At 68.2% G+C, this 54347-nt stretch carries 57 protein-coding genes, 1 tRNA gene and 1 pseudogene (2 of these 59 cut by a window edge); 37 read left to right on the plus strand and 22 right to left on the minus strand.

Annotated features, from left to right (window positions below; all coding sequences use genetic code 11):
- The 8 genes from NJQ98_RS05210 to hpt all read left to right on the plus strand — a co-directional run.
- Positions 1 to 1152, plus strand: the 3' portion of a protein-coding gene (locus tag NJQ98_RS05210) for a Na(+)/H(+) antiporter subunit D (RefSeq protein WP_262176530.1). 630 nt of this gene lie to the left of the window's left edge; the window shows 1152 of its 1782 coding nt (coding positions 631-1782); its start codon lies off the left edge, out of view; the stop codon is at positions 1150 to 1152.
- Between the two features lie 136 nt (positions 1153 to 1288).
- On the plus strand, positions 1289 to 1657 hold the full coding sequence (locus NJQ98_RS05215) for a type IV pilin N-terminal domain-containing protein (protein WP_262176533.1): 369 nt from the start codon (positions 1289 to 1291) through the stop codon (positions 1655 to 1657).
- A gap of 9 nt (positions 1658 to 1666) precedes the next feature.
- Positions 1667 to 2035: a type IV pilin N-terminal domain-containing protein gene (locus tag NJQ98_RS05220; RefSeq protein WP_262176536.1), complete on the plus strand. Its 369-nt coding sequence runs from the start codon at positions 1667 to 1669 to the stop codon at positions 2033 to 2035.
- A gap of 354 nt (positions 2036 to 2389) precedes the next feature.
- A complete protein-coding gene (locus tag NJQ98_RS05225; protein WP_262176538.1) occupies positions 2390 to 2815 on the plus strand; it encodes a type IV pilin N-terminal domain-containing protein in 426 nt (141 codons plus the stop codon).
- A gap of 92 nt (positions 2816 to 2907) precedes the next feature.
- On the plus strand, positions 2908 to 3471 hold the full coding sequence (locus NJQ98_RS05230) for a DUF7344 domain-containing protein (protein WP_262176541.1): 564 nt from the start codon (positions 2908 to 2910) through the stop codon (positions 3469 to 3471).
- Between the two features lie 282 nt (positions 3472 to 3753).
- On the plus strand, positions 3754 to 4218 hold the full coding sequence (locus tag NJQ98_RS05235) for a type IV pilin N-terminal domain-containing protein (RefSeq protein ID WP_262176543.1): 465 nt from the start codon (positions 3754 to 3756) through the stop codon (positions 4216 to 4218).
- A gap of 5 nt (positions 4219 to 4223) precedes the next feature.
- Positions 4224 to 4619 carry a type IV pilin N-terminal domain-containing protein gene (locus NJQ98_RS05240; RefSeq protein WP_262176546.1) on the plus strand — a complete coding sequence of 132 codons (396 nt, stop codon included), beginning with the start codon at positions 4224 to 4226 and terminating at the stop codon, positions 4617 to 4619.
- A gap of 105 nt (positions 4620 to 4724) precedes the next feature.
- A complete protein-coding gene (hpt, locus tag NJQ98_RS05245; protein ID WP_262176547.1) occupies positions 4725 to 5294 on the plus strand; it encodes a hypoxanthine/guanine phosphoribosyltransferase in 570 nt (189 codons plus the stop codon).
- A 367-nt stretch (positions 5295 to 5661) separates the two neighbouring features.
- Here the strand turns inward: hpt and NJQ98_RS05250 are convergent.
- From NJQ98_RS05250 to NJQ98_RS05260, 3 genes are all read right to left on the minus strand, one after another.
- A tRNA-Met gene (locus tag NJQ98_RS05250) sits at positions 5662 to 5736 on the minus strand.
- Between the two features lie 68 nt (positions 5737 to 5804).
- Positions 5805 to 6293 (minus strand): GtrA family protein, encoded by a 489-nt coding sequence (locus NJQ98_RS05255; RefSeq protein ID WP_262176550.1) that lies wholly within the window; start codon positions 6291 to 6293, stop codon positions 5805 to 5807.
- Positions 6290 to 7057, minus strand: coding sequence for a glycosyltransferase (locus tag NJQ98_RS05260; protein ID WP_262176552.1), 768 nt, complete (start codon positions 7055 to 7057; stop codon positions 6290 to 6292). The genes NJQ98_RS05255 and NJQ98_RS05260 overlap by 4 nt, the downstream gene beginning before the upstream one ends.
- A gap of 99 nt (positions 7058 to 7156) precedes the next feature.
- On the opposite strand from NJQ98_RS05260, the gene NJQ98_RS05265 reads away from it, so the two are divergent.
- A complete protein-coding gene (locus NJQ98_RS05265; protein WP_262176555.1) occupies positions 7157 to 9484 on the plus strand; it encodes a DUF2298 domain-containing protein in 2328 nt (775 codons plus the stop codon).
- A gap of 54 nt (positions 9485 to 9538) precedes the next feature.
- On the opposite strand, the gene NJQ98_RS05270 is transcribed toward NJQ98_RS05265, so the two are convergent.
- The gene (locus NJQ98_RS05270) at positions 9539 to 9799 is read right to left on the minus strand and encodes an HAH_0734 family protein (protein ID WP_262176558.1); all 261 of its coding nucleotides are present in this window, start codon (positions 9797 to 9799) and stop codon (positions 9539 to 9541) included.
- Positions 9800 to 10118: 319 nt separating this feature from the next.
- Here NJQ98_RS05270 and NJQ98_RS05275 point away from each other — a divergent pair, with 319 nt between their 5' ends.
- From NJQ98_RS05275 to NJQ98_RS05300, 6 genes are read left to right on the plus strand one after another with little or no spacing between them, the layout of a single operon-like run.
- A complete protein-coding gene (locus NJQ98_RS05275) occupies positions 10119 to 10403 on the plus strand; it encodes a 50S ribosomal protein L44e (RefSeq protein WP_262176560.1) in 285 nt (94 codons plus the stop codon).
- 2 nt (positions 10404 to 10405) lie between these two features.
- The gene (locus NJQ98_RS05280; protein WP_262176563.1) at positions 10406 to 10579 is read left to right on the plus strand and encodes a 30S ribosomal protein S27e; all 174 of its coding nucleotides are present in this window, start codon (positions 10406 to 10408) and stop codon (positions 10577 to 10579) included.
- Position 10580: 1 nt separating this feature from the next.
- Entirely contained in the window at positions 10581 to 11381 is an 801-nt protein-coding gene (locus NJQ98_RS05285) for a translation initiation factor IF-2 subunit alpha (protein ID WP_262176565.1), read from the plus strand.
- Entirely contained in the window at positions 11378 to 11560 is a 183-nt protein-coding gene (locus NJQ98_RS05290; RefSeq protein ID WP_262176568.1) for an RNA-protein complex protein Nop10, read from the plus strand. The genes NJQ98_RS05285 and NJQ98_RS05290 overlap by 4 nt, the downstream gene beginning before the upstream one ends.
- Before the next feature lie 5 nt (positions 11561 to 11565).
- Complete coding sequence (locus tag NJQ98_RS05295) at positions 11566 to 12324, plus strand: proteasome assembly chaperone family protein (RefSeq protein ID WP_262176570.1); 759 nt, start codon at positions 11566 to 11568, stop codon at positions 12322 to 12324.
- 53 nt (positions 12325 to 12377) lie between these two features.
- Entirely contained in the window at positions 12378 to 12989 is a 612-nt protein-coding gene (locus tag NJQ98_RS05300) for a J domain-containing protein (protein ID WP_262176572.1), read from the plus strand.
- Positions 12990 to 13039: 50 nt separating this feature from the next.
- On the opposite strand, the gene NJQ98_RS05305 is transcribed toward NJQ98_RS05300, so the two are convergent.
- On the minus strand, positions 13040 to 13495 hold the full coding sequence (locus tag NJQ98_RS05305) for a DUF6653 family protein (RefSeq protein WP_262176575.1): 456 nt from the start codon (positions 13493 to 13495) through the stop codon (positions 13040 to 13042).
- 43 nt (positions 13496 to 13538) lie between these two features.
- Positions 13539 to 14666: a threonine synthase gene (locus NJQ98_RS05310; RefSeq protein ID WP_262176577.1), complete on the minus strand. Its 1128-nt coding sequence runs from the start codon at positions 14664 to 14666 to the stop codon at positions 13539 to 13541.
- A gap of 82 nt (positions 14667 to 14748) precedes the next feature.
- On the opposite strand from NJQ98_RS05310, the gene NJQ98_RS05315 reads away from it, so the two are divergent.
- Positions 14749 to 16008, plus strand: coding sequence for an NAD(P)/FAD-dependent oxidoreductase (locus NJQ98_RS05315; RefSeq protein WP_262176580.1), 1260 nt, complete (start codon positions 14749 to 14751; stop codon positions 16006 to 16008).
- Positions 16009 to 16035: 27 nt separating this feature from the next.
- On the opposite strand, the pseudogene glnK1 reads toward NJQ98_RS05315, so the two are convergent.
- From glnK1 to NJQ98_RS05330, 3 genes and pseudogenes are all read right to left on the minus strand, one after another.
- Positions 16036 to 16377, minus strand: a pseudogene (gene glnK1 / locus NJQ98_RS05320) (nitrogen regulatory protein GlnK1); the annotation flags it as partial.
- Positions 16378 to 16689: 312 nt separating this feature from the next.
- Entirely contained in the window at positions 16690 to 16830 is a 141-nt protein-coding gene (locus tag NJQ98_RS05325) for a hypothetical protein (protein ID WP_262176581.1), read from the minus strand.
- Positions 16831 to 16931: 101 nt separating this feature from the next.
- The gene (locus NJQ98_RS05330; RefSeq protein WP_262176584.1) at positions 16932 to 17612 is read right to left on the minus strand and encodes a metallophosphoesterase; all 681 of its coding nucleotides are present in this window, start codon (positions 17610 to 17612) and stop codon (positions 16932 to 16934) included.
- 137 nt (positions 17613 to 17749) lie between these two features.
- On the opposite strand from NJQ98_RS05330, the gene NJQ98_RS05335 reads away from it, so the two are divergent.
- From NJQ98_RS05335 to NJQ98_RS05365, 7 genes are all read left to right on the plus strand, one after another.
- Positions 17750 to 17914: a hypothetical protein gene (locus NJQ98_RS05335; protein ID WP_262176586.1), complete on the plus strand. Its 165-nt coding sequence runs from the start codon at positions 17750 to 17752 to the stop codon at positions 17912 to 17914.
- 94 nt (positions 17915 to 18008) lie between these two features.
- Entirely contained in the window at positions 18009 to 18317 is a 309-nt protein-coding gene (locus tag NJQ98_RS05340) for a HalOD1 output domain-containing protein (protein ID WP_262176589.1), read from the plus strand.
- Positions 18318 to 18376: 59 nt separating this feature from the next.
- The gene (locus NJQ98_RS05345; protein ID WP_262176591.1) at positions 18377 to 19498 is read left to right on the plus strand and encodes a pyridoxal phosphate-dependent aminotransferase; all 1122 of its coding nucleotides are present in this window, start codon (positions 18377 to 18379) and stop codon (positions 19496 to 19498) included.
- Positions 19499 to 19657: 159 nt separating this feature from the next.
- Positions 19658 to 19936 carry an ArsR/SmtB family transcription factor gene (locus tag NJQ98_RS05350; protein ID WP_262176593.1) on the plus strand — a complete coding sequence of 93 codons (279 nt, stop codon included), beginning with the start codon at positions 19658 to 19660 and terminating at the stop codon, positions 19934 to 19936.
- Between the two features lie 97 nt (positions 19937 to 20033).
- The gene (locus NJQ98_RS05355) at positions 20034 to 20330 is read left to right on the plus strand and encodes a DUF8036 family membrane protein (protein ID WP_262176596.1); all 297 of its coding nucleotides are present in this window, start codon (positions 20034 to 20036) and stop codon (positions 20328 to 20330) included.
- A gap of 75 nt (positions 20331 to 20405) precedes the next feature.
- Positions 20406 to 20786: a hypothetical protein gene (locus tag NJQ98_RS05360; protein ID WP_262176598.1), complete on the plus strand. Its 381-nt coding sequence runs from the start codon at positions 20406 to 20408 to the stop codon at positions 20784 to 20786.
- Between the two features lie 50 nt (positions 20787 to 20836).
- A complete protein-coding gene (locus tag NJQ98_RS05365) occupies positions 20837 to 21691 on the plus strand; it encodes a UbiA family prenyltransferase (protein ID WP_262176600.1) in 855 nt (284 codons plus the stop codon).
- Positions 21692 to 21697: 6 nt separating this feature from the next.
- Here the strand turns inward: NJQ98_RS05365 and NJQ98_RS05370 are convergent, their stop codons facing one another.
- Entirely contained in the window at positions 21698 to 22846 is a 1149-nt protein-coding gene (locus NJQ98_RS05370) for an FG-GAP repeat domain-containing protein (protein ID WP_262176603.1), read from the minus strand.
- Between the two features lie 248 nt (positions 22847 to 23094).
- On the opposite strand from NJQ98_RS05370, the gene NJQ98_RS05375 reads away from it, so the two are divergent.
- Positions 23095 to 23664 carry a metal-dependent hydrolase gene (locus tag NJQ98_RS05375; RefSeq protein ID WP_262176605.1) on the plus strand — a complete coding sequence of 190 codons (570 nt, stop codon included), beginning with the start codon at positions 23095 to 23097 and terminating at the stop codon, positions 23662 to 23664.
- A 15-nt stretch (positions 23665 to 23679) separates the two neighbouring features.
- Here NJQ98_RS05375 and NJQ98_RS05380 read toward each other — a convergent pair whose 3' ends face one another.
- A complete protein-coding gene (locus NJQ98_RS05380) occupies positions 23680 to 24951 on the minus strand; it encodes a glycosyltransferase family 4 protein (RefSeq protein WP_262176608.1) in 1272 nt (423 codons plus the stop codon).
- Positions 24952 to 25195: 244 nt separating this feature from the next.
- Here NJQ98_RS05380 and NJQ98_RS05385 point away from each other — a divergent pair, with 244 nt between their 5' ends.
- On the plus strand, positions 25196 to 26449 hold the full coding sequence (locus NJQ98_RS05385; RefSeq protein ID WP_262176611.1) for a polysaccharide pyruvyl transferase family protein: 1254 nt from the start codon (positions 25196 to 25198) through the stop codon (positions 26447 to 26449).
- 282 nt (positions 26450 to 26731) lie between these two features.
- On the opposite strand, the gene NJQ98_RS05390 is transcribed toward NJQ98_RS05385, so the two are convergent.
- The 3 genes from NJQ98_RS05390 to NJQ98_RS05400 form a co-directional block, all read right to left on the minus strand.
- Positions 26732 to 28516 carry a hypothetical protein gene (locus NJQ98_RS05390; protein WP_262176613.1) on the minus strand — a complete coding sequence of 595 codons (1785 nt, stop codon included), beginning with the start codon at positions 28514 to 28516 and terminating at the stop codon, positions 26732 to 26734.
- Entirely contained in the window at positions 28517 to 29461 is a 945-nt protein-coding gene (locus tag NJQ98_RS05395; RefSeq protein ID WP_262176614.1) for a DUF1616 domain-containing protein, read from the minus strand.
- Positions 29462 to 29582: 121 nt separating this feature from the next.
- Positions 29583 to 31475 (minus strand): alginate lyase family protein, encoded by a 1893-nt coding sequence (locus NJQ98_RS05400; protein ID WP_262176616.1) that lies wholly within the window; start codon positions 31473 to 31475, stop codon positions 29583 to 29585.
- Between the two features lie 324 nt (positions 31476 to 31799).
- Between NJQ98_RS05400 and NJQ98_RS05405 the strand changes: the two genes are divergently transcribed.
- Positions 31800 to 32210: a DUF8044 family membrane protein gene (locus NJQ98_RS05405; protein ID WP_262176618.1), complete on the plus strand. Its 411-nt coding sequence runs from the start codon at positions 31800 to 31802 to the stop codon at positions 32208 to 32210.
- Between the two features lie 130 nt (positions 32211 to 32340).
- Positions 32341 to 33261, plus strand: a complete 921-nt coding sequence (locus tag NJQ98_RS05410; RefSeq protein WP_262176621.1) for a glycosyltransferase — start codon at positions 32341 to 32343, stop codon at positions 33259 to 33261.
- 13 nt (positions 33262 to 33274) lie between these two features.
- Here the strand turns inward: NJQ98_RS05410 and NJQ98_RS05415 are convergent, their stop codons facing one another.
- On the minus strand, positions 33275 to 34366 hold the full coding sequence (locus tag NJQ98_RS05415) for a glycosyltransferase family 4 protein (RefSeq protein WP_262176623.1): 1092 nt from the start codon (positions 34364 to 34366) through the stop codon (positions 33275 to 33277).
- A 298-nt stretch (positions 34367 to 34664) separates the two neighbouring features.
- Here NJQ98_RS05415 and NJQ98_RS05420 point away from each other — a divergent pair, with 298 nt between their 5' ends.
- Together NJQ98_RS05420 and NJQ98_RS05425 are read left to right on the plus strand one after the other, a co-directional pair.
- Positions 34665 to 35828 (plus strand): glycosyltransferase, encoded by a 1164-nt coding sequence (locus NJQ98_RS05420; RefSeq protein ID WP_262176624.1) that lies wholly within the window; start codon positions 34665 to 34667, stop codon positions 35826 to 35828.
- A gap of 157 nt (positions 35829 to 35985) precedes the next feature.
- Positions 35986 to 36618 carry a PIG-L deacetylase family protein gene (locus NJQ98_RS05425; protein WP_262176626.1) on the plus strand — a complete coding sequence of 211 codons (633 nt, stop codon included), beginning with the start codon at positions 35986 to 35988 and terminating at the stop codon, positions 36616 to 36618.
- Positions 36619 to 36632: 14 nt separating this feature from the next.
- On the opposite strand, the gene NJQ98_RS05430 is transcribed toward NJQ98_RS05425, so the two are convergent.
- Positions 36633 to 37304 carry an HAD family hydrolase gene (locus tag NJQ98_RS05430; protein WP_262176629.1) on the minus strand — a complete coding sequence of 224 codons (672 nt, stop codon included), beginning with the start codon at positions 37302 to 37304 and terminating at the stop codon, positions 36633 to 36635.
- Between the two features lie 114 nt (positions 37305 to 37418).
- On the opposite strand from NJQ98_RS05430, the gene NJQ98_RS05435 reads away from it, so the two are divergent.
- Together NJQ98_RS05435 and NJQ98_RS05440 are read left to right on the plus strand one after the other, a co-directional pair.
- Positions 37419 to 38393 (plus strand): ATP-grasp domain-containing protein, encoded by a 975-nt coding sequence (locus NJQ98_RS05435; protein ID WP_262176632.1) that lies wholly within the window; start codon positions 37419 to 37421, stop codon positions 38391 to 38393.
- A 217-nt stretch (positions 38394 to 38610) separates the two neighbouring features.
- Positions 38611 to 39363 (plus strand): hypothetical protein, encoded by a 753-nt coding sequence (locus NJQ98_RS05440; protein ID WP_262176635.1) that lies wholly within the window; start codon positions 38611 to 38613, stop codon positions 39361 to 39363.
- Here NJQ98_RS05440 and NJQ98_RS05445 read toward each other — a convergent pair.
- A complete protein-coding gene (locus NJQ98_RS05445; protein WP_262176639.1) occupies positions 39356 to 40855 on the minus strand; it encodes a lipopolysaccharide biosynthesis protein in 1500 nt (499 codons plus the stop codon). The genes NJQ98_RS05440 and NJQ98_RS05445 overlap by 8 nt on opposite strands.
- Positions 40856 to 41148: 293 nt before the next feature.
- Here NJQ98_RS05445 and NJQ98_RS05450 point away from each other — a divergent pair, with 293 nt between their 5' ends.
- Positions 41149 to 42567: a glycosyl hydrolase family 28-related protein gene (locus tag NJQ98_RS05450; RefSeq protein ID WP_262176644.1), complete on the plus strand. Its 1419-nt coding sequence runs from the start codon at positions 41149 to 41151 to the stop codon at positions 42565 to 42567.
- Between the two features lie 6 nt (positions 42568 to 42573).
- On the opposite strand, the gene NJQ98_RS05455 is transcribed toward NJQ98_RS05450, so the two are convergent.
- The 4 genes from NJQ98_RS05455 to NJQ98_RS05470 form a co-directional block, all read right to left on the minus strand.
- The gene (locus tag NJQ98_RS05455) at positions 42574 to 44439 is read right to left on the minus strand and encodes a glycosyl hydrolase family 28-related protein (RefSeq protein ID WP_262176648.1); all 1866 of its coding nucleotides are present in this window, start codon (positions 44437 to 44439) and stop codon (positions 42574 to 42576) included.
- Between the two features lie 3 nt (positions 44440 to 44442).
- The gene (locus NJQ98_RS05460; RefSeq protein ID WP_262176651.1) at positions 44443 to 45009 is read right to left on the minus strand and encodes a hypothetical protein; all 567 of its coding nucleotides are present in this window, start codon (positions 45007 to 45009) and stop codon (positions 44443 to 44445) included.
- Positions 45010 to 45018: 9 nt separating this feature from the next.
- Positions 45019 to 45831, minus strand: a complete 813-nt coding sequence (locus tag NJQ98_RS05465; protein WP_262176654.1) for a hypothetical protein — start codon at positions 45829 to 45831, stop codon at positions 45019 to 45021.
- A gap of 249 nt (positions 45832 to 46080) precedes the next feature.
- Positions 46081 to 47220: a Gfo/Idh/MocA family protein gene (locus NJQ98_RS05470; protein ID WP_262176657.1), complete on the minus strand. Its 1140-nt coding sequence runs from the start codon at positions 47218 to 47220 to the stop codon at positions 46081 to 46083.
- Between the two features lie 152 nt (positions 47221 to 47372).
- Between NJQ98_RS05470 and NJQ98_RS05475 the strand changes: the two genes are divergently transcribed.
- The 5 genes from NJQ98_RS05475 to cysK all read left to right on the plus strand — a co-directional run bounded on the left by NJQ98_RS05475 (position 47373) and on the right by cysK (position 53141).
- A complete protein-coding gene (locus NJQ98_RS05475; protein ID WP_262176661.1) occupies positions 47373 to 48149 on the plus strand; it encodes a glycosyltransferase family 2 protein in 777 nt (258 codons plus the stop codon).
- A 340-nt stretch (positions 48150 to 48489) separates the two neighbouring features.
- The gene (locus NJQ98_RS05480; RefSeq protein ID WP_262176664.1) at positions 48490 to 49422 is read left to right on the plus strand and encodes a glycosyltransferase family 2 protein; all 933 of its coding nucleotides are present in this window, start codon (positions 48490 to 48492) and stop codon (positions 49420 to 49422) included.
- 216 nt (positions 49423 to 49638) lie between these two features.
- Positions 49639 to 50748 (plus strand): non-hydrolyzing UDP-N-acetylglucosamine 2-epimerase, encoded by a 1110-nt coding sequence (wecB, locus tag NJQ98_RS05485; protein ID WP_262176668.1) that lies wholly within the window; start codon positions 49639 to 49641, stop codon positions 50746 to 50748.
- Positions 50745 to 52085 carry a nucleotide sugar dehydrogenase gene (locus NJQ98_RS05490; RefSeq protein WP_262176671.1) on the plus strand — a complete coding sequence of 447 codons (1341 nt, stop codon included), beginning with the start codon at positions 50745 to 50747 and terminating at the stop codon, positions 52083 to 52085. The genes wecB and NJQ98_RS05490 overlap by 4 nt, the downstream gene beginning before the upstream one ends.
- A 126-nt stretch (positions 52086 to 52211) precedes the next feature.
- Positions 52212 to 53141, plus strand: coding sequence for a cysteine synthase A (gene cysK / locus NJQ98_RS05495; RefSeq protein ID WP_284438473.1), 930 nt, complete (start codon positions 52212 to 52214; stop codon positions 53139 to 53141).
- A 55-nt stretch (positions 53142 to 53196) separates the two neighbouring features.
- Here cysK and NJQ98_RS05500 read toward each other — a convergent pair whose 3' ends face one another.
- On the minus strand, positions 53197 to 54347 hold the 3' portion of the coding sequence (locus tag NJQ98_RS05500) for a redox-regulated ATPase YchF (protein ID WP_262176673.1). The gene runs 28 nt beyond the window's last position; only the last 1151 of its 1179 coding nucleotides appear in the window; its start codon lies off the right edge, out of view — the gene reads right to left on this strand; it ends in the stop codon at positions 53197 to 53199.

The following is a 54347-nucleotide window of genomic DNA, read 5'->3' on the forward strand; positions in this document are numbered from 1 at the left end:
CTGCACGCCTGGCTGCCCGACACCTACCCCCGGCCACACATCGCCGCCAGCGTCTTCCTATGCGTGTTCACCACGAAGACCGGCGTCTACGGGATGTACCGGGCGTTCCCGGACGGCCACGTCGCCATCGCCTACATGGGCGGCGGGATGGCCGTCTTCGGCGCGACCTTCGCGCTGTTCCAGAACGACATGCGGCGGCTGCTCTCCTATCACATCCAGTCCCAGGTCGGCTACATGATAGCCGGCGTCGGCATCGGGTCGGCCCTGTCACAGGCCGGCGCGTTCGCCCACGTGTTCAACCACATCCTCTACAAGGGGCTGCTGTTCATGACCGCCGGCGTCGTCGTCTACCGTACCGGCGAGGAGAACCTGAAGAAACTGGGCGGGCTGGCCCGACAGATGCCGATTACCGCCGGTGCGTTTACCGTCGCGGCGCTGTCTATCGCCGGCTTCCCCGGCTTCAACGGGTTCGTCTCGAAGGGCATCGTCATCGCGGCGAGCCACTACGACTTCCCTCACGGCCCGATTCACGTCGGCGGGCTGACGACGCTGGAGTGGCTGCTTTACATCGGCGGCGTCGGCACCTTCATGTCGTTCATCAAGTTCGGCTACTACGCCTTCTTCCACGGGGAGTACGACGGGGACGTCGCGGACGCGAACAGCGGTCAGGCCGTCGCGATGGTCGGCATCGCCGCTCTCTGTGTGTTCTACGGCGTCTTCGACGGGGCGCTGTTCGCGCTGCTCCCCTTCGACGTGACCAGCAAGCCCCCCGTCTCGCACGTCTATCACACCTACACGGTCGAGCACATCGTCGAGGGGCTCGTCCTCGCAGTCGCCGGGCTCATCGGCTTCGCGCTCACGAAAAAGCCCCTCTCGAAACTCGGTCGCGTCCCCGACATAGATACCCTCACGAACCCGGCCGTGTTCTACGGGACCCGCGGTCTGGTCGTCGGCGTTACCGAGCTGTACGCTGCCGCCGACCGCCTGGCCGTCGCCGGTGCACACAGTGTGGTCAGCTCGGTTGCAAATCCTGATAGCATCTACGAGGGACTCGTCGAGACCGACAGCTCACACCCGCTTCGGGCGGGTATCGGCGTCAGTGTCCTCGTACTCGCGGTCTTCGTGACAGTGGCTTTACTTCTGCTAGCCTGACCACTAAGGGTGTTCTCACAGCGGATAATTAGTACTGTACCTTTATACGCTCCTGTCCCGAAGCATCGCCCAAGGACACGACTGGGGAACTCTTGGTATCTACACGATACCACTCCAGGCCGTGTCGGACACGACTATGAACATAAAAGAACTACTCCAAGACGACGACGCGGTATCACCGGTCATCGGGGTCATCCTGATGGTCGCTATTACAGTCATCCTCGCTGCAGTGATTGCAACGTTCGTGCTCGGGCTCGGCGACTCGCTGGGTAATCAGGCGCCACAGGCGAGCTTTACCTGCAACTCAAGCAGCGCGCTAATCCACGATGGTGGTGACCAAATAGATACGAGCAAAGTCTATGCAGGAGGAACGGGTCCACTTAACGATGGCACTAAATCAGCTGGTGATGTTATCGTCCCGAATTTCACTGAGGCAAATAGCACTGTCCCGCTTACCTGGGAAGACCAGGGTAGTTCGGCGACGCTCCGCTCGGAGGGCTGCTGATTACGAACGATGAACGTCAAAGAACTACTACGAGACGATGACGCGGTATCGCCGGTTATCGGAGTAATCCTGATGGTTGCTATTACAGTCATCCTGGCGGCCGTCATCGCGACGTTCGTGCTCGGGCTGGGCGACTCGCTGAGCAATCAGGCGCCGCAGGCTAGTTTCACCTGTGAAGGGGACGACCTAGTTCACGATGGTGGAGACGAACTTCAGGGCGATACGCTCTACCTTGCTAACGAATCCAGTTCGCTTGGAGGCGGTCCGTACTCTGCCGGTGACACAATTTTCGGCAACTTCACCGACGCTGCCGATACCGTTCCACTAACCTGGGAAGACCAGGGGAGTTCCGCCACGCTTCGCTCCGAGTCCTGCTGACTGACCGCAGGAATCGGCTGTTTCATCCAGTGTCGAATCCGCCTAACTGAACACGGTCGCTCCGTTTGAGGCGGTAGCACCTTACTTTTCCATCAGTTCCTAAGAATCATATAGCGGCAGGACGAAGTTACAACCAATTACGCAGTGAACAAAACCGGTAGCGGCTCGCTGACGACATTGCCGAGTTGGCTCGCGGCGGTAGAACAGATGAGACAGCTGCCGAGGACCCCCGCCTGGGACGGCCCAGCGATAGGAATCGACCCGACGACCTGATGTGTCGACCCGTGGTTGTTGACACGCTCACACGCGGGACCTCGACGGCGGTGGCCTGAGACCGGACGGACATCTCACCCTATGCAACGCACACGATACATGGACGACGAGGCGGTATCGCCGGTGATCGGAGTCATCTTGATGGTCGCCATCACGGTCATCCTGGCGGCCGTCATCGCGACGTTCGTGCTCGGGCTGGGCGACTCGCTGAACAGCCAGGCGCCACAGGTGAGTTTCGACTACCAGTACGACGAAACGAGCGGCGAACTCACCATCACACACGGCGGCGGCGACCCGATAGACGAGGCCAAGGTCGGGGTGCGCGGCGGCAACACGGACAACTCGCCCGGCGTCGACTGGGACGGCAGCGGGACCGTCGGCGACAGTGATATCACCGCCGGCGATTCCTACGAGTACGCCGCCGGGTCGGACGATACGGTCCGCATCATCTGGCGGGCCGGTCCCGGCGGCGCCACGGCGACGCTCGGGGTCTGGGAGGGGACGTAACCGATGGCAGCACTGACCATCAACATTATTAGCCCAAGTCTCTCACTGAGGCGTAGGATGGCATTGCCCCCGGGGTCAGGGTGAATCCGGCAATGAGTCAACAGATTCGTCGGGCGGACGCGGACGAGCCACTCTCGAACGAGGAGATATTCGACGTTCTCCACAACGAGCGTCGGCGCTACGTTCTCCAGTATCTCCGCGAACACGGCGGACCGGTCTCGCTCGGTGACCTCGCTGACCACGTTGCCGCCGCCGAGTACGACTGCGAGTGCGAGGAGGTCACCAGCGCCCAGCGCAAGCGCGTCTACACCACGCTCCAGCAGTCCCACCTCCCACAGATGCACGAGGCGGGTATCGTCGACTACGACAGCGACGAGGGGGTCATCGCGACCACCGACCACACGGAGGAGCTGACGGTCTATCTGGAGATCGTCCCGGAGGGGGAGTTCCCCTGGCGCGAGTACTACCTCTCTATCGGCGCCATCAGCCTCGCCATCGTGACGGTGCTGTGGGTCGGCGTCTACCCCTTCACGCTCATCCCGCCGCTCGTGTGGGGGACGCTGTTTGCCATCGTGCTCACGCTGTCGGCGCTGTATCATACCCTCGTGGCTCGGGAGATGACGCTGACGGAGTTCGTTGAGGACGAGGGACGCTGAGATTCCCTGGCCTCGGTTCAGGGGCTGTCGGACGCTCCTCCGCCTTTCTCAATAATGAGACTCACCGGCTGTGCTCGCGGCTAGCTCCGCTCGGCCCTCGGAATAGAATTCAGGCCGTACAGGGCGCTCTTGATGGCGTTCAAGGCGGTGCTGAACGCATGAAAGGTGGGGTGGGTATAAGTTTTGACCTCGCATGAGTCGTAAATAGCACACCCACGGGGACCACCTCAGGGGTTAGAGGTGACCATGCGAAACCACGGTGTGTTGGCAGGGATTCAACACATGGATATCAAACGACTATTCGAAGACGACGACGCGGTATCGCCGGTCATCGGGGTTATCCTGATGGTCGCAATCACAGTCATCCTCGCGGCCGTCATCGCCAGTTTCGTTCTCGGGCTGGGCGACCAGGCCGGTGACCCATCACCGCAGGCCAGCTGGAGCTTCTCCTACGATGAAGGCAATACCTCTACCGATTCGTTCGGTACAAGTAGCAGTGCTAGCGATGATGGCACTTTAGTTATCTCGCATGATGGGGGAGATAGCGTAACTGTAGATAATATTGACGTAACAGGATCCACTAACAGTGGTGGTAACCTTGTTGACGACGCAGGTTACACGTCTGGAGATGAACTGTCTGCTGGTTCATCTTTTTCCGTTCTGGTAAGCAGTGATGACACTGTTCGAATTATTTGGAACAATCCGAACGGTGATTCCAGCAATACTCTTGCAGAACATGAGGTGTGAAAATAATGGATATTAAACAACTCCTCAACGACGACGATGCAGTATCGCCGGTTATTGGGGTCATCCTGATGGTTGCAATTACGGTCATCCTCGCAGCCGTCATCGCAAGTTTCGTCCTTGGGTTGGGAGACCAAGCTGGAGACGCCGCGCCACAGGTGAGCGTTGATTGTAACTTTCCCAGTAGTTCAGACAATAATATGATTCATGACGGCGGCGACAATCTTGAAGAGAGTAATCTGAATCTGAATAACAATGGGAGTACAAATCTAAATAGTGCACCCTCTGGGAGTACCTTCCGCTCTGGAGACACTATTGCGGAAGGTGGCGGTATTGACGAGGGCACTCAGCTGATATGGGAGAACCCGAACTCTGACAGCACATCCATCATTGCGGAGTGCTAACGTCAGTTAACTACTGAATCGCCTTTTGAAGATTCTTTCTCTGTTTATTGACCGACCAGCGACCGGTGACGACGAACTTTAGTAGGGCCTCGCAGAACCCTCGATATGGAAAAGCTGCAGGAGTCGTTGCTCGACGCGCCAATCATCGAGAAGGATGGGTACCACTACTTCGTCCACCCTATCAGCGACGGCGTACCGATGTTACGGCCCGAGTTGCTGCGCGAGATCGTCATCAAGATAATTCGGAAGGCCGAACTCGAAGACGTCGACAAGATTGTCACCCCGGCGGCGATGGGCATCCACATCTCGACGGCGGTGTCGCTGATGACCGACATCCCGCTCGTGGTCGTCCGCAAGCGCCAGTACGGCCTCGACGGGGAGGTCGCGCTGTCGCAGGTCACGGGCTACTCCGAGAACGAGATGTACGTTAACGACGTCTACGACGGCGACCGCGTGCTCGTTCTCGACGACGTGCTCTCGACGGGCGGGACGCTGGCGGCACTGACCGGCGCGCTGGAGGACATCGGCGCCGACATCTGTGACGTGGTCTGTGTCATCAAGAAAGACGACGGCCAGAACAAGCTCGACGAGGCCGGCTACGAGGCCAAGACGCTCATCAACGTCGTCGTCGAGGACGGCGAAGTGGTCATCACGGACGAGTACGGCGACGGGTAACAGCCCGCGGGCTGTGACTCGGTACGCTGGTACCTGTCTGCCCCCGAGTCAGTAGAAGACAGGGTCGATACACTGTTTTCGTCTCGCGTTTTGTGGCATCCCAGAGTGGGGCGTTCCCCGCTGATACTGTTCGTTGTGGGCACGTGAAGATATTTGCCACCGAGGACGGCGACCGCTCTCGCCCTTACAGCCGGCGGTATCGGCTGGAGTCCGTCAGAAAGTAACGGGCGATAGATTTGAACCGGAACAGGACGGTCGCTCACTCCGTTCGCGCTACGTCTTGCAGGGTTCAAATCTACACCGCGACGACTGACTCACGTATCGCTCGGCGATGAGACGCCTCGCTGTGAAGTGAGTTCGTTAGAAGTAGCGGGAGGTAGATTTGAACTACCGATCTGCGGGTTATGAGCCCGCCGGAATCTCCTGGCTATCCCATCCCGCTACCTGTTCATACCCGAGTCCCCTCATTAAGGCTTGTGATTCGGCTGCCGTCCGTGAGTTTGTCACGCGCTATGGGCTGTCGTCGTGGTGGACCTGCCAGGTGAAGAGGCTCTCGAAGACGTAGTTCACCGACATCGCTGCGGCGATGGCGATCGGACTGGCGGCGATGAACCACAGGTCCCGACCGGCGACCACCAGCTCGACCGTCAGCTGTTGGGTCAACACCCAGTAGACGACCAGCTGGACGGTGACGCCGCCGGTCCTGACGAGGTGTGATTTCCCCAGCCGCTTGAGGAACGGCCGCAGGCCGGCCTCGCCGTCCCCCGAGAAGGTCCAGTGTTCGTTGACCAGAAACATCACCACGATAGCGGTCTCGACGCCGGCGGCTTTCGCCCAGAGGTCGGGGACGCCGAAGGCCAGGCCCAGCACCGCCAACACCGCGTTGTCGCTGATGGCTCCGACGATGCCGACCGAGAGAAACTGGCCGAACCGGACGCCGGAGACGAGCGATTCGAAGCGGTCGGGCACCAGTCCGCGGAGCCGGTCGCCGACGCTCATCGGTCTCGTTCGACGAGGGCGGTCGGCTGTTCGCGGGCCGCGGCGATGGCCGTGTGGAGCCTGTCGTCGCTCAGTTGCTTCGCGCGGTGTCTCGCCGACAGCAGCGCCCGGAACAGCGCTACCGAGTCCCGGACCGGCGAGACGGTCGAGCCGGGGCGGTCCTCCCATTGGATGGGTACCTCCGCGACGCGGAGGTCGAGGGCGCCCGCGATGGCGGCGAGTTCCACGTCCCAGGCGAAGCCGGGCTCGTACAGGTGCGAGCGGACCTGCTCCCACCCGTCGGCGCTGATGGCCTTCGCGCCGCACTGGTAGTCGTGCAGCGAGACCGTAAGCAGGGTGCCGGCGAGCCACGCGAAGCCGTCGCCCAGGAACCGGCGGGCGAACGTCTGGTGGCTGGCGACCTCCGAGTCGGGGTGGCGCCGTGACCCGACGGCGAGGTCGGCCCCACCGGAGCTGACGCGGTCGGCGACCGAGTCGAGCGAGTCCGCCGGGGTCGAGCCGTCGGCGTCGGCAAACACCAGCACGTCCGTCTCCAGGAACTCGAACCCGGCCGTGATTGCGGCCCCCTTGCCGCGCCGGTACGGGACGGTTTCGATGATGGCCGGGAGGTCTTCCAGCTGTGCCTTGACGCCCTCCTTGGGCGCGTCGAGTTCGATGACGACCGTCTCCGGGTCAAGCGTCTCTTCGATGGCGGTCACGTACCGCCGCAACTCCCCCACGTCCGGACGGAAGGCCGGGACAACTACACCGACGGTCGTCGACATCGTGTCACTCTGCACTGTCAGCGACTAAAAACGGTTCGAAACCCGTCAGGATGGGTGAATCAAAAAACGTATAGTGGCTCACCCAACTCTTATCCCTTGATGGAGTACGGTCTCGTCGCCCTCTGGCTCGCCCTCTATCTCCTCTTGACGTACGTCGGTGCGACCGTCGCAGCGGCGCTGTTTCCCCGCTTTGCCGAGCGTGGTATCGCCTTCGGCCTCCCGGTGGCCCTGGTGGTGCTGTGGCTGTCTACCTACTTCCTCGGTCGCCTCTCGATGACGGCCGGTATCTGGCTCGGGATAGTCGGGCTCGTCGCCGGCGCCGTCGCGGTCGCTTATCGCCGCGGCCCAATCGACCTCCGCTCGTTCGGCGAGGTCGCCGCCGTCTTCGCCGTCGCCTTCCTGTTCGTGGTGTGGATTCGCGCGCTGGACCCGGCTATCTCACCGCTGGCCGGCGAGAAGTTCCTCGATTTCGGCCTTGTCCAGTCGCTGTTGCGGGCCGATACCCTCCCCCCGGAAGACATGTGGTTCGCCGGCGAGCCGGTCGCCTACTACTACGGCGGCCACCTGCTGACGGCGATTCTCACCCGGCTGACCGGAACGGCCGGACAATACGCGTACAACCTCGCGCTGGCGGGCTTCTACGCCACGCTGGTGACGGGCGTCTACGGGCTGGCCGGCGCCGTCGCGGCGGCGCGGGACGTTCCCCGCCGACTCGCCGCCGGGCTCTCGGCGTTTTTCGTCGGTATCGCGAGCAACCTCACGACGCCGGCCCGCGCGCTGCTCTGGCTGTTGCCGGACGGGGTGGCCAAGTCGGTGGCCGGTGCGGCCGGCTACGAACTCACGGGGCTCGCCCGCGGGCCCGGCGAGTTCTACTTCTGGGACGCCAGCCGCGTCATCACTGACGACCCCGACGACTTCGCCACGTACACGCCTGGCACGGGGTACAGCGTCAACGAGTTCCCGCTCTTTGCCTGGCTCAACGGCGACCTCCACGCCCACATGATGAGCACGGGCTTTCTCGTCCTGACGGCGGCGCTGTGTTTCAGCTATTACCAGACGCCGGCCGAGGAGCGCCGGCGGCGACTGGCGCTCCTCTTCGGGGCGATTCCGGCCGTCGGCGGGTTGATGGCGGTGACGAACACGTGGTCGTTCCCGTCTATCGCCGGCCTCACCATGGTGACCGTCGCCATGGCGCCGGCGAGCCCGCGGTCGCTGCTGCCGGCCTCGCTCCGTGACCCGCTCCCGAGGGACGGAGCGGCCGCCGAGGGGAGTCGCATCGGCCTCGCCGTCGCCGTCGCCGCGGGCGTGGCCGTCCTGGGGCTGCTGTGGTCGCTCCCCTTCTGGCTCGGCGTCGGCAGCGGCCGCGAGGTCACGTATCTGCCCGACCGCAGCAGCATCGCGGAGCTGGTCGGGATTCACGGGCTCTTCCTCGTCCCCTTTGCCCTGTACCTGTACGCACAGGTCGGCCGGACCCTCGACACGGGGCGGGCGCGGCTCGTCGGGCTTGGCTTTCTCGCCAGCGTGGCGCTCGGGACGATACTCGACCTGGCCGCTGTCGGGCTCGTCCTCCCGCTGCTGGTCGGCGCGTGGCTGTTCGCCCGGTCGCCGACCGGCCGGCCGAGTTCCGGGCCGCTCCCGGCGCTGGCCGACGGCGGCGAGCGCTCGGTCGGCTTCGAGACGGTGTTGCTGGTCGCGGGCGCCGGCCTGGTCATCCTCGTGGAGTTCGTCTTCATCAAGGAGAACGTCGGGCGGATGAACACGGTGTTCAAGACGTACATGCAGGTGTGGGTGCTGTGGGCCGCCGCAGTCGGCCCGATACTGGCGTGGCTGCTGACCCGCTGGCGGCCCGACGACGAGGCGACCGCACAGCTGGTCAAAAACGGGACGACGGTGCTGGTCGTCCTGCTGGTCTGTTCGACGTCGGTGTACGCCGCCATCGCCCTCCCCAACCACGCCGGCCGCGCGGGGGAGCCCACTCTCGACGGGACGGCGTATCTCGACGACTCCCATTCGGGCGAGGCCGAGGCCATCCGCTGGATGGACCGCGAGATAGACGGCCGTCCGAACATCGTCACCGCGGCGCCGGCCGGCTACTACTGGGTCCCCGAGGAGGGGAAAGGCGCCAGCGCCCCGTCGAGTCTGACGGGGATTCCGACGGTGGCCGGCTGGGTCCACGAGGCCCAGTACCGAAACGACAGCGTCTACGAAAAGCGCGTCGCCGACGTCGAGACCATCTACCGGGGCCCTGGCGACCGACAGCGCGCACTGCTACAGGAGTACGACGTACAGTACGTCTACAACGGGCCGGCGGAGCGCGCTCGCTACGGGACCATCACGGTCAGCCAGCTGGAAGGCGTGACGGAGATTCACCGGTCGGGCGAGGTCGTCATCTACCGCGTCGACCAGCGCGCGCTGGCGGACACGTAGCTAGCCAGGTCGAGAACACTGACGGACCGACGAGCACCGGCCCCGGGACTCGCTTCAGGCTTCCGCCCGCTCGCGCAGGACGGTGACGGCCTCGGCGTCGACGTTGTCGGTCGCCAGATGGTTCGGGATGTAGTCCTGCTTCGAGAAGGTCTCCTGTTCGTCCTCGCTCCCGATGGTACACCACAGCTGGACGCGGTCGGGGCCGTGCCAGTCACCCTGGCGGGCGACCGCGAACACCTCGTACTCCTCGCCGTCGTACTCGATGCGGCCGCCCTTCCGGAGGCCGGGGTCGCCGCGGATGATGAGCTTCTGCATACCCCACGCTTGGCAAACGGCGCACTTAGTGACTTCGAAGCGTTCATCCGACAGTCCGCCGCCGCGGCCCGTCGACCGGAGCCGTTATACGCGGGGGGACGAGAGTACCACGTAGACGGCACGGTCCGACGGCACCTTTCAGCCCGCGGGTCAAACTGCGGGTATCCGCTGTCCGACCTACACCGTCTCTCTAACAACCCTGAGCCGCTGGTGTGTGAGAGACGGAAACCGTAGGATGGCACCCGACTCCCCCGCGGGGGAACTCGAACCGTCGGGGTTTTAAGCGGTCATGCCAAAGCGACCTGTAAGGTCGATATCTATGGAGATGCCGCGACGTTTCAACACGTACTGTCCGCACTGTAACGAGCACAACGAACACGAGGTCGAGAAGGTCCGATCGGGCCGCTCGTCCGGTATGAAAAAGGTCAACGACCGCCAGCGAAAGCGGCGTGGGACCGGTATCGGGAACAAGGGTAAGTTCTCGAAGGTCCCCGGTGGGGACAAGCCCACGAAGAAGACCGACCTGAAGTACATCTGCTCGGACTGTGGGAGCGCCCACCTCCGAGAGGGATGGCGCGCCGGTCGACTGGAGTTCCAGGAGTAACTATGGCAGGTAGCTTCGTCACCGTCGCCTGTCCGGACTGCGAGAACGAACAGACGCTCTTCGAGAAGGCCGCGAGCGAGGTCGACTGCGCCGTCTGCGGTCACACGCTCGCCCGCCCCACCGGCGGGAAGGCCGACATCGAAGGCGAAGTGACCGCCGTCGCCGAGGCCCGGTAACATGAAATACAGCGGCTGGCCAGAACCGAGCGAGCTCGTCGTCGGCAAGGTCGACGAGATCGAAGACTTCGGCGTCTTCGTCGACCTCGAGGAGTACGAGGGCAAGCGCGGGCTCTGTCACATCTCCGAGGTCGCGAGCGGCTGGATAAAGAACGTCCGCGACCACGTCAACACCGGCCAGACGGTCGTCGCCAAGGTGCTCGACGTGGACGAGGACGCCCAGCAGATTGACCTCTCCATCAAGGACGTCAACGACCACCAGCGCAAGGAGAAAATCCAGGAGTGGAAAAACGAGCAGAAGGCCGACAACTGGATGGAGCTGGCCTTCGGCGAGGACATCGCCGACGAGGCCTACAGCGCCATCGCCAACGCCTTGCTGTCGGAGTTTGGCTCGCTGTACGACGGCTTCGAGGCCGCCGCTATCCACGGCGAGTCGGCGCTCGAAGACACCGACCTCGACGAGGACGAGGTCGACGCTATCGTCGAGACGGCACGTTCGAACGTCTCGGTTCCCTACGTCAACGTCACGGGCTACGTCGACCTGACCTGTCCCGACAGCGAGGGCGTCGACGTCATCAAAGACGCGCTGAAAGCCGCCGAGGGCAACGGCGAAGTGCCCGACGAAATCCAGCTCGAAGTCACCTACGTCGGCTCGCCCGAGTACCGCATCCAGGTACAGGCTCCCGACTACAAGACTGCAGAGGGTGCCCTCGAGGAGAGCGCGGCCCGCGCCCGCAAGGTCGTCGAGGCCGAGGGCGGAACCGCCGAGTTCCACCGCGACCGCGACGAAGACGACGAATGAAGGCCGACATCCGGGTGTGTTCGGCCTGGCGGGCCGAACACGACCGCCCGGTGTACACCCTTTCTGGGACGTGTCCCGACTGCGGAGCCGAGGCGGTAAACAGCGCCCCCGCTCCCTTTGACCCGGCGGACCCCCACGGCGAGTATCGACGTTCTCTTAAGCGCCGACACCGGGAGTAGGGGGTATGGACGAATTCGATATCGACGTTCTCGCCGACCCGGAGCTCGAGGAGCCGGTGCTGGTCGAGGGGTTGCCCGGCGTGGGCCACGTCGGCAAGCTCGCCGCCGAGCACCTGCTCGAAGAGCTCGACAGCGAGCTCGTTCGACGGGTGTACTCGACGCATTTCCCCCCGCAGGTCAGCGTCGAGGACGGTCGAACGCAGCTCGCGTGCGCGGAGTTCCACGCCGTCACGCCCGAGGACGGCCGCGACATGCTCGTGCTCACCGGCGACCACCAGGCACAGGACAACGCGGGCCACTACGGCCTCACGACCGCGTTCCTCGACGTCGGCGACGAGTTCGGCGTCGAGGAGGTGTACGCGCTGGGCGGGGTTCCGACGGGCGAACTCATCGAGGAGTACGACGTGCTGGGCGCGACGACGACCGACGACTTCGGCGACCGCCTCGAAGCGGCCGGCGTCGAGTTCCGCGAGGACGAGCCCGCCGGCGGCATCGTCGGCGTCTCCGGCCTCCTGTTGGGACTGAGCGAGCGCCGCGACCGACCTGCCGCCTGTCTGATGGGCGAGACCTCAGGCTACCTGGTCGACCCCAAGAGCGCACAGGCGGTCCTGGAGGTGCTCCAGGAGGTCGTCGGGTTCGAGGTCCCCTTCGACCCGCTCGAAGAGCGCGCCGACGAGATGGAGGAGGTCGTCCGCAAGATACAGCAGATGGAAGAGCAGAACGCTCCGTCGCCGGCCGACGAGGACCTCCGCTACATCGGGTGAGCGGGGTCGCCGAAAGCGGACGATTCTTAGGCGACGGGGCCTAACGGGGGCCCGTGCAGGCAGATCCGGGCGGCGTACCGGCGTGGCTGGTGTTCGGACTGCTCCTGGGGGTAGCCGGTAGTCTGGTCGTCGTCGTCCTCTTTCTCGTCGCCGGCAAACTGTTCCCCGCGAAGCGACGGGCCCGCGGGGTTCGCGAGGGCGGCGAGGAGCGCCGTCGGGCCGAGATTCGCGAGTACCTGACCGCCATCGACGAGTCCTTCGCCGAGAACCATCCGGTCGCCGGCCAGGACGTCGCCTTCTACCTCCCGGACCGCGGCGTCGCCATCACCTTCGACGCGCGGGCGTTCTACCGCATCGAGCGCTCGCCGACGGCCCCGGTGCTGGTCGAACACGAGCTACCGGGCGCCGCTCTGGGCCGGCGGCTCCCCTTCGAGACGCCCGACGTCTCCGTCGGCCCCGAGCCCGAACCCGAGCCCCACTCCCCCGTCGACCCCACGCGACAGGCCTTCGCCGAGCTGGGGCTGCGGGAGACGGCGACCGTCGACGAGGTGAAATCCGCCTACCGGGCCCGCGTCAAGCAGGTCCACCCGGACCACGGCGGCGACAAGGAGGAGTTCAAACGGGTCCGGGAGGCCTACACGCTCGCGAAACAGCACGCGGGGTGAAACAGCGTCGCCCCCGCGGGACGATGCCCTCAGTGAGATGGCGTCGAACCTCAGCGCCCCGTGCTCGCTTCCCCGGCGCGCTCCTCGTATAAGTGGACCATCTCTGAGACGAACCAGAGCTTCAGCGTCATCGCGAGCGCCGTCGCGGCGGCGGTCTCTGCGGGCCGCTGCCGGATGGCGGCATAGAGCGCGTACAGCGAGGCGAGGGCGGTCGGGACGTTCAACAGCCCGGGATAGCGCCGGTGCTTGCCCGCCTGTTTGGCCCAGATGCGTTCGCCGTACACCCCTCTCGTCATCCACGCGCTGTCGTCTTCGGGCGGCGAGAACAGGAACGGGTTGACGGCGACGAACGCGAGAGTGAGCGCCAGCCCGCGCCAGTTCCGACGGTAGATACAGGCGACTATCAGGGGCAGCGTCGGGACGCGGGACCATCCGCTCCGGGGGTTGGCGTGGCGGGCCCAGAAGTACCGGTCGAGCGGGTCGTCGTCGGGAATCGCCGTGGGCATGTCGGTTACTCAGACACGGCCGAGCCAAAGCGCTACCGCCGGCTCACATCCCCTGGCTCATCAGATGCGACCGCAGGAGGTCGGCCTCCTTGCTGCCGGCGACGGGGTTGACGAGGACGACCTCCTCGTCGGCGTCGAAGGCGCCCCGGTCGGCCAGGGCGCGCACGCCGGCGATGGCGGTACCGCCGGTCGCGCCGACTTCGGGGCCCATCTCGCAGCCGTCGACAGCCGCCTGCAGTATCTCCTTGTCGGGGACTGCCGCGCCGTCGCCGCCGGTCGCGGCGATAGCGTCGAGAGCGGCGCGCCCGGCCGCGGGGTCGGGCACTTCCAGCGGGCCGACGATGGTGTCGGGGTGGTCGACCGGCGCCGGGTCGGTCGCGCCGTCGGCGGCCGCCGCGGCGATGGGCGCGCAGTCGGCCGGCTGGGCGGCGTAGAGCCGCGGGACGCCGTCGGCGAGTCCCGCGTCGGCGGCGAGAGCGAACCCGCGTTCGAGCCCGAGGACCGTCTCGCCGTGGCCGGTCGGATGGACCACGGCGTCAGGGGCCGCCCACTCTCGGTCGGCCAGGAGTTCCAGGGCCAGGGCGGTCCCGCCGGCGACGCGGAACGGGTGGCCCGGCGCGACCGAGGTGAGCGGCTCGTCGCTGTCGGCGAAGGCCTCGACGGCGTCGGCGTAGCGCCCCTCGACGACGTACATGTCGCCGCCGTGGACGTTCACCATCGCCTTGTTCAGGAACGGACACCGCGAGGGGACAAACCCCTTCGAGTCGATGTCCGCGCGTGCGGCGTAGGCCGCCGCCGACTGGGCGCCGTTGCCCGGCGAGGGCGTCCCGACGCGGTCGGCCCCGTCCGCGACGGCGGCCGTGACGGCCAGCGAGAGCTTTCGGTCGGCGAGCGACCCCGTGGGGTTGCGCCCCTCGTCCTTGACGGTGACGCCGCCGACGCCGAGTTCGTCGGCCAGCACCGGCACGGCCACGGCCGGCGTCGCCCCCTCGTCGATGCTGACGGTCGCCTCGGGCGGGAACGGGCGGCAGTCGGCGGGGCCGTCGACCGCGTCGACGTCGAAGTCGACGACCAGAACGCCCCCGCAGTCGGGGCAACGCTCGATACCGGGGTCGACCGATTCGCCACACGCCGTACAGGAGAGGCCACGAACCGCCGCTGTCGTCTGCATAGGACTACCTCGGGATGGCTCCCTCAAGTGTCGTGCGGTATATTCCAGCACGCTCTTGGCCCACGCGTCCGAACGCCCGGCCATGACAGACGCCGTGGTCGTCGGTGGCGGCCTCGCGGGACTCGTCGCGGCCAGCCACCTCGCCGAGTCGGGACAGGACGTGACGCTGCTGGAAGCGAGCGACGGCGTCGGCGGCCGCGTCCGGACGGCCCACGCGGACGGCTACACCTTCGACCGGGGCTTTCAGGTGCTCTTCTCGGCGTATCCGGCAGTCGAGCGCGAACTCGATGTCGAGGCGCTCTCGCCCCGACCGTTCACGCCGGGGGCGACCATCGCCCGCCCGAACCACCGCTCGGTGTTGTCGGACCCGCTTCGCAACCCGACCGCGGCCCCACAGACGCTGTTCAACCGAGACGTTCGCACGGCCGACAAGCTCCGCGTGTTCAAACTCCAGCGCGACCTCGCCGGGAGGGACCCCGAGACGCTGCTCGACGGCGGCGGCGAGTCCATCGCCGACTACCTGGCCGACCGGGGGTTCTCGAAGCGGTTCGTCGAGCGCTTCGCCGCGCCTTTCTACGGCGGTATCACGCTCGACCGGTCGCTCTCGACCGACAGCGCCGTCTTCGAGTACACCTACAAGATGCTCTCGGAGGGCGAGATATTCGTCCCCGCCCGCGGGATGCAGGCCATGCCCGAACAGCTCGCCGAGCGGGCCACGACGGCGGGTGCGACCATCGAGACAGGGCAGTCCGTGGAGACCGTCGACGCGGCGGCCGGGGACGACGCGGTGACCGTCGAGACGGCCGGCGAGACGGTCACGGCGGACGCGTGTGTCGTCGCGACGGACCCCGCGACGGCCGCCGACCTGACGGGCGTCGACACCATCCCGACGGAGACGCTCGGCTGTGTCACCCAGTACTTCTCGCTGCCGACGAGCAAGGCCCCGAGCATGGGCAAACGAATCGTGCTCAACGCGGTCGACGACCGGCCAAACACCGTGGCACCGCTGTCGGCGGTCGCTCCGGAGTACGCCCCCGAGGGGATGGAGCTGTACAGCGCCACCTTCCTCGGGGCCCAGGACGCCGACGAGGCGGACCTGGCGGCCGACGTGTACGACGCCCTCGCCTCGTGGTACCCGTCGGCCGGGTTCGACGCTCTGGAGCTCCTTCGAACCGACCGCGTTCCGCTGGCACAGTTCGCCCAGCCGCCGGGCTTTCGCGACTCGGTCCCGGACCCCGACGCGCCCGAGGGGCCGGTGGTCCTGGCCGGCGACTACACCCGCTGGTCCTCGATACAGGGCGCGCTGGAGAGCGGGCGCGTGGCCGCGACGCTGTGCCGGTAGCTGCCCGTTTCTCTACCGCTGGGGCGGTCAGACGGCCTCCGGCCCCCGCTTGCCGGTCCGTATCCGCACCGCCTCCTCGACGGGCAGGACGAAGACGCGCCCGTCGCCCGGATTGCCGGTCTCGGCCGCCTCGGCGATGGCCTCGGTCACGTCCTCGGCCGGGATATCCGCGACGACGCACTCTATTTTCACCTTGTCGATGAGGTCGACGGTGTACTCCTCGCCGCGCCACTGCTCGGTCTTGACCGACTCGGAACCACGCCCCGAGACGTTGGTCACCGTGAGCGAGGCCGCGTTGACCTCGGCCAGCGCCTGCTTTGCGGCACCGAGCTTCTCGGGTCGGATTATCGCGACCACCATCTGTATCTCCGATTCAGTCATCGCCGACACCCCCGCTGTGGCCGCCGGCGCTCACCGCTTGCCCGCTCTGTCGACTCGGCTCCGGTAAAACTGACCGTCCGTACTGTTCTGCGCCAGCTATGGACTGGTTCATAGCTATCATCTCCTGTGGACGGAGTGAACACGGGGTAATCAAGCCTCTCCTTATACACGTGTTTAATCCTTGAATGTCCTGTGAGAGCGGCCGCTGTCCGGTGTCTCCCAGCCAGATACTACTGCACTCCGGCGGCGGTCTCCGGGGAGACCCGTCCGCCGGTGCCGTCGGGCGTCAAGCGGCGCGGTTCAGGCGGCGTGGTCGCCGTGGTCGTCGTGGTCGTCACCCAGCAGCACGGCCGAGACGTACTTGATGGTCGCGAAGTACAGCAACACCATACAGACGAGTGTCGTCGCGATGAGCGCGAGTGCCGGTCCGGTCTGAATCATGTTCGCTGTTCTCCCCCGATAGCCCAAATACTTACCGAACCTGCCACAGGTGCCGGCCCGAGCGGTACCGGCGACGTTCCATTCGGACCCGACGCGGGGAGTCACAGCATCCGCCGGAACTCACCCAGCGGCGGGAACTCCCGCTGTTCCCGGGCGCCCTCGTCCCAGACCACCGGCGCCAACCGGTCGGCGTCGGTCACCAGCGGCGATTGGAACTCAGTCGCCGACATATCATTGACCCGGACCCCGGCGTTGAGCCTGTTGAACGACGGGAGCATCACCACGTCGCTGCCGCGGTACTGCCCCTCGCCGACCAGATAGCAGGGCCGTCGCTGGCCCTCTATCTCTATCGTCGGGTGGTCGTGGCCGACGACGTAGCGGTCGGCGTCGCCTTCGGGGGCCTCGTGCCCGTGCAGGACCAGCGTGTCGCCGACGCGATACTCCCGCGCCGTCGGGCCGTCCCACACCGAATCCAGCATCGTGTCGTGGTTCCCCGGCGTGACGACGAGGCGAGCGCCCGCGTCGCGAGCGGCGGCCTGCAGCCCCGCGACGGTGTCTCCGACGGTCCGCGGGACCGTCCGGAAGGAGTGCAGGAGGTCGCCGGCTACGACGACCTCCTCGGGGTCGTGGCGCTCGAGGAGGTCGCGGAACCGCTCGACCATGTCGCTTCCCGAGCCGACGGGGAACTCAAGTTCCCCGCCGGTCCCCCGGCCCACGTGGCAGTCCGCGACGACCACCGTGTCCCCGAGGACTAGCGCGTGCCCGTCGTAAGTCAGATCCATCGGGAGAGTGTGCGGGCTCGGCGTACAAACCGATGACGCACTGCCCGACGCCGGTGGCGTCGCCACAGCGGCCCGGCTGTGAGCGGCGACGCGGCGAAGTGCGGGGAGTTTTCTACCCCGGCGCCGTTCGGTGCCGTATGAGCGACAGTTCCGACGACCTCGAAGCGGCCGTCGACGCGTTCCTCTCCGAGGCCGACTCGGCGTACGAGGAGTACGACCGCGGTTATACGGACGCCGACGCGACGCTGCGGCGGCTGGAGGGTGCCGTCGAACAGCTCCGGACCGCGAGCCGCGAGGAGTGAGCCAATCGGCGGGGACACCTCGTCCGTCAGCCGCCCACCAACTGGAACGTAATCTGACACTACGTTTGTCACGTCGGATTGGGTAGGTCCGGTGATGTCAGACACAGGGTCGGACAAACCCGGCGAGGGCCCCGGCGATGGCCCGGGTATCGTGCGTCGGCAGATACAGCCCAGCTCGGAGACCTCGGAGTACGACTTCCTCGAAATCGTCGCCGAGATAGAGGGCTGTGAGATAGAGGAACTGCCATCGCTGTACAACGAGGTCGAACACGTCATCGAGACGCTGTTCAAGACCCCGCCGTCGACGGCGGCACAGATGTCGATATCCTTCTCCTACTCGGGCTACCGCGTCACCGTCGACCGGAACGGCGTCGTGACGCTGGTCCCGGTCGCGGCCCGATAGTCGGCCCGCGCGGGGCGAAATCGGGAAGAATTATCGGCCCGGCCGCCCCCAGGGGAGGTATGACAGGATTCTCCAGTCGCGTCGAAGCGGTGTCGATTTCGGGCATCCGCGAAGTGTTCGAGGCCGCGGGCGAGGACGCCATCAACCTCGGCCTCGGCCAGCCGGACTTCCCCACGCCGGCCCACGTCCGCGATGCCGCCGTCGAGGCGATTCGGGCCGGGGACGTCGACGCCTACACGTCGAACAAGGGAACCGAGACACTCCGGGAGGCCATCGCCGAAAAGCACGCGCGGGACAACGACCTCGACGTCGACCCCGGTGACATCATCGCCACGTCGGGCGGGAGCGAGGCGCTCCACATCGCGCTGGAGGCCCACGTGGACGGGGACCAGGAGGTCATCTTCCCGGACCCGGGGTTCGTCTCCTACGACGCGCTGACCCATCTGGCCGGCGGCACGCCGAAGCCGGTGGGGCTCCGCGACGACCTGACGCTGGCGCCCGAAACCGTCGAGGACGCGATCACCGATGACACCGCGGCCTTTATCGTAAACTCCCCGGCCAACCCCACCGGCGCGGTCCAGTCGGCCGACGACATGCGCGAGTTCGCCCGCATCGCCGAGGAGCACGACGTGCTCTGTCTCTCCGACGAGGTGTACGAACACCAGGTCTTCGAGGGCGAACACCGCTCGCCCGCGGAGTTCGACGACGCGGGCAACGTCGCCGTCGTCAACGCCTGCTCGAAGGCCTACTCGATGACGGGCTGGCGCCTGGGCTGGGTCACGGCCGCGACTGACCGCATCGAGCGGATGCTCCGGGTCCACCAGTACGCCCAGGCCTGTGCCTCCGCGCCCGCCCAGTACGCCGCCGAGGCCGCCCTGACCGGCCCCCAGGACGCCGTCGCGGAGATGCGCGACACGTTCCGGGAGCGCCGTGACATCCTCCTCGACGGGTTCGAGGAGATGGGACTGGAGTGTCCCACCCCCAAGGGCGCCTTCTACGCCATGCCCAAGGTGCCCGAGGGGTGGGTCGACGAGGTCATAGAGCGCGGTGTCGTCGTCGTTCCCGGCGACGCCTTCGGCGAGAACGGCGCGGGGTATGCCCGCATCTCCTACGCGACGGACACCGAGACGCTCCGGGAGGCCATCGACGTCATGGCCGAGGCGACGGCGGCCCTGGAGTAGGGCCGAATTTGGAAGAGAGTTCGAAGAAGGGTTTTGTCGGTAGCCCGTGTCCCACCGCACGAGTGAGCCGTGGTCACCGTTCATGACTCCGACAAACGGGAGAGATACGCCGAGGGCCAACTGTTTAGTAGGGACACAGCGACCACCGAAGGGAGAGAGATGGAGAAGGCGCTCTGGTATCTGCTGACGGCGACGCGCGGCGGTGCCAACAGGGCGCGTATCATCAACGCCCTCACCGAGCGCCCGAAGAACGCCAACGAACTGGCCGACGAGCTGGACGTCGGGTACAAGACCATCCGTCACCACATGGAGCAACTCGAGGACCACGATGTCGTGGAGTCGGGCGAGGAATCGTACGCGAAGCTCTACTTCCTGACCGACCGGTTCGACGCGTACCGGGACACGTTCGAGGACATCACGGAGCAGATAGACACATGAGCCGGGCGAAACTGTCGGCCGTACCGGCGCGTGGGTCGACACACCGGAACCCCGACGGGTTTCAGCGGCTTGCAGTCGCCAACGGGGTGACCGGCTGATGGCGATGGGGACGCTCATCACCGTCGCCGCGGTCCTGGCGGGGCTGAACACGCTCCTCCTGCTCCCGCTTGTCGGCGTCTGGATTCGCAACTACACCACCTTCGGGACCGGGCTGGTCGGCGGCCTCCTCCTCTTTGCCGTCGCCATGCTCGCGGAGAACGCCGTCGCCATCTACTTCTTCTTCTCGATGGCCAGCTTCTACAGCGGCGACCCCGGCGTCCAGCAGGCCGTCCTCGTGTTGCGCGGGCTGCAGTTCGTCGCTATCGCCGCCCTGAGCTATACGACGCTCCGCTAGCCCTCGCCGCCGGTCCGGCGGGGTCCACGTTTGCGGGCAAAGGACCGATAACGCTGCACCCGCTACCTGGGTGCAATGGACCACCTCGCACCGCCGAACGTGCCGGTGTACGCGACGACGGCCGAGCAACAGCGTATCTGGGAGCGTTGTGAGGCCCGCGGGCAACCGGTCATCGCCATCCGGGCGGCCACCCGCGGCTACATCGTCAGGTACGACCTCCAGCACCTCGACGCACAGCTCTCACAGCGGACGCTCCAGCGGCTCCGCGACCGGGTGCGCTCGCGGCGGGGGTACGAGACCAGCCCCGACGACACCGACCCCGTCTCCGAGACCGAGGGGGTCGGGGGCGAGGCCGGTGCGGTGTCCGGCGAACTCCACACGCCCACCGAGCGGGCCGCACGGGAGCTGGCATCGCACATCTCCCCCTTCGTTCTCGACCGGGACAACTGGCAGTGACGGCCCGCTAGCGGACGAGTCTTTTTAGCGCTCCCGTCCCTCGTGTCGCTATGGCAGTGGCCCGACACGAACCCGGCGTCGTCGGTGCCGGCAAGGCGCTCGCCTCCCAGGTCCACCCGGTGTTCATGTTGCCCCCGCTCGCGACCTCGCTGTTCGGGGCCGTCCTCGCCGGGGGCGTCGACCTCGCTGTGGCGGGGCTGCACGTGCTGGCGATGTTCTTCGCCGTCTACACGGCCCACGTGAAGGACGGCTACGTCGACTTCCACGTCCGCGGGGAGGACGACGACCACCCGCTGACCGCCGTGGGGTGTCGCGGGGCCCTGGCCGCGAGCGCCGCGGGCTTTCTCGGCTGTACCGTCGGCCTGTGGCTCCTGGTCTCCCCGCTCGCGGCGCTGGTGACGGCGCCGGCGTGGGTCATCGGGTACACGCACGCGCCTCAGTTAGACCTCAACCCCGTCGGCGCGACGATGGGGTATCCCGGCGGCATCGCGCTGGCGCTGCTGGGGGGATACTACGCCCAGGCGACCAGTTTCAGCCCGCGGGTGGTGGGGTTGGCCGCCGTCTTCCTGTGCCTGCTGACCGGCATCAAGATAATCGACGACGAGACGGACTTCGACTACGACAGCTCCATCGACAAGCGGACCGTCGCCGTCGTGCTGGGGCCCCGGCGGGCCAGACGGCTGGCGCTCGGGCTGTTCGTCCTCGCGCTGGTCGGCGTCGTCGCGCTGGCGGTGGCGCTGCCGGGGGTTCCCCCGACTGCGGCCGGCGGGGCCGTCGTCTTCGGGGCCGTCCTGGCCGTGGCCTACCGCGCCGAGGCGAAGCTCGCGACCATGCTGTTGATTCGGGGCTCGTACCTCTTTCTGGCCGTGCTCGTGGCCGCGGTCTGGTTCCGGCCGCTGGCGTGAGTCGGCCTACGGCCTGTTGAACCAGACGTCGACGTGGTGGTCGGGGCCGTAGGACTTCCCGACCACGTCGGGCTGTCCGCTCCCGGTCAGGTCGACCACCTTCGCCTCGTGGGTCTCGATGCCGGTGGCGACCGTCTCGCGCTCGAACTCGCCGCCGCGGTTGTAGAAGACGAAGTGGCGCGGGTCGCTGTGTTTGCCGAGTCCCATCTCCGCGACGTAGATGTCCGGCCGGCCGTCGCCGGTGAAGTCCTCGACCTCAAGCGAGTGCGGACAGAACAGCCCGTCGGCGATGACGTGCTGGTCCCAGTCGGGCGGGTCGAACCAGGCGACCCGTCCCGGGTGAGAGCCTAAGTGTGGTGAGTCCCCCTCAGAGAGGACGACTTCCAGGTCGCCGTCGTCGTCCACGTCGGCGACGGCGACCCGCGTGTTGTCCCACCCGTCGACGATAGCCTCGCGGCGCCAGCCGGTCGCGGCGTCGGGGTCGCGGTGGTAGACGTTCGGGCCCGCTATCAGCTCCGTCCGCCCGTCGCCGTCGACGTCGACGACCGCGACGCCCTCGACCTCGCGGTCCTCGTCGACGACGTGGAGGTGGCTCTCGTCCCAGGGCGACTGCCGCGGCGCGTCGGGAACGTCGAAGTAGAAGACGACCTCGGACTCCTGCGAGAGCCCGACGACCTCCGGCTCCCCGTCGTCGTCGATGTCGCCCACGGCGACGTCGTGGTACTTCTCGAAGCGGTCGGTGATGAGGTGGCGCGCCCACGGGTCACGCGGGTCCGCGCCGGGCTCGAACCAGTACAGCTCCGTGTTGTTGATGCCCTGACCGGCCACGACGTTCGGCCGCCCGGTCCCGGTGATGTCGCCGACGGCGCCGCCCACGTCCAGGGCCGGCGTGAACGATATCTCGTGGCGCTCGAAGCCCGGGTTCTCGTACCAGAAGAGGTTCGCGTCCTCGATGCCGACCGCCGACCGAATCGCGCCGGTAGGCACGCCCCGCCGCTCGGCTCCCCAGACGAGCCCCTTGCCGGGGACCCCCTCGCCGGCGCCGCCGACGATGACGTCCTCCCGGCCGTTGCCCGTCAGGTCCGTCGTGAGGCAGAATCCGAGTTTCGTACACGGTGGCCGTTCGTCGATTTGCTCGTGGCTGAACCCGCTCATGTCTCCTGTTCAGGGGTTCGTCCAGGTGGGGTATGAGTAACCACCCGCTAACTCGCTCGCCCGACCCGCCGAGGTCGGAACCCCGACCCCGCCCGCTCGACCCGCCGCTGTCTCCCCTCTCGGCGGCCGGTTCCGGACAGCGTAACAAACCGTCCGCGTCCGCACCCCACGTTCATGCCCTGCCAGCCGCCCCGGACCGCCCCCCGAACCGCCGCACCGACCACCGGGTGTCGAAAGGAGGGACGCTGATGTGGCCGTGGACGCATCTCGCGTTCGGTTATCTGCTCGTCTCGCTCCTGTGGCGGCTGCGTTCCCACCGGGTCGACGGCGCGGTCGCCGTCGCTACGGCCCTCGGGACGCAGTTCCCCGACCTCGTCGACAAACCACTGGCGTGGGGCCTCGGGGTCCTGCCCGCCGGGCGGAGCCTGGCCCACTCGCTGGTGACCGCCGTGACGGTGTCGGCCGTCGTGCTCGCCGTGGGTGCCCGGGGTGACCGCCACGACCTGGCGCTGGCGTTCGTCGTGGGCTACGGAAGCCACCTCGCCGGCGACGTCATCCCGAAGCTCCCGATAGACGACTTCGACTCGCTGACCTTCCTCCTGTGGCCGCTCCTCCCGCTCCCGGAGTACGAGGGGGCCGAGCCGGTGGTGGCGAACGTCTCGGAGGTGCTCGCCGCGCCGACGGCGTCCCTGCTTTCGAGCCCCGGCCGGCTGGCGCTGGTCGCGCTCGTCGTCGCCGTCTGGTGGGCCGACGGGTTCCCGGGCGTGGCGGGGGTCGGCCGCTATCTGGCGGGCGACGCAAAAGTCGGCCCCGACTGAGCCACACACCAACAGTCAGGACTGCACCGCCGAGCGCTGGGGCGGCGTCTCCGCCCCGTCCGCGCCGACGAGTCCGGACAGCAGGCTGTCGAGGCGGTCGGCGATGCCCGCGCGGTCGTACTGCTCGACCACGTGTTCGCGCCCGGCCGCACCCAGCTGTCGCCGGTGGTCGGGTGCGGCGAGCATCGTATCGAGCGCTTCGGCGATGGCGTCCGGGTCGACCTCGGCGTGGCGGCCGCCGCCGGAGGCGTCGACGAACCGCCGCACTTCGCCGCGCCCGGTGACCACGACCGGGACCCCGCAGGCGAGATATTCGTAGGCTTTCGTCGGCATCGCGTAGGCCAACTCGGCGGTGTCCTTAATCGGTGCCAGCCCGACGGCGGCGTCGTTGATGTGGGTCGGCACGGCCTCGCGGTCGACCAGCCCGACGAACTCCACCCGGTCACCCAGGTCGAGCCGCTCGGTCAGCTCCTCCAGGCGGGAGCGCTCGTCGCCGTCGCCGACGAACCGCAGGACGGCGTCGTGGTCGAGTTCGTCCATCGCGCGGATGCACGGTTCGAGGGGCTGTGCGCTGCCGAGGTTGCCGGTGTAGACGACGACCGACCGTTCGCCGCCGTCCCGCACTGCGTCGCCGCTGTCCGCCCGCGGCGCGAACCAGTCGGTGTCGACGCCGTTGGGGATGTGCCGAACCCGGTCGCCCAGGCTCTGGCCGTACGTGTCGGCGACGGCGCTCCCGAGCGATTCGGTCGTGACCGTGATGCGGTCGGCCGTCCGCAAGGCGAGCCCCTGGAACCGGCGGCTCGCCCGGACCAGCGGGCTGTCGGCCTCGACGTACCCGAGGGCCACGGAGTTGTCTATCCAGAGGTCCCGCACGTCGACGACCCAGGGCGTCCCCAGCGCGGCGGCCACGAGCCCCGGGAGCCCGGTCGTGATGGGCGGGGTCGACGTGAGCACCGCGTCGGTCGAGCGGTGGTGCCAGACGAGCCAGAGGGCGGCATGGAGCGCAAACAGCAGGTAGTACGGGAGCCGGCGGGCGAGCCCGGGGTTCTCGACCTGTGGCTGCCAGGACCACAGGCGGCGGACTTCGACGCCGTCTACGTGTTCGGTCTCGCTGCGCGCCCAGCTCCGCTCGAAGTTCCCCGGCGGGTACGTCGTCGGCGGCGCCAGCACGGTCACGCGCGCGCCGTCGGCGACGTTGACCGCGAGGTCCCGGATTCGCGAGGCGTTCCCGCCTTTCTCCGGGGGGTAGCGCTGGGAGACGAAGACGTAGCTGTTCCGGTCAGCCATCGTCCCCCGGTCCCCCCTCGCCGTCACCCGTTGCGCACGACGCCGTCCTCGGGCGCTCGGTCGCGGATATACGTCCCATGTGACGCCGAAACGGACCGCCGATAGCCACGTTAGTATGCGTTCTATACGCCGTGTCGGCCCGGTCGCTGTCGGGCGGGCGACCGGTCGATAGACTGGCCGTCGACCCGTCCACACTCCGTTACCGATTGGCTACTAAACTGGCTGGAATCGGAACTCCACTACGATGGACCTGGATTCACTGACGCTGGCCTACGCCTACGGCTGTCGCAACGCCGGGGACTTCGCGATAAACGAGGGGTCGCTCGCGCTGCTGTCACGGGCCTGTCCCGAGGCCGACGTGACCGCCGTCTCACGGTTCGCGTCGGCGTCGCCGGAGTATCAACGGATGGCCGACCGACTCGATACGCTTGCGGAGGGGGCACTGGTCGGCGGCCCGATAACCTACGACCCGGAGCGACAGTCCCGGCCGGCGCAACTCGCCGCGCTGGCGCGCAACGGCCTCCAGTACGGCGTCGACCTGGCCGGCGTCGCCGAGGGCCGGTCGGCCCACTCGGCGCTGTACGAGCGGATAACCGACGGGGACGCGTTGTTGTTCAACGGCGGCAACGCCATCCACTACTCGCCGAGCCACGGGAACCTCCCGTACCTGCTCGCGATGCTGTACCCGCTTCAGGTCGCTCGCCGCAACGACGTTCCCTACGGCCTGTTGCCACAGACGACGTTCGGGCTGGCGGGCCTCCCGAAGCGGCTGGTCCGGTCGCTCCTGGCGGACGCCGAGTTCGTCATGACGCGGGACGCCATCACGTTCGACTACCTCTCGGAGTTTGGCCTCCCGACGCAACTCATCAACGGTGTCGACACCGCCTTCCTCAACGGGACCCCCGAACCGAGCGCCCCCTCGGACGGCGGCCCGGCCCGCATCGCCGCAGTGCCCCGGTTCTCGACGCTGGGCGATACCGGGGAGCTGGACGAGGCCGGCGAGCGGATGGAGGAAACCTTCCTGACGTATCTGGAGCGGCTGGTCGAATCGGGCCACGAGGTCACGCTGACGATACAGACCGAGATAGACGAGGCGTGGGCCGCCCGGCACCGCGACCGGCTCGACGACATCGGCGTCGGCTACGTCGAGAGCTACGACCCCGATGCGCTCCGGGACCACTACGCCGGGATGGACCTGCTCGTGACGATGCGTCTGCACGCGGCCATCTTCGCCCTCTCGGTCGGGACGCCCACTATCGGCGTCTACCGGCGCGAGTGGGGGCCGAAGACGCCCGGCACGTTCCGCACGCTCGACATCGCCGAGTACGCGATGCCGTGGGACGAGGCGACCGCCGAGGCGCTTACGTCGACGACCGAGGACGCGCTGGACGAGGGCGCGGCGCTGTCACGGCACGTCGCTGACAACGTGGCGATGCGCAGCGAGGCGCTAGTAAGTGACCTGCGGACCGCGCTCGCGACCGCCGACGGGTTCGCGTAAACTCCGACGCCCGGAGCCCGCCTGCCGACGCTCCGGCCGGACCGCTCCCGGATATCGAGCGTTCACACGTTAGGGTTCTCCCGTAGCTCGCACTCCGAGAGGAGGTTCGAGTGGGACGCGTTGTCGACCACCGACTCGCGACGCGTGCCAGCTCAGCAAATGACCCCTTCCGCAGTTCGGGACTCGCGTCGAGAAACAAGAAGTAGTGCCTGTCGTCATCGCCCTATCCGAACGACAGGGGGGACGCCGTCCAGCGCGCCGTCGGCGCTCACCGAGAGCCCCTCAGCCGGTCGCGTTCACGCGGTAGACGTCGTACTCGCCGTTGTCGTACACCGACGACACCGTGGGGTCCCGTTCCAGGCGGTCGAAGTCGGACTGCTCGTACTTCCAGAACTCCCGGTAATCGGGGTAGACGCTCCCGTAGAAGGTGCGCCCGGCCGCCGTCAACACGAGGTACTTGTCGCTCCCGTAGCTGGCCCCGAGCGTGTCGTTGCCGGTGTAGCCGAAGTGGCGGGGTATCCGGTCGGTACCGCTGGTCACCACCTGACCGTCCGCGTACGTCTCCCGGCCGTAGATGGCGTCCCGGAACCGGTGGGTCTCGGTGCCGAACTCGGCGAGGCCGTCCCCGGCGTCGCGGTTCTCGATGTACCACCCTGACCCAGACAGCTCCGCCTCGGTGACCTGCTGGTTCTGGCCGACCGTCAGCGGCGAGATGTACAGCCCCATCGTGCTGGTCGCTACCAGCACCGCGACGGTGACGTACAACAGCCCGTAGACGGCCGTCCGGGTCCCCGTCCGCTCGGCCAGGAAGTAGACGAACGAACCGGCGAGCACCGCGCCGAACAGCTCCGCGTACACCAGCGGGCGGCCGAAACCGACGAGCAGGTCGACGAGGAAAAACAGCGCCGAGAGCGCGGTAAAGAGGCCGAGCGAGCCGACGAACGTCGACCGGAAGACGGTACCGCTCGTCCGCGAGCGAAGCGTCGCGACGAGGACGGCGAGCGCATAGCACCCCCCGAGCGTGAGCAGTATCGCCGACTCGCCGTATCTGAGCGCGGCGATGCGGCCGATGTCGACCATCGACGGGCTGTACTGGGCCACCGTCTCGCTGTACGAGGCGGCCGAGGACCCCGAGCCCCCGGGGGCCGCGAGCGTCTCGAAGACGATACCGAACCGCTTGACGATCTTGGGGAAGTCCAGATACCACACCGCGAAGACGGCGACGACGAGCTGTGAGACCGGCGTCGCGCCCACCGGCCCGGTCACCGGCTCGGCGCTCGCCAGGACGCCGCGGGCGTGCAGGAACCGAGCGGTCCCGTAGACCACGAGGAACAGCACCAGAAACAGGACGGTGATCGGGTGGTAGATGACCAGCCCGAACAGCGCGAGGCCCAGCGCGGCGCGGACCCCGACGGCCTGTGTCCGCCGTTCCATGACGAACAGGTAGAGGACGAACGGGACCAGCAGGACGCTGAACACGTACGGGACCGACTGGGCGGCGACCAGCGCCGCGGCGAAGGGGACCGAAAGCAGCGCCCGACGGCGGTCGAAGACGGCGTTGACGAGCGCCACGAACGAGAGCACGCTGAACAGCGACCCGATGCCCGCCAGCGACATCAGCATCGTTCCCGGTTCGAGCCCGGTGGCGTACGCCAGGCTCAGTACCAGCAGGTGGCTGTTCGGGTAGATGTTCCCGGGACTGACCCGGCCCGTCCGCTGGATGTCCCTGAGGAACCCGACGTGTGAGAGCACGTCCGCCCGGCCGAACATGGCGTACCCGCGGAAGTACGGCAGGAAGACGAGCACGCCGACGACGGCCACGACGAGCAGGAGGCCGAACCGCCAGTCGTCCGTCCCCGACCGGGCGCTCCGGACGACGACAACGTTTCCGACGAGCAGGGCGGCGACGGCGAGCGCCCAGAAGTACCACGGGTAGGCGCCGTAGATGGAAGGCTCGTAGCCGGCGGCTTCGGGCGTCGTCGCGAGGACGGCCGTGAGTGCGAAGAGGAGCGCGAACCCACCCGCGGCGAGCCACCGGTCGCCGGCCCCGTCGCTCGTGAGCCCCATCTACGCGCCACCCCCGCTGGACTCGACGGTAATCCAGATGTGGACCGACCGGTAGGCGCCGTCGATTCTGGGGTTGTCCCCGGTCGAGCCTTTATACAGGAGCAGCGTCAGCCGGAGCCGTTCGCCGGCGGCCGAGGTGGGCGGCGAGACGCGGAGCCCGGTCCCGTTGACGGCGCCGGCCCGGAGCTGGGTCTCGTAGCGGTCCTCCCGCCAACGCGCGGTCACGGTCCGCTCGCCGTCGACGGTGTCGACGCGGTGGAACTCGACCAAGACGGTGTACTCCGCCGATTGGCCCTCCCGGTTCTCGATACCGACGTACAGCGGCGCGGTCTCGATGGGGGCGAGCGACTCGGGGTAGTCGTCGGCGACGAGCTCGCCCGTCTCGTCGTCCGCAGTCATGAGATAGAACTCGGTGTAGCGCTGGCCCCCGTCGGTCGTCGCGAGGGCCGTCCCGGCGGCGGCCACCGACAGGACGAACAACACCCCGATGACGGCCGTCGCCGGCCCCGTGTTCGTGAGTCCGGCGAGGGAGTCCCCCACCGGGAGCCGGTAACGCTCCGCCGGCGGGACCTGCAGCCGCCGGACGGCGGCCACGGCCGCCGCGACCAGCACGAACCACACCAGCGTCAGGACGACCGACCAGGCGGTGATGCCCCAGCGCGTGTAGTTCAGGAACAGGGCGAGCAACGGCACCGTGACGATGCTCAGCCCGACGGTGAAGACGACCCGTTCGAGCCCCGAGAGCGTCACTCGGCCGCCCGCCTCGGTCGACGCCCGGCGGGGGAACAGCGCCGCAGTCAGCGCGTAGCCCGGCCCCAGGAGGACGAACGCGCCGCCCACCAAGACGCGGGCCGGACCCAGCGGGTTCCCCTGGCGCCGCCAGACCGCGTACGTTATCAGCGCGATGCCACAGACGACGGCGAGGTCGAGGAGTGTCGATACCACTCTGGTCCCCCAACTTCGGCCACGAGCCATTGGGTGTTCCCACCCCGGAGAGGGGCATAAGAAAACGCCGCCTACCGCTTGATTCCGAGCTTGTTACCAACTCCCCACCGGCCCGGCTCCGCTACTTCGATGGCGGGAGCGAGCGGTACCCGTCGTCGACTGAGAGCCCGGCCACGCTGGTCCCGTCGTGGTCGACAGCGACCGACCGGGGGGTCCCGGTCGAAAGGAGGAAGCCGAACTGCACCGCGCTCCCCTCGGACTGCAGGGACAGCTTCGGTCGGCTCTCGGCCCGGCCGAAGGCCGGGAAGTACCGGCTCGTCGAGACGGTCGCCCGCTCGGCGCCAAGCGGGACCACCGACGCCGCCGGCCCGCCGTCCCCGCTGAGGCGAAATCGGGGCTGTCCGCCGTCGTCGACGTGGTCGAGGTCGACCTCCGGGGCGACGTGGAGCCGGCTCGTCACCGTCGCCGCCTCGTCGGCGTCGACCGTGTCCCAGACCAGCCACCAGTCGTCGGCGTGGTAGACGCGGCGCCGGTGGGTGTACCGGGGCGTCGCGTCGCGGCCGTAGCGGCCGTCGAACAGGTCGACCCCGTCGCGCTCGGTCGCCGTGGCCGACGGCTCGACCCGCCGGCCCAGCAGGTAGCTCCCGCCCACCGGCATCGGCTCGGTGTCGCCGTACTGGACGGTGTTGTGGGCGGCGACGCTGCGGGCGTACTCGCGATCGTTCGTCGGCGCGTAGCTGGGCGTCCCGGTGTCGGTCAACAGGCGCTGTCCGTCGGCCCAGAACGCCACCGAGAGCGCGTCGTTGTGCGTGTGGCCCGGTAGATGGGCCGGCCCGGGCCGGCCCCCGTCGATTAGCAGCCGGTCGTCGCCGTCGCCGAGCCAGTAGTAGCCCGACGCGGGCAGCGACGTGCCGGCCGCCGCCGTCGCGTCCACGCCGACGGCGTCGGCGTAGCGGAGCACGGCGGGCAGCGGCGGCGCCTCGCCGAACACCGCGTCGTTCAGCAGCGGAATCCGGCCGTCGGGCGGGGCCAGCCGCCGGAGGAACTCCGTGGCCGCGACCGCCACCTCGCGGAGTTCGTCCGGGACCGACCGGCCGGCCCGGCGCAGCAGGTCCACGGCGGTCAGATACCGCACGAGCGCGATGCTGTGGTACATCGGGCTGCGCTCGAAGTGGCCGCCGTCGTCGAGGAACTGGTCGCTGGCCGCCCGGAGCACGTCGACGCCCTGCCGGCGCCACGCCTCCCCCTCGCCGTCGAACAGGGTGCCCGCCATCACCAGCGCGGCGCCGTTCTCTATCAGGTGGTTGCCGCCCACGTCGTGTTCGACGTGGTTTGCGAGGAAGGCGGCGTTCCGGTAGACCAGTCTGGCGGCGAGCGCCTGGACGGCCGTGTCGTCGCGGACCCACGCGCAAAAGCGGGCGAGGTTGAGGACGCGAAGCGAGACAGCGTGGGGCGTCCAGGCGCGGCGGAGATAGCCCGGCGCGCCGATAGCCGTCGCATCGGCGTCGTCCCAGTCGGCGAGCCAGTCGGCGAGCGTCTCGGCGACGGCCGGACACGCCGCCGGCCCGTCGTAGCCCAGCGTCGCCCACGACAGGAACTCGAAGCCGTGGAACTGCAGCGCCCACATCGCCGGCGGCTCCAGGACCGCCTCGTCGAGCCAGCCGACGCCGTCGTCGCCGGCGACCCGGACCGACCGCTCCAACAGCGTCACCGTTCCGGTCGCGGCCTCGTCGGCCCGCTCGCGGTGGGCCTCGCGGGCCGCCGCGCCGAGACACCGGCGGAGCGTCGTCGTGTTGCCCCGGATACCCTCGGGCCGTATCGCCAGCCCGCTGGGGACCTGCCGATCGTACCACTGGTCGGCGTCGACCGGCAGCGACGGGACGATGAGCTGCCGGAGCGTCCGGTCGGCGACGCCCAGGAGCTGTTCTGTCTCCATGTTCCGGACGGTCTCGTACAGCAGCGGCGCGGTCTCCGTGTCCGTGAGCTGTGCGAGCCGGGACTGTCCCTCGCTCATCGCGCGGGGCCCCCGCTCCGGCCGGTTCGGTCCGCCGCTACGCGCGTGATTCCACCCGGTCGCTCCGTCTGCCCGCCGTTGACTGGCGCTCGCGGCCGAGCGGGCGACGGAGCGGCGACATACAGTTCACCCATGCTCGGTGGGATACACGGACCGGTAGTTTGTTACGCCGCTCCTGAACCGGTCGGCACGCCCCCGCCCGCCGGTTTGCGGGCGACAGGGGCCGGCCCCGGCGCTGTGCGTAGTCCGCAACTAACTGAGTACCGGCCACGCGAGGTGCCAGGCCATGGGAGAGATAGCGGATTCGACGGGAGTGGGTCACCGGTGAGCGCAGTCAGCTACGTGACGGGGCTCCTGGCACGCTGTATCGCGGCCGCCCGGTCGGCGACCGGCGGCACGGCCAGCGGCGACGGCCAGTCCGCGTCCGACGGCCGGTTCGCCACGCACAGCTCGGGCGGCGACCGCGACGGGGGCGGCCCGACGCGGTTGCTCTGCGGGCAGGCCCTCTGGATGGGCGTCACGCTCTGGCTGCTGTTCGCCCTGTCCTTGCTGTCCGAACACCTGTACTTCCTGGTGTCGTTCATCGGCCTGCTGTGTAACCGGGTGGTGTTCGCCCCGCGGGACGGCCCTGCGCGGTGGTGGCGCGCGCTCAACGTGGTCACGTGGCTCTGTTTCGGGGTGCTGTCGTACATTCTCTACCTCCGTATCAGGACCAGCGTGCCCGCGCTGGCGTAGCCGTCGCATACTTACGGGGTCCGGATGGCCGTATACAGCCGATGGGGACCACGTCTCGACCCCGGTCACCGGGGTCACGGACGGTGAGTGAGCGGACCGAGCGCCGACGCCGAAAGCGGGGGTCCGGTCCGTGACCGAGCCGCTCGTCACGGCCGTCGTCACGACATACGACCGGCCCGACAACCTCCGGGAGGCCGTCGAGAGCGTCCGCGAACAGACCTACGACCCGGTCGAACTGGTCGTCGTGGACGACCACTCGCCCACGCCGGCCAGAGACGTCCTGGCCGACGTTGACCTGGGTTCGCTTGCCGCCCACCGCGTGGTCCGCCACGAGCGGAACCGCGGGGCCAACGCCGCCCGGAACACCGGCATCGACGCGGCCCGGGGCGAGTACGTCGCCTTCCTCGACGACGACGACTACTGGCTCCCCAAGAAGCTCGCCCGGCAGGTCCACGCCATCGAGGCCGGGGACTGCGGCGTCGCCTACTGCGGTATCAGACGGGTCCTGCCCGACGCGGAGCGCATCGAAATCCCCGACGCCGTCGACGACGACATGACGAAGGCCCTGCTCTGTGCGAACGTGGTCGGTTCGATGTCCGTCGCGCTGGTCGAGACCGCCGTCGCCGAGCGGGTCCCGCTGGACGAGCGCTTCCCCTGTTGGGCCGACCTGGAGTGGTTCGTGAACCTCTCGCGGGAGACGGATTTCACCCGAGTCCCGGAACCGCTGGTCGCCTACAACTGCGACTCGCCGGGCCGGCTGACCGAGGACTTCGAAAAGACCGAGCGGGGGTACGAGCTGTTCGTCGCGGAGTTCGAGCCCCTGGCCGCCCGCTACGGCGACCGCTTCCGCCGGAAGTTCCGGGCCTGGGCGGCGTTCCGGGCCGGCAAGAGCGCCGTCCACGCCGGCCGGTACGACCGCGCGCGGGAACTGCTGTCCGGCGCCGTCCGGGACTATCCGTACGAGCCGCAGTTCGCGACGTATCTCCTGGCGGCCCTCGGGGGCGAGCGGACCCACGAACTCGGGCGGCGGGTCCGGGCTCTCGGAAGCTGACCGCCCCGCCCGCTCACTGCATCGGCTGTGCGGCCCGGGACCGCTCGACGGTCGGCGCCGGCAGGTCCCAGCCGCTCTCGTCGAGATGCTCGACGATGCCGGCGGTGACCCGCTCGACGCTGTACTGACGACCGGTTTCACGGGCCCCGTTCTGCAGCTCGGACAAGAGCGCCGGGTCGGCGGCGAGCTCCCTGATGTGGCCCGAAAGCGCCGCCACGTCGTGGGGGGCAAACAGTCGCCCGTCGACGCCGTCGGTCACGATGTCGGCGTTGAAGTTCCAGTCCGTCGCCAGCACGGGACAGCCGGCGGCGAAGGCCTCGACCAGCGCGCCCGGGAACCCCTCTCCGTCGTACACCGTCGGGAACACGAACGCGTCGGCGTCCTGCAGGGTCGGGATGACGTCCTCGTTGGGGAGCTTGCCGTGGAACCGAGCGCCGGGGAGCCGGCTACACCGGTCGAGGAAGCGCTCCTCGTAGGGGTCACCGGGGAGGAAGTGGCCGTAGATGTCGAGCACCACGTCGGCCCCGGCGTCGCTGGCCCGCTCGTACGCCGAAAGCAGGTCGTCGATTCCTTTCGACTCCTTGAGGCGGCCCACGTAGGCCAGTCTGAGCGGGCCGGCGGACCGCTTTGCCCCCGGCGACTCCGGTAGCGGCCGGAGGTTCGGCACCGTCCGGACCTGCACCGAGTCGTCGAGCAGTCCCCGGAGGTCCCGGCTCAGCGCGTCGGTCTGCGGGTAGACGCCGTCGAACGCCGAAAGGGTCCGCAGGTAGAACCGCCGGACGGGCCTCGGTAGCGCGCGCAGCTCGTCGGCGAACTCCCCGCCCGCCGGGAACAGCGCCCCGTGGACGCCCGGGGACCGGAGTTTCGCCGCCAGCAGCGGCGCCACGCCCAGGCGGACCTTCGTCGACGCGCTCAGGATGTACGCGTCGTACGACAGCGTGTTCGCCAGCAACTCGGCCACCGTCCGCGGACGGGTTTCGAGCGTGTTCACCCACGTGACATCGAGCCCGTGGCCCTCCAGGCCGGCCTGGATGTACCTGTTTTTCAGCCCCGGCCCGGTGATGGGCGGCGACCGCGGCCCGATGGCGAGTACCTCCCCGGTCATCGTCTCACGCCGGGCTTGTGACCCGGTCCGGCCCGTCCAGCGAGCGTCGTCGACCCCCGTTCGTCGGCGAATGGATGCGACATGCCAGTCGGTCCGCCGCCGCCGACCTTTGTTACGCACGTATATACCGTTCGGCCGTCTCCGCCTGCGTGGTCTCCGAGCGGCCGGCCGCGGGGTTAGTAGCTGGGTAACTTTCACCGCACGGACGCCGAGTCCCCGGTATGCACACGAACGTCCCGGGACACCGGCGCCGGCGGAGCCCGTCCCCGGCCGAACGCTTGCAGGGGGTCGGCGGCCGATGAGCGGCACGACAGAAACAGCGGGGCCGGTCACCGCTGACCCGGCCCCCGACCGACACGTCGCCTTCTTCACGCCCGCGCCGGATTTCGGGGGCGCACAGCGGGTGACGGTCAACATCGCCAACAGCCTCGCGTCCCGCGGCCACGACGTCGACCTCGTCGCGGGCGACCTGGAGGGCGAGTTCGTCTCGCTCATCGGCGACGCGGTCGACACCGTCGAGCTGCGCGTCCCCGAGGTGCCGGCCGCGGGTATCCTCGCCGCGGTCCCGCGGCTGGTGTCGTACCTCGACGAGTGCCGGCCCGACGTACTGTTTGCCAGTCGGACCCACACCAACCTCGCAGCCGTCGCCGCGGGTCGGCTGACCGACGCGGACGTCCACGTGGCGGTCACGGAACACAGCCCCTTCACCCACCTACCCACGCGGAAAGACCGGCTCACGGCGGCGATTGCGGCCCGCGTCTACCCGTACGCCGACGACGTCATCGGCGTCTCCGAGGGCGTCGCCGGGACGGTGGTCGAACACACCGGCCTGGACCCGGCGGGGACGACGGTGCTCAACAACCCCGTCGACATCGAGGCCATCCGGTCGGGAGCCGAGGAACCGGCCGACCACGAGTGGTTGCACGACCCGGAGTTAGAGCCCATCGTCGCCGTCGGCCGGCTGAAGGAATCGAAGGACTTCGGGACGCTGCTGCGGGCGTTCGCGACGGTCCACGAGCGCCGCCCTGCCACGCGGCTCGTCATCGTCGGCAAGGGGACCGCACGCGACCGCCTGGAGGGCCTGGCCGAGGAACTCGGCGTCGCTGACTCGGTGGCGTTCACCGGCTACACCGACAACCCCTACGCGTACATGGCGCGGTCTGCCGTGTTCGCCATGCCATCGAAAGTCGAAGGGCTCCCGACGGTGCTCATCGAGGCTCTCGTGTGTGGCTGCTCCATCGTCTCGACGGACTGCCAGTACGGGCCGCGGGAGATTCTCGAAGACGGCCGGTACGGGCGGCTCACGCCGGTCGGCGACGCCGAGCGGATGGCCGATTCGATTTGCGACGCGCTCGCGGACCCGACGCCGCCCGAGCGGTGCCGCGAGCGCGCCCGTCACTTCTCGATGACCGCCGGCGCCGACAGATACGAGTCGTACATCCACGCCGCCGCCGGCGACTGAGTCGCGCTCGAACGCAGCTGAACGGGGCGCTTCACCGACGGACATCGCGGCGTCGGAGTGATACCCAACCGGTGACCGGATTAGAGCGCCCGAAGACGACGTGTTACCGTCCCTAGAAGAACGCTAACAAAGCGGATTCAATCAACAGTCACAGCCGATGAAAGTAGCTGCTATCGGGGCACATCCCGATGACATCGAGATCGGGGCCGGCGCCTCGATCGCCGTGCATCGGAACCGCGGCGACGCCGTCCGGTTCATCATCCTGACGAAAGGCGGGAAGGTCGCCGAGCGCGACCAGCGCCGCGCCGAGGCCGAACGAGCGGCGGAGATACTGAACGTCGACGACGTCCACTTTCTGGACTACGAGGACACGAAGGTCCCGTACAACCAGTCGACGGTCGACGAACTGGAGGCCAAGCTCGCGGACATCGACCCGGACCGGGTGTACATTCACGCCGAGGAGGACACCCACCAGGACCACCGGCGGGCGGCGAAGGCCTCCATCACGGCGTCCAGAGACGTCAATCAGGTCCTCGCCTTCGAGGCGCCCTCGACGCGGTCCTCCTTCGCGCCCCAGTACTACAACTCGGTCCCGGAGGCAGTCATCGAGGGGAAGATAGAGGCCATCCGCTCACACAAGTCCCAGCAGGAGAAGAAGTACCTCGAAGCGGAGGCGATGAAGGGGCTGGCGCGGTTCCGGGGGCGCCAGGCGAACTCGACGTACGCCGAGGCGTTCCAGGTCATCCGCATCAACAACATGTACAAGTCAAACTTCAAGGACATGCCCTGACAGCGGCCACAGCCTCACTGGCCGTCGAACCGAGCGAGCACCTCGGGGACCGCATCCAGCGATTCGACGGCGGCGTCGGGCGTGGCCCCATTCCGTGCGACGGCGTCCGCGTACCGGCCGCGCATGACCCGGACTGTCGGCATCCCCAGCCGGTTCGGCTGGGGGAAATCGAGCCCCGGTCGGTCGCCGACGACCGCCATCGACCGCTCGGGAACGCCCAGGCGCTCGGCCATCTCGACGAACGGTTCCGGCGCCCGCTTCGAGTCAGCGCGCTCAGCAGTGACGATGACCTCCTCGACGGGGCCGTCCAGACCCAGTCGAGAGAGCTTCTCGCGACCGTTCGTGCCGCCGGTGATGACGCCGAGACGGTAGTCGTCTGCCAGCGTTTCGAGCGTCCCTGCGGCGTCCCGATACGGGACGAGCGGCGCGTCGTTGTCGTGGTAGGCACTGACGAGCGCGGGGACGTGGTCGTCGGCGAGTCCGGCGGCCGAGAGCACGACGTCGAACGTCGCCTCGCGGTGGCCGTCCCTGAAGTACGCCGAGAGCAGCTCCTCGGTGAGGGCGACGCCGGTGCGGCGTCGTAGCTCCCCGCCGGCGTTTATCAGGCCCGCTCTGGCGTACTGGCGGTCGTCGAACAGCGTGCCGTCGAGGTCGAACGCGACGGCGCGGACCGTACTGCCACCCATGCGGTGACGAACGCGAACGCGACTGAAAAGTAAGCGCCTACTAGCCGCTCGCGCGTCCGGCCGAGCGGTCGAAGTGGATGCATAGCTAAGCGACCGCCTGCCGGACGAGCGACTATGGCGACGGTTCTCGTCACCGGTGTCGGCGGCGCGAGTGGTATCGGCGCTGTCCGGGCGCTCCGCGAGACCACGGCACACGATATCGTCGGGGTAGATATGGACGCCGACGCGGCGGGCCTGTATCTCGCTGACGCCGGGCGAGCGATACCGCCCGCTGACGCCGACGACTGGGGCCCCGCGCTCCGGGCTGTCGTCGACGACTACGGCGTCGACGTCGTCGTCCCGACCGTCGACGAGGAGCTGCCCGAACTCGACGCGCTCCCCGACGACGTGCCCGCGGTCGCGCCGCGACCGGGCGTTATCGAGACCGCGCTCGACAAGTACGCGACCTACCGGGCGCTCGACGCCGCCGGCCACGACCTGCCCCGGACCTGGCTCGCCAGCGAGGCGGCCGCGGTCCCCGAGGACGCCTATCCGCTCATCCGCAAGCCCCGGCGGGGGCGCGGGAGCCGCGGTATCGAGCAGGTCGGGACGCCCGCCGACCTGGAGCGGTCGCTACGCGAGACCGAACGGCCGGCAGGTCAGGTGTTGCTCCAGGAGTTCGTCGAGGGGACGGAGTTCACCACCAGCGTCGTCTCGACGGCCGACGACCGGCTGCTGAGCGTCGTCCCGAAGGAGGCAATCGAGAAGCGGGGGTCGACGGTGAAAGGCGTCACCCGGGACCAGGCGGCCGTCCGCGAGGCCTGCCGCGACATCGCCGCGACGCTCTCGCCGTCCGGGCCGATGAACGTCCAGCAGATAGTCGCCGACGACGGGACGCCCTACACCATCGAGATAAACCCCCGCTTCTCCTCGACGGCGTGTCTCACGGTCGAGGCGGGGGTCAACGAGCTCGACCTCCTGATTCGTGACGCGCTCGGCGAGCCGGTCGCCGCTCCCGACGGGTACGACGCGGGGGTGTACTTCCTGCGCTACGACACCCACGTCTTCGTCGAGGGCGACCAGTACCGCTCGCACGCCGGGGAGTCCTGACGGCCCCGCGCCCCGCCGAACTCGGGCCGTAGGAGCCCGCCGCGACACGACTTTTCACCGTCTGTCCCTGTGCAGCCACGCTCTTGGATTTACTGGACGGTACTTTCTGTCTTACGGAGAGATACATAGAATATTTAGACCATACTATTCGGGGCTCTCACAGTCACGGCTACATACGAGTATGTCTCTCACGGAAAAGCCGCGGCAGGGACTTCGGTTGGCCAGGCACGCTACCAGCACCGCGTTCCGTCATCTGCAGTACGTGACGGCGTACGGACGGCTGGCGCCGGGGCCCTACGATGTCATCCACGTCGACCCGGCGGCCGTCGAACACTGCGTGCTCCCGTCGCTGCGGGCCCAGCTCGACCTCTCGACGTACGGCTCACACGTCGTCGGGGGCGAGTGGGACCGGCGTGAGCTGTACGACGATATCTGGTACACCCGCGAGTTCGCGGAGCCGGTCCGGGGTCGGTTCGAGGACCACGCGCTCTATCGCGCCATGGCGGCTCACTTCCGCGAAGGCGTCCCCTGGGCGGAGACTGACTGGTACCAGTGGGTTCGGGACAACCCGGGCGTCGTCGGACAGTACCCCGACGAGGAGCGGATGCGGGAACGGCTGGCGGCGGTCGACAGACTGTACGAACACATCGAGGAGAAGGGGTACCGAACCCAGCGTGAACTCCGGGACTGTGCGGGCGACGTCCCGCTGTACAGCCGGCCGCTGCCGGTCCCGGAACACTACGAGGTCGACGTCACCATCGGCCGCGAGGGGGAGCTCCTGTTCAACTTCAACGGCCGGCACCGGCTGGCTATCGCGAAGCTCCTGTCCCTCGATTCGATTCCCGTCCGCGTGTTCGCCCGCCACGAGCGGTGGCAAGAGAAGCGACGGCGGGCCCGCCGTCGGACGGGCGGAGTCGATATCGGCGACCACCCGGACGCCCCGGGCCAGCGGTCGCCGACGGTCACTTGATGCCCTGTATCACCATCCCGAAAATCCGGCCGATACCCCACTCGAACTGCTGTTCGAACAGCATCGACACGGCGGCGTAGACGAGCACGCCGGCCGGAACGAGGACGGCGAGTTCGACCATCGGCGACCACTCCGTCACCGACCGGACGTACCGGAGACTCCCGAACATCGTGGCGGCGGCGACCAGCGGGTAGACGAACTCGCGGTATATCTCCATCGAGGTCGTCTCCAGCATCTTCGCCGTGACGTGGACGTCGAGGGGGACCATCGGGACCAGGTAGACGCCGGTGACCACCAGCGCGACGCCTTCGATGCCCCACAGCGACGCCGCGGGCCAGATAGCGAGCGCGAGAGTGGCGATACGGACCAGCCCGAGTTTGACCTGGAGGTCCGGGCGGCCCTGGGACTTCCACAGCTCGCCGAAGTTGCGCGTGACGGCGTGGAACAGGCCATAGAAGGCCAGTATCTGCATCGCGGTCACCATCGGGAGCCACTGCTCGCCCAGGACGACGGGGACGAAACTCGGCGCGACCAGCGCGATGCCGAAAGCCATCGGGAACGCGAAGAACGCGGTCAGCCGTGTCGTCTGTAGCACCGCCTGTCTGACCTCGCCGAGGTCCCGCTGTATCGCCGAGTACGCCGGGAACGTCACCTGCGAGAGCACGCCCGAGAGCTGCGTCGCGGGCATGTCCGCCATCCGGTAGGCGTACTGGTAGAAACCGAGCGCCGTCGCCGAGAGGAACCAGCCGACGAAGGCGTCGTCCCCCTCGCTGGCGATAAAGCCCAGGATCGAGCCGCCGGTCATCCACTTTCCGAACTGGATGAGCTCCTTGGCCGCCCCGAGTTTGGGGAACGGGCGCGGTCGGAAGTCGTCGAGGAGATACGAGACGGTCGTCCTGGCCGCCGGCTTCGCCAGCGACGCGAACACCAGCGCCCACACCGTCGGCGAGTACAGCGCGTAGCCGATGCCGACGACGAGCTGGGCGAGCCCGCCGCTTGCCTTGTACAGGAAGCTCTTGTGGAAGGCGAGGTCCTTCTCGAAGTAGACCACGGCGGGGTTGCGGAGCCCGTGAACCAGCGGGACGAGCCCGAGCGTGCGGATGAGCGGCGCCGCGCTCGGCTCGCCGAACTGCGTCGCGGCGAACGGCGCCGCCGTAAAGAGGATGCCGAACAGCAACAGCCCCCGGCCGACTTCCAGACACCAGGTGGTGTTGAGGTAGCTGTCGACGTTCGAATCCTCCTTCTGGATGAGCGCCGCGTCGAGGCCGAAGCGGGTGAACTTCCGCGTCCCCGAGAGCATCAGCAGGCTGATGCCCATCAGTCCGAACTGGGCCGGCGACAGCAGCCGGGCGAGGACGACGAGCATTATCATCTGGGACGAGCGCATCGCGACCTTCGTGATGCCGACCCACACGCCGCTCTTGACCGCTCGCTGCAGCACTGACCCGGACGGTACGATCCACTTGAGCAGTCGGTCGAGTCGGCCGCTCATCCGGCGACCACCCGTATCCGACGCCCCCCTGCAGTTGCGTGTTCCATCGGTTATCCGATGCGGAACCCGTCCCCTTGTTATGCAGTTTCTACACGTCACCGGGTCCGAGCCGCGCGATTCGCGCGCTTCCGGGCGAACCGGCGGGTGACGGCGTCACGCGGAACAGGACCGGATACGTCCGGCGGCTATCGGTGCGGTCGTAGGCGTGCTCCGGGAAAAATTAACCCCGTCGAGCGGTTGGGTCGGCCGTAGCCGGAGCATAATTATACGCTGTGCCGTGGCGGACACAGGTAATGGTCACACGACGGCAACTCATCGCTGCGGCCACAGGGGTTGGGTCCGTCGGGCTGCTGGGGTATCTTCTCTCCCGCGACGACGGGGCGACCGACACACCGACGCCCGACGAGCGCCGCCGGCCCGCCACGCCGACACAGACCGAGACGGCCACAGAGGAGGGCGAGGCGTTCGTCGACCGTGCGGACGTCGTCGACGTCCGCGAGTTCGGGGCCGTCGGCGACGGCGAGACGGACGATTCGGGCGCCATCACCGAGGCCATCCGCGCCGCGGAGTCGGGCCAGACCGTCTTCCTGCCGGCGACGGACGACTCGTATCTCCTCTCGTTCGACGGGACCGGCGGGGAGGCGGCGATACACCTCGGGCGGGAGAGCGACCTCAGCGGGATTACCGTCCTCGGGGAGCGGGCCGAGGCCGGGGCACAGACGCTCCAGGTCGAACCGGGGTCCTACGACGCCGACACGTCGAACTGGGCGCTGAAACTGGAGGCCACGCGGGTCGTCCGGGGGCTCCGGTTTCGCAACCTCACCATCGACGGGGCGCGGCCGCCGGGCGACGGCGCCGCCTCCCTCGACGGCGAGGAGTCGCTCACCGGCGTGCTCCTGCGGCGCGGCGACGCCGGCGGGGGCCACGACATCGCCTTCGAGAACTGCCTCGTCCGGAACTGTTCGGCCTCGGCGCTGCGGTTCGAGGAGAGCGGGGTCACCTGTCGCAACGTAACGGCCCGTCGGGCCGGCCGCCACGGGTTCAACCCCGTCGCCGGCGACACCGCGGTCGACCCGGGCTTCGTCGGCGAGTCCATCCGCTCGGTCCACAACGACGGGACCGGCATCGACCACCGCCGCGGGACAGCCCGCCTGGAGAACGTCTACACCGAGAACAACCGCTCGGGGAACAAGTGGAAACACCACGTCAGGCGCCTCGAAGTCCGCAACCACCACTCGGTCGGGGACCGCAACCGCGGGTGGCGCTCGAACCACACGGGCACCGACGACGTCCCCGACACCCAGCATATCGTCCTGCGGAACGTCCTCGTCGAGCAGCCCAAGATAAGCGGTATCCGCGTCTCCGGGGACAACACGGAGATCGCCTGTGACTTCGAGAACATCGAGGTCAGGCAGACGGAGGTGCAAGACTCCCGCGCCGGCATCGTGTTCTCCCGCGCGGCCCACACCGGCACGGAGACCAGGGGGCGCATCGTCGTCGTCGGGACCGATAACGGTGGCGGGGTCTACGTCGGCAGCGACGCCGTGATGAACGTCGGCACGTTCGACCACTTCCGCAACGAGGAGGGGCCGTTCATCGCCGAGTCGGGCGAGCTCAACTTCGACAAGATAGAGAACGTCGACCCCGGTCGCAACATCTTCGGGACGCCCGGGGCGGCGTCGGTCGGCGCGTTCACCGGACCGCTCAACTGATTCTGACTACCCGGTCTGGATAGTGCCGTCGATGGTCTGGATGACGGCGCTGCGGCTGGGCTCGGTCGTCGACATATCGGGCATCGGGGCACTCTCCCCGCCGACGCCGACCGAGAGGAAGCCCCAGTCGTCGGCGAACTCGCTGTAGGAGCCGACGCCGACCCACCCCGAGGTGAGCGAGGCGTCGGTGGTGTCGGCGTCCCAGTCGCTCGGTTCGTCCGCGTCCGCGGGCCAGACGCGGGCCCGTAGCCGGTCGTCCGTGGCGCGGAACCGGACGAAGTACCACTGGTCGTCCGACGGGTCGCCCCACTCGACGAGCCGGTCGGAGCTCCCGCCGTCGTACTTCCAGACGCCGAAACGGCTGTCACGGACGTTGACGAAGTAGCCGCTTTCGTCGCCCGAACTCCCCGAGCCGCGGAGGACGAGCCGACCGCCGGCCGTCGGGCTCTGTGAGAGGTCGCTCACGCGGAACAGGCCGAGCAGTTCCACGTCCGCCGCCGTCCCGACCTGGTCGTACGAGATGGCGTGGCGGGCGCTGGTGTCCGAGTCGAAGCGCAACACCGCGCTCCCGGCCGGCGACGGCTCGGCGACGGCCGCCCAGTCGTCGTCGGTGGAGGCGTACTCCGGCGTCCAGTCGCCAGGGACCGCCCCCGTCTCGTAGGTCGAGAAGTTCGTCCGGTAGGTCGCCGGTTTCGTCGTCAGTTCGGTCTCCTCTTCCTCGACCGTCCCAGAGGACGACGTGAACGCGCCCACGTCGTTGGGGCCCGGCACGTCGAGCTCCGACGACTCCTCGTTGTACCGGCTCCCGATGTCGACGTCGCCGTCGACGGCGCCGCCGGGGTTGTTGTAGTGGTAGTACTCAGAGATGGAACTGGACTCCGGCGAGTCGTCCCGAACGCCGGGGCCGTATCGCCCGTTCTGTGACCGGACCACGTCGGCGTCGACGGACGCCGAGTCCGTGATGTAGATGGGGGCCCGGTTCTGGGGGCCGTACCCCGTCCCGTCGGTGAGTATCTCCGTGATGGTGTAGTTCCCCGAGTTCGAGAGGCGGAAGCCGTGCAGCGCCGCGCCGATGACCTGGACGTTGTCCAGCGTGACGTCGGTGCCCGCGTTGTCACGCATCGTCTCCCGGAAGCCGCTGTTCTCGCGGGCGTTCCGGAGGTTGGCGTTCCGGAGGACGACGCTGTCGGCGTCGCCGCCGGTGTGGCCCATTTTCGTCCCGCTGCGGTTGCTGTCGCAGTAGAGGTCCTCGACCACGTGGTTCCCGTTGTGGAAGTCGATACCGGTGCCGTCGTTGTCGACGGCCTTCAGCGAGCGCGCGTCGAAGTCCGGCTGTTCGTCGGCGCCCGCGAAGTCGAACCCGTGCTGGCCGTTGTTACGGGAGGTGATGCGGCGAAGCGTCACCGAGCCGACGCCGCTGAAGCTCATCCCGGTGCCGGCGCAGTTCTCGGCGACGACGTCCTCGATGCGGATGTCGTGGCCGCTTCCGCCCGGATAGAGGTTGAACCCGGCGGTGGACTGGTCCCCGTTGTCATCGCGGTTCCCGTCGAGGGTGAGCTGCCGGATGGTAATTCCCGAGAAGGTGCCGCCGTCGGCCTCCGCGCCGAGGACCCACTGGTTCTTCCCGTCGGTCACGTCGTCCATCTTGAGGCGCGACCCCGGTCCCTCGCCGGTGATGGTCACGTCGTCCGCGACGCCGGTGAAATCGACCGCCGCGCGGTTCCCCGAGCTGACGAGGTAGTGGTCGGCCGTCGCCGGTATCAGGACGGTGTCGCCCGTCCCGGCGTCGGCGATAGCGTCATTTATCGCGGCCGTGTCGTCGGTGCTTCCGTCGCCCGCCGCGCCGTAGTCCTGAACGTTGAGTGTCGCCATCTGTTAGCTCCGGATGTTGGCCCACACTTTCGGAACCCCCGCGATGGGCGCTCCGGAGTCGTTCGTGACGGTGACGGTGACCGGCCCGCTCTCCGCGACCCACGGCGCCGAGTCGTCGTCCGCGCCCGTGCGGAAGCTGTTCCCCTCTATCTCCACGAGCAGCGTCTCGCCGGCGTAGACGCGCAGCGCCGCGTCGGCGACTGCCTCGTCGTTGGGGACCCCCTTTATCGGGAAAGCGAGGCGAGTCACTTCCAGCGCCTCGTTCTCGCCGAAGAGGAAGTCGTTGACCGGTTCGTCGGTCAGCCCGTCAACGTAGTTGACGTAGTGGCCGATGTCGCCGCCGACCGCCCGGGTGGCGTAGCCGACGAGCGTCCAGGCCGAGCCGTCGCCGCTGTATATCGCGCCCGAGTCGGTCGCGAAGAACTTCCCGCCGGCGACCGGCTCGTACTGGTCGATGTTCGCCTCCTCGTCCCGGTGTTCGACGTCTCGGTCCAGCTGTTCGAAGTTCTCGTTCAGCGGGACGTGCCAATCCAGCGTGCCTTCGTTCGGAGTCGTGTATCTGTCGGTCATGAATGTCTCCTATGCCGCGATGCCGCCGTAGCCGTATTCGCCGTAGCTCTGCTCGCCGTAGTCGTCCTCGGTGGTCGCCGTCGGCGTCGCGGTCTCGGTCACGACCGGCGTCGCCGTCTCGGTCCGTGTCGGGGTCGCCGTCGGCGTCGCGGTGTCTGTCTGTGTCGGTGTCGCGGTGTCGGTCACGACGGGCGTCGCGGTTTCCGTTTCCGTCGCCGCCGTCCCGTCGCTGACAGTCAGCGTGTAGCCGCCGTCGCTGTCCTGCGTGTCGACCACCTGGACGAAGTGGGTCCCGCTCGCCTCGACGGTCTGTGCCATCGAGACCGGGTCGTCGGTCGCGACGTATCTGAGGTTGCTGAACTCCCCGTCGGTGTCGTACAGTATCACGGCGGTGACGCCGCTCGCGGCCTCGCGCGAGAACTCGATGGCGATGTCGCTGCCGGCCGACAGGTCGATCATGAACCAATCGCTGTCGTTGACCGACAGGGTCCCGGCGACCGTCGCGCCGAGGTTGATTGCCTCGGCGCTTCCCTGGCGGTCGTTGGGCTCCGACTCCGAGACGGTCATCGACGACGTCTGCTGCAGCGTCGGTCCGCCGCCGTAGCCGAAGGCCGACACCGGTTGAACCGTCCCGCCGCCGCCGAGCCCCGTACAGCCGGCTATCCCTGCAGTCGTCAGCCCGGCCGCCGCCAGATACGTCCGCCGGTCCATCAGCAGTCCATCCTCGCTCGAACTCCCCTCCGTATCCCGGGTTAGGAGTTGGTTACCTCGCTCAAGCAGTCCGGTAAGCCCCGTCTTCTTTCGGTCGCTGTTATCGTCCATTCGCAAACCCACGGTTAGCACAGTCTTAATTAACTATTATTACCAGCTGCCGGCCCCGTACGGGCTTTTCACTGCCAGAAATCCATGAGTCAACGCCAGGTGCTCGCGCGTTACACACGGATAGTTACCAAATCGGCGGACTGTGTTGACAGGTTCCCCCGCTTCCAGCTACTGCGCAGCTCCGGGTAGGTAGTTACCAGATACCGCCCCAGAACGCCCCTACCTGGAGTAAGACAGAATTAACGGCTCTCAGTCGGCCGCTCGGGGTGAGAGCTCCCCCGACTCGACCATGCTCTCGAGGGGGTTGTCGTCGATGTCGAGCGGGAGGTCGATGCGGCCGCGGCGCCGCGCCGACTCCCAGCTCGCGAAGATGAGCTCGGTCGACCGCAGCGCGGTCCGGCCGCCGATTTCGGGCGGGCGCCCGTCGTCCAGGGCCGCCACGACCTCGGCGATGGCCCGCTCGGTGTACGTGGCGCTGGGGCCGTCGTCGGTGGCGAGGAAGGGGAGCCGCTCGACGAGCCGGTTTTGCAGCCGACCGAGTCGGCTCGGCGACGTGCTGTGGATGCCCTCCCGGTCCGTGTCGACCCGCTTCCAGCCGGACCCGTTGCGCATCCGGAGCGGCGGGCCGTCGGCCCCGCCGAGTTCGATGCAGCCGTCGCTCCCGCGCAGCCGGAGATAACAGCCGACGAAGCCGCTCCCCTCTCCGGTCATCGCCAGCCCGCGGGTCCCGTCCCCGTAGCTCCAGGTCGCCAGGCCGTGGTTCTCGTTGTGGGCCCCGAACCAGACGTTCTCCTCCCGGTAGTCGACCTGTCCCATGACCCACTCGACCGGTTCGTCGTCGGTCAGGTACGAACAGATGTCGAAGACGTGCGTGCCCGTGTCGTAGAGGTGCTCCTCGCCGAACTCCACCCGCTCCAGCTCGCCGATAGCGCCGTCGTCGAGCAGCCGCTTGGCCTCGCGGGCGGGCCCGCCGAAGCGCTTCTGGTGGTTGAACGTGAGCTGTACCCCTTCGGACTCACAGACCTCGACCATCTCGCGGCAGTCGCCCCAGGTCTTGGCCATGGGCTTCTCGCAGTGAATCGCGTCGGGAACGCCCGTCTCGGCGCAGTCGATGACGATGTCCGCGTGCAGCCCCGGCGGCACGCAGACGCTGACGATGTCGGGCTGGGTCTCCGCGAGCATCCGCTCGTACTGTTCGTAGACGTGTTCGATGCCGTACTCGACGGCGAAGCGCTCGGCGTTCTCGCGGACGATGTCCGCACACGCCGTCAGCCGGCAGTTGTCGAGCGCCTCGTAGCCGGCCGCGTGCCGGTAGGCCATCGCGAACCCGTCCTGGTCCGGGTCGTCCGGGTCCGCCCCCGTGCCGATAAATCCGATGTCGTATCCCATCTTCCGGTCGAGCGAACGCGGAATACGCGGATTAGTATGGACTTACTACGGCTGTGTGGCGGTTTGGTGAGCTTACCGGGCTGTGGCCGTCGCCGCGGCCGACCGCTCGCAGGTCGCGGCTAACCAAGCGCCGGGGGTGCGGGGGGACACGCATGCCGGACATCGCAATCATCGTCCCGACGCTCGACGCCGACAGGACCTTCGGCTGGGAGTCGACGCTTCGGGACTCGGCCGTCGAGGCCGAACTCATCGTGCGGGACGACGGGAGCGCATCGGCGGCGAGGAACGCCGGGATCCGTGAGGCGACCGCGGACAAACTGGTCTTTCTCGACGACGACTCGGTCCCGCAGGGGGACTACTTCGAGCGGGTCTCGTCGCTGCTGGACGACCACAAGGCGGTGACCGGGCGGATTCGGGACACGGGCGCGTGGTACATCCGCCCGGTCTCGTCGAGCGCGTACGACCAGGGCGAGGAGGGCCATCACACGGACACCGTCGTCGGCTGTAACATGGCCGTCCGTCGCGAGGTCATCGAGGACATCGGCGGGTTCGACGAGCGGCTCCCCTACGGCCACGAGGAGACGGAGCTCATCGACCGCCTCTGTGAGAGCTACGACGTCTGGTACAGCCCCGATTTGGTCGTCGACCACCCATTCGCCGACTCGCTGAGCGGCTACCTTGAGAAGCAGTACCGCCACGGGCGCGAGGCCGTCCCCTACTACGAGATTCGCGGGGAGAACGTCCCGCGCCGGATGGCGCGGTTCGCGCTGGTCCCGAGCCACTACACCGGCCCGACGGCCGCGGCGACGGCCCTCAGAACGCTCGGCCAGCTCGTGGCCGTGGTCGGGCTGTTGCGGGGCTACGTCGGCCATCTCCTCGCGGCCGGCGGGGAGGGGCCGCTCGATGGGAACGCTGACGGCGGGGTCTGAACCCCGCTACGGCGGCCGAGGCGTGGCTACGTGGCGGCCAGGTACCCGGTAGCCGTTCACGGGAACCCGTCACTTGCCCGCCGTCACCCGTCCGGTAGAAACAGCTTGTGTCCCACGTGGCCCGGTACTGGTAGCGGCCACAGAGCGGTTGCGAAGCCTCTCTGGTTGTAAACAGGCGGGGAACTCCCGGTTTGGAGCCCGCTAACTCGGCCAGTCGACGCCGCCGAACCACCGGCTGCTCGTCAGCTACGCCCGCTCAGTCCGCAGGAGGCCCGTAACAATGTCTTACTGAGATGTCAGATTTCCCACGGCCGTGGCGCCGACCGCTACGCCAACTGCTATGAGCACGACATCCTCCCACCCCACCGACTGCCAGTTGACGAGTGACGTGGTAATCGGTATCCCCGCGTACAACGAGGCCGACACCGTCGGTGGCGTCGTCCGCACGGCCCGTTCGTCGTCCGTCGACGTGCTGGTGGTCGACGACGGGAGCGACGACCGGACCGCGGCGGCGGCTACCGAAGCCGGTGCCACGGTGCTCCGCCACGAGGAGAACCGGGGCTACGGGGCCGCGCTGGGCACGCTGTTTTCGGCCGCCCACGAACACGGTGTGGACCACCTCGTCGTCGTCGACGCCGACGGACAGCACGACCCGACCGACGCACTGGACCTCGTCGCCGCCCAGCGCTCCTCCGACGGCGACATCGTCATCGGGAGCCGCTTTGTCGAGGGCTCGGAGACCGACATGCCGCTGTACCGCCGGTTCGGACTGGGCGTCATCAACGCGCTGACCGGCGCCGCGCTGTGGCTGGGCTACTCCTCGGAGCGGGTCGCGGACACCCAGAGCGGCTTTCGGGCGTACAACGCCGACGCCATCGAGTTGCTCGCCTGCCGGGCGGACCTGAGCGACGGGATGGACGCGAGCCTCGACATCCTGTTTCACGCCGCCGACGAGGACTACAGCTTCGCCGAGGCGCCGGTCGACGTGACCTACGACGTCGCCGAGGCCAACACGCACAACCCCGTCGTCCACGGGACCGTCCTCGTCTCGAACATCTTCGGCCGCGTCCTCTCGGACCGGCCGGGTCGGGTCCTCGGCGTGCCGGGCTCCCTCTGTCTGCTGGTCGGCGGGGTACTCGCTCGCGTCTCGGTCACCGGCCTGACGCTGCTCTCGGCGTTCATCCCGGCGCTGGTCACGCTGCTCCTGCTGACCGGTAGCGGGCTGGTCGGGGCCGCCCTGGCCATCGGCCGTGTGGCATCGGCCAGCGAGTGACCGCTCCGGTCGGCCACTAGCTGTTATTGACCCAGTTCGCGTCTGCCCGAACCCGAATCGAACTGGTACGTACACTGTTCTAAGCTATCACTGAAACCGAGAAGTCACCGTGTACTCCGTATCGCACTGGCGCGTTATCTGCGGCTTTCTGCTCAGGTATCGGGGCGGTCCGCTATAGAGTCCATTACAAATAGAAAAACGGGGGGTGGTTCTCCCATGACGCCCCGAATCGTCTTCGTGCTCGGAACGCGTCCAGAGATCGTCAAACTCGCGCCGGTACTCAGGGCCTGTGACCGCGCCGGCGTCGACTACAGCGTGGTACACACGGGTCAGCACTACTCCGAGCGCCTCGACGGGGTCTTCTTCGACGACCTTGAACTGGCGACGCCGGAGTACAACCTCGACGTCGGGTCGGGCGACCACGCGGCCCAGACGGGCGAGATGGTGGCCCGTCTCGGGGAGGTGTTCGACCGGGAATCCCCCGACGTGGTCGTCGTCCAGGGCGACACGAACTCGGCCTTCGCGGGCGGAATCGTCGCGAGCAAGCGCGACGTGGCCCTGGCCCACGTCGAGGCCGGCCTCCGGAGCTTCAACCGGGAGATGCCAGAGGAGGTCAACCGGGTGCTCGTCGACCACGCCGCCGACCACCTCTTCGCTCCCACCGACGAGGCCGCCGACCAGCTCCGGACCGAGGCCATCCCCGAGCGGCGAATCGAGGTGACCGGGAACACCGTCGTCGACGCCGTCAAGCAACACGCCGCGCTGGCACGCGAGAAGAGCGACGTACTCGCCGAACTGGACCTCCGGGCGCCGTTCGCGCTGCTGACCGCCCACCGGCCGGGCAACGTCGACGACCCAGAGCGGTTCCAGGGGCTCCTCGACGGCGTCGCCCGTTACGCCGACGAGCGGGACCTCCCGGTCGTCTACCCCGTTCACCCGCGCTCCCGCGAGAAGATGGAGGAGTTCGACCTCGACGTCCCCGACGCCGTCGACTGCGTCGAGCCGCTGAACTTCCTCGATTTCCTCCGGCTGGAGAGCGAGGCGGCGGTCGCCTTCACCGACTCGGGTGGCGTCCAGGAGGAGACCTGCGTCCTCGGGACCCCCTGCGTGACGGTCCGGGAGAGCACGGAGCGGCCCGAGACCGTCGCCGCGGGGTCGAACGTCCTCGCCGAGCCGACGCCCGAAAGCATCGCGGCGGCCGCCGCCGAGGTCCGGGAAGGCCCCGACGACTGGGAGTCCCCCTTCGGAGACGGGCACGCGGCCGAGCGCATCCTCGCGACGCTCGGGGTGGATGCGCCGGTCGTGTCGGGGGAGGTCCCGGTATGACAGCCGGTCCCGACCGCGGCGACGACAGAGCGGCCACCGGCTCCGATGTCAGTGCCGATACGGCCACCGTCGCCGTCCACGGGCTGGGCTACGTCGGGCTGCCGACGGCGGCACTGTTCGCCAACAACGGGCACTCCGTCTACGGTATCGACACCCAGCCCGACAAGCTCGACCGGCTCCGGACCGACGGCGCCGACTTCCGGGAGGACGACCTCAACGACTACGTCGACCGCGTGCTCGATACCGAGGCCCTTCGCCTCCGCGAGCGGCCCGTCGAGAGCGACTACCACCTGATATGCGTCCCGACGCCGTTCGACCACGACCGCAACGTCGCCGACCTCTCGTACGTGCGGGCCGCCGCCGAGGGCATCGCCCCGAAGCTTCGGCCGGGCGATACGGTCATCGTCGAGTCGACGGTGCCGCCGGGGACCACGGCGAACGTGGTCGGCGAGACGCTCGAACGCAACGGCGACCTGCTCCGGGAGACGTTCAACCTCGCGTTCTGCCCCGAGACGGTGCTACCGGGGTCGATACTCGACGAACTCCGCAACAACGACCGCATCGTCGGCGGCATCGACGACGAGGCCACCGCCGCTGCCCGGGACCTCTTTGCGGGCGCGGTCGACGGCGAGATTCACACTGCGCCCGACGCCGCGACGGCGGAGTTCGCCAAGCTGGCCCAGAACACCCACCGCGACGCCAACATCGCCATCGCCAACGAACTCGCGGCGGTGGCCCGCGACCACGGGGTGGTCCCGCGGCCGGCGTTCGAACTCGCCAACGAACACCCCCGGGTCGACATCCTCCGACCGGGGCCGGGCGTCGGCGGCCACTGCCTCCCGGTCGACCCCCTGTATCTCGGCCAGCACTCCGACCACGTCGACCTCATCGAGCGGGCCCGCGCGGTCAACGACGGGATGGTCGACTACGTCCGGGAGCTCTTAGAGGACGGGCTCGGCTCGCTCGCCGGGACGCGCATCGCCGTCTTCGGGCTGGCGTACAAGGGCAACGTGTCCGACACGCGCAACAGCCCGGCCAAGCGGTTCGTCGACCAGCTCGTCGAGACGCCGGAGATGGTCGCCACCGACGGCGGCGAGGGGTCGGTCGACGTGCGCGTCCACGACCCACACGTCGATTCGGCCGACGTCGACCTCTGGAGCGGCCCGGCCGCCCTGGAGGGGGCCGACGCGCTCGTCTTCATGACCGACCACGACGAGTTCGACGACGTGGACCCCGAGGCGGTGGCCGAGCGGATGGCCGACGACGTGGTGGTCGACGCCCGCGGGCTCACTGACGAGTCCTGGCACGACGCGGGACTCGACGTGCGACGCCTCTGAGTCGTACTGCGGTCGGATGGGGCGTCGGTTTCACCCCGATTCGAACAGTGAGGACGGTTCACTCCGGATTTCAGTCGCTGGGAATCAAGTAGCTGTTTTTTCCCACTCGTCTCTCGACTCTCTACGATGGCACAACACACGAAGATGGACGTCACGTCGTCGATAGACGAGTTGATCGGGGAGACCCCGTTGCTCCGTCTCTCTTCGTTCGCCGAGAACCTCCTCGGGAAGGTCGAAGGGCAGAACCCGTACTCGGTCAAGGACCGTATCGCCCGCGAGATTCTCGACACCGCCGAGGACGACGGGGCGCTCGAACCGGGCGGGATGGTCGTCGAGTCCACGAGCGGTAACACCGGTATCGGTCTGGCGGCCGTCTGTGCCGCCCGAGACTACGACTGCGTGCTCACGATGCCGTCCTCGATGTCCGAGGAACGGCGGTCGATTCTCCGCGCCCTCGGGGCGGAGCTGGAGCTCACGCCCGCGGCGGAGGGGATGGGCGGGGCGAACAAGCGCGCGGCGGAACTCGTCGACGAGCACGACAACGCGATCCTGGCCAGTCAGTTCGACAACGAGGCCAACCCCGCGGCCCACCGCCAGACGACGGGGCCGGAGCTGTGGCGGGCGACAAACGGGGAAATCGACGCCGTCGTCGCGGGCGTCGGGACCGGCGGGACCATCACCGGCGTCGCCGAGCACATGAAGGAGGACCGCGGCGAGACGTCGTTTACCGCTATCGCCGTCGAGCCCGCCCAGTCGCCGACGCTCTCGGAGCAGAGCTCGGCCAGTCACGACATCCAGGGCATCGGGCCCGGATTCCTCCCGGACGTGCTCCGCACGGAACTGGTCGACGAGGTCAGCGCGGTCGACGGCTCCGACGCGAAAGCGGCGGCCCGCAAGCTCGGCCACACCGAAGGGGTCTTAGTCGGGATATCGTCGGGCGCGGCGCTCGCTGCCGCGGCCGACTACGCGACGGACAACCCGGACGAGCTGGTCGCCGTCGTGTTGCCGGACCCGGGCGAACGATATCTCTCCACGGACCTGTACGAGACCGGCTGACGAGCGTCGCCGAGCGGTTCGTGGTCGACCTGCCGAACGCACAACGCCCGCTCGCTCACCCGTCGGAGATGATCTTGACGACGGCGCCCTCTTCGAGCTCGGTCTCGTCGCTGATGCGCCGTTCCTCGCGGGCGTCGACGGCGTGGGTGTAGCCGTCGCCGATGTCCGAGTGGACGGCGTACGCGAGGTCTTTCGGCGTCGAGCCGCGCGGGAGCAGGTGGGCGTCCGGGAGGACGTTCCCCTGGCCGTCGGTCCACTTCGTGTCGTTCTGGACGGGGTAGGCGGTGATGTGGTCGAGCAGGTCGTAGACGGCGGTGTCCATCGCGGCCTGGACGCCCGTCCCGCCGTAGTCAGCCATCACCCCGCGAATCCGGTCCAGGCCCTCGCGTTGCTGGTCGCTCACGTCGCCGACGATGTCGAAGTCGGTGTCGCCGGGGTCGTAGTCGACGACGCCGGCCGCCGCCGCGTTGCGGAGCGCGAGCTCGCCGTCGGCCGTCGCGGGAACCACCACGTCGGCGGCCTCGCGAAGCCGTTCGACGTTCCCCTCCGGGGCGATGTCGGCCTTGTTGGCAACGACGACGATGGGTTTGGTCCGCTCGCGTATCTCGCGGGCCAGCGCCTCGCGGTCCTCGTCGGTCCAGGCGATTGGGTCCTCGGGGTAGTCCAGTTCACGGAGCGTGCGGGCCACGTCGAGTTCGCTCGCGCCGACGCCGGCAAGCAGGTCGACGAGGGACTCGTCCAGCGCGAAGTCGGGCGACCGGGACTGGCGCTCGATGGACTCCCAGTTGCGGTCGACGATGCTGGCGAGCCAGAGGTCCATCTCCTCCTCGATGAAGTCCACGTCCTCGACGGGGTCGTGTTCGCCGACCTCGACGGGTTCGCCCTCGGCGTCGGTCCCTCCGGAGGCGTCAACGACGTTCAGAATCACGTCGGCGTTCGTGAGTTCGTCGAGGAACTGATTGCCCAGCCCGCGGCCCTCGTGGGCGCCCGGCACCAGCCCCGCCACGTCGATGAGTTCGACGGGGACGTACCGCTTCCCGCCGTGGCAGTTGTCGTCGCCACAGCGCTCGTCCAGCGAGAGGCAGGGGCAGTCGGTCCGGACGTGGCTCACGCCGCGGTTGGCGTCGATGGTCGTGAAGGGGTAGTTACCGACGTCGACGTCGGCCATGGTCGCGGCCTTGTAGAAGGTAGACTTCCCGGCGTTTG

Origin of the sequence: Haloarcula laminariae, from assembly GCF_025457605.1 — an archaeon.
Classification (GTDB): domain Archaea; phylum Halobacteriota; class Halobacteria; order Halobacteriales; family Haloarculaceae; genus Haloarcula; species Haloarcula laminariae.

Excerpts from the sequence above, each read along its gene's own strand:
- NJQ98_RS05335 (WP_262176586.1), top strand. The coding sequence starts at position 17,750 with ATGAGCGACAGTTCCGACGACCTCGAAGCGGCCGTCGACGCGTTCCTC.
- NJQ98_RS05220 (WP_262176536.1), top strand. The coding sequence starts at position 1,667 with ATGAACGTCAAAGAACTACTACGAGACGATGACGCGGTATCGCCGGTT.
- NJQ98_RS05240 (WP_262176546.1), top strand. The coding sequence starts at position 4,224 with ATGGATATTAAACAACTCCTCAACGACGACGATGCAGTATCGCCGGTT.
- NJQ98_RS05265 (WP_262176555.1), top strand. The coding sequence starts at position 7,157 with ATGGAGTACGGTCTCGTCGCCCTCTGGCTCGCCCTCTATCTCCTCTTG.
- NJQ98_RS05420 (WP_262176624.1), top strand. The coding sequence starts at position 34,665 with ATGAGCGGCACGACAGAAACAGCGGGGCCGGTCACCGCTGACCCGGCC.
- NJQ98_RS05310 (WP_262176577.1), bottom strand. The coding sequence starts at position 14,666 with ATGCAGACGACAGCGGCGGTTCGTGGCCTCTCCTGTACGGCGTGTGGC.
- NJQ98_RS05400 (WP_262176616.1), bottom strand. The coding sequence starts at position 31,475 with ATGAGCGAGGGACAGTCCCGGCTCGCACAGCTCACGGACACGGAGACC.
- NJQ98_RS05445 (WP_262176639.1), bottom strand. The coding sequence starts at position 40,855 with ATGAGCGGCCGACTCGACCGACTGCTCAAGTGGATCGTACCGTCCGGG.
- NJQ98_RS05425 (WP_262176626.1), top strand. The coding sequence starts at position 35,986 with ATGAAAGTAGCTGCTATCGGGGCACATCCCGATGACATCGAGATCGGG.
- NJQ98_RS05295 (WP_262176570.1), top strand. The coding sequence starts at position 11,566 with ATGGACGAATTCGATATCGACGTTCTCGCCGACCCGGAGCTCGAGGAG.
- NJQ98_RS05380 (WP_262176608.1), bottom strand. The coding sequence starts at position 24,951 with ATGGCTGACCGGAACAGCTACGTCTTCGTCTCCCAGCGCTACCCCCCG.
- NJQ98_RS05305 (WP_262176575.1), bottom strand. The coding sequence starts at position 13,495 with ATGCCCACGGCGATTCCCGACGACGACCCGCTCGACCGGTACTTCTGG.
- NJQ98_RS05455 (WP_262176648.1), bottom strand. The coding sequence starts at position 44,439 with ATGGCGACACTCAACGTTCAGGACTACGGCGCGGCGGGCGACGGAAGC.
- NJQ98_RS05350 (WP_262176593.1), top strand. The coding sequence starts at position 19,658 with ATGGAGAAGGCGCTCTGGTATCTGCTGACGGCGACGCGCGGCGGTGCC.
- NJQ98_RS05475 (WP_262176661.1), top strand. The coding sequence starts at position 47,373 with ATGCCGGACATCGCAATCATCGTCCCGACGCTCGACGCCGACAGGACC.
- NJQ98_RS05345 (WP_262176591.1), top strand. The coding sequence starts at position 18,377 with ATGACAGGATTCTCCAGTCGCGTCGAAGCGGTGTCGATTTCGGGCATC.
- NJQ98_RS05480 (WP_262176664.1), top strand. The coding sequence starts at position 48,490 with ATGAGCACGACATCCTCCCACCCCACCGACTGCCAGTTGACGAGTGAC.
- NJQ98_RS05430 (WP_262176629.1), bottom strand. The coding sequence starts at position 37,304 with ATGGGTGGCAGTACGGTCCGCGCCGTCGCGTTCGACCTCGACGGCACG.
- NJQ98_RS05280 (WP_262176563.1), top strand. The coding sequence starts at position 10,406 with ATGGCAGGTAGCTTCGTCACCGTCGCCTGTCCGGACTGCGAGAACGAA.
- wecB (WP_262176668.1), top strand. The coding sequence starts at position 49,639 with ATGACGCCCCGAATCGTCTTCGTGCTCGGAACGCGTCCAGAGATCGTC.
- NJQ98_RS05460 (WP_262176651.1), bottom strand. The coding sequence starts at position 45,009 with ATGACCGACAGATACACGACTCCGAACGAAGGCACGCTGGATTGGCAC.
- NJQ98_RS05290 (WP_262176568.1), top strand. The coding sequence starts at position 11,378 with ATGAAGGCCGACATCCGGGTGTGTTCGGCCTGGCGGGCCGAACACGAC.
- NJQ98_RS05375 (WP_262176605.1), top strand. The coding sequence starts at position 23,095 with ATGTGGCCGTGGACGCATCTCGCGTTCGGTTATCTGCTCGTCTCGCTC.
- NJQ98_RS05340 (WP_262176589.1), top strand. The coding sequence starts at position 18,009 with ATGTCAGACACAGGGTCGGACAAACCCGGCGAGGGCCCCGGCGATGGC.
- cysK (WP_284438473.1), top strand. The coding sequence starts at position 52,212 with ATGGCACAACACACGAAGATGGACGTCACGTCGTCGATAGACGAGTTG.
- NJQ98_RS05370 (WP_262176603.1), bottom strand. The coding sequence starts at position 22,846 with ATGAGCGGGTTCAGCCACGAGCAAATCGACGAACGGCCACCGTGTACG.
- NJQ98_RS05270 (WP_262176558.1), bottom strand. The coding sequence starts at position 9,799 with ATGCAGAAGCTCATCATCCGCGGCGACCCCGGCCTCCGGAAGGGCGGC.
- NJQ98_RS05285 (WP_262176565.1), top strand. The coding sequence starts at position 10,581 with ATGAAATACAGCGGCTGGCCAGAACCGAGCGAGCTCGTCGTCGGCAAG.
- NJQ98_RS05325 (WP_262176581.1), bottom strand. The coding sequence starts at position 16,830 with ATGATTCAGACCGGACCGGCACTCGCGCTCATCGCGACGACACTCGTC.
- NJQ98_RS05490 (WP_262176671.1), top strand. The coding sequence starts at position 50,745 with ATGACAGCCGGTCCCGACCGCGGCGACGACAGAGCGGCCACCGGCTCC.
- NJQ98_RS05330 (WP_262176584.1), bottom strand. The coding sequence starts at position 17,612 with ATGGATCTGACTTACGACGGGCACGCGCTAGTCCTCGGGGACACGGTG.
- NJQ98_RS05315 (WP_262176580.1), top strand. The coding sequence starts at position 14,749 with ATGACAGACGCCGTGGTCGTCGGTGGCGGCCTCGCGGGACTCGTCGCG.
- NJQ98_RS05385 (WP_262176611.1), top strand. The coding sequence starts at position 25,196 with ATGGACCTGGATTCACTGACGCTGGCCTACGCCTACGGCTGTCGCAAC.
- hpt (WP_262176547.1), top strand. The coding sequence starts at position 4,725 with ATGGAAAAGCTGCAGGAGTCGTTGCTCGACGCGCCAATCATCGAGAAG.
- NJQ98_RS05235 (WP_262176543.1), top strand. The coding sequence starts at position 3,754 with ATGGATATCAAACGACTATTCGAAGACGACGACGCGGTATCGCCGGTC.
- NJQ98_RS05465 (WP_262176654.1), bottom strand. The coding sequence starts at position 45,831 with ATGGACGATAACAGCGACCGAAAGAAGACGGGGCTTACCGGACTGCTT.
- NJQ98_RS05450 (WP_262176644.1), top strand. The coding sequence starts at position 41,149 with ATGGTCACACGACGGCAACTCATCGCTGCGGCCACAGGGGTTGGGTCC.
- NJQ98_RS05275 (WP_262176560.1), top strand. The coding sequence starts at position 10,119 with ATGGAGATGCCGCGACGTTTCAACACGTACTGTCCGCACTGTAACGAG.
- NJQ98_RS05390 (WP_262176613.1), bottom strand. The coding sequence starts at position 28,516 with ATGGGGCTCACGAGCGACGGGGCCGGCGACCGGTGGCTCGCCGCGGGT.
- NJQ98_RS05255 (WP_262176550.1), bottom strand. The coding sequence starts at position 6,293 with ATGAGCGTCGGCGACCGGCTCCGCGGACTGGTGCCCGACCGCTTCGAA.
- NJQ98_RS05355 (WP_262176596.1), top strand. The coding sequence starts at position 20,034 with ATGGCGATGGGGACGCTCATCACCGTCGCCGCGGTCCTGGCGGGGCTG.
- NJQ98_RS05360 (WP_262176598.1), top strand. The coding sequence starts at position 20,406 with ATGGACCACCTCGCACCGCCGAACGTGCCGGTGTACGCGACGACGGCC.
- NJQ98_RS05230 (WP_262176541.1), top strand. The coding sequence starts at position 2,908 with ATGAGTCAACAGATTCGTCGGGCGGACGCGGACGAGCCACTCTCGAAC.
- NJQ98_RS05415 (WP_262176623.1), bottom strand. The coding sequence starts at position 34,366 with ATGACCGGGGAGGTACTCGCCATCGGGCCGCGGTCGCCGCCCATCACC.
- NJQ98_RS05225 (WP_262176538.1), top strand. The coding sequence starts at position 2,390 with ATGCAACGCACACGATACATGGACGACGAGGCGGTATCGCCGGTGATC.
- NJQ98_RS05215 (WP_262176533.1), top strand. The coding sequence starts at position 1,289 with ATGAACATAAAAGAACTACTCCAAGACGACGACGCGGTATCACCGGTC.
- NJQ98_RS05260 (WP_262176552.1), bottom strand. The coding sequence starts at position 7,057 with ATGTCGACGACCGTCGGTGTAGTTGTCCCGGCCTTCCGTCCGGACGTG.
- NJQ98_RS05470 (WP_262176657.1), bottom strand. The coding sequence starts at position 47,220 with ATGGGATACGACATCGGATTTATCGGCACGGGGGCGGACCCGGACGAC.
- NJQ98_RS05435 (WP_262176632.1), top strand. The coding sequence starts at position 37,419 with ATGGCGACGGTTCTCGTCACCGGTGTCGGCGGCGCGAGTGGTATCGGC.
- NJQ98_RS05365 (WP_262176600.1), top strand. The coding sequence starts at position 20,837 with ATGGCAGTGGCCCGACACGAACCCGGCGTCGTCGGTGCCGGCAAGGCG.